We start from the raw sequence: 48086 nt of genomic DNA, 5'->3' as shown, positions 1-48086 counted from the left end.
GACAGATCTTGGAATAAGAGAATGGGAGTGCATGAGCTGTGGTACAGCTCATGATCGAGATATAAACTCAGCTCTAAACATTCTTGCGCTTGGGCATAAGCGTCTAGCTGTAGGAATCACCCTTTTTAAGGGGGTGAGGATGTCAATGCGACAATTTAAGACCTGATAAAGCAAACTCATTGATAAAACAGTTTTAAAAAATGAAATAATAAGTCGAAAAAAGAAGACGAATAAATAAAATTGAGGTGCTATGTTTGAAAAGAAATTGGTTGCACAATTTAAAGTGGATCAACGTGAATTTAGTTTAAAGCTATATCAATATGAAGTTACACTCGAACTCAAACAAGTATTTAAGCGCAGTACGCAACAACCACAGCGTAACGCATGGCTCGCCTTTGCTGATGAGCCAACTTATGAAGATGTGTCGGAAAATATAAATGCTTTTGCGGTGATGCAGCAGACACGCGAGCATTTAGTCAATTATATTCAGCGTCAGCAACCTCGCTATTTTTATTTTCATGCTTCGACTGCACGTAAAGCCCGAATTTACCCACGATTTGCGCGGCAATTAATACAACATTTGCCGAAGTATCGTTATTGTCAGGATGGGCAGTCATTTTATTTTTATGCGTTAGACTAAATACTACAACTTAAATTTTGAAATACAGCCAGCTTGGCTTTACGCATTTTATGCATTGGAATGGATTGAAATTATGCAGAAAAATACCGCACTGATTGTTGTCGATGTACAAAATGGTTTTACCCCCGGGGGGAATTTGGCGGTTGCACATGCAGACCAAATTATTCCGGGGATTAATCAGCTCGGGCAGTATTTCAAGAATATTGTATTAACGCAGGACTGGCATCCAGCCGATCATATTTCCTTTGCTGAAAATCATCAGGGTCATGCACCTTATGACAGTATTGAGCTGAGCTATGGCACACAGGTGCTTTGGCCAGCACATTGTGTACAAGGCACAAAAGATGCAGAGCTACATCCAGATTTAAATTTACCAAGTGCACAATTGGTCATTCGAAAAGGTTTTCATCAACACATTGATAGCTATTCTGCATTTATGGAAGCTGATCAACAGACCTCAACAGGACTGGCCGGATATTTACGTGAGCGCGGTATCGACACAGTTTTTGTAGTCGGTATTGCAACAGACTTTTGTGTAGCGTGGACGGCGATGGATGCATGTAAATTAGGTTTTGAAACTTATGTCATTGCTGACTTAACCAAAGGTATTGATTTGCAAGGTTCATTACAACACGCTTGGCAGGAGATGTTAGCCAAAGGGGTAAAACGTATTTACCTGAAAGATATTGTGCAGCAACATGCTCAGGCCGTATCTTTGACCTAAGGTGTTCCAGTAATATTCTAAGAAAAGGCACAATGAGGTGCCTTTTTTAATTTCCCCTACCAATGGAAGATGACAATGTCGGCTTTCTTAAAATTCACACAATTTATTCAAAAGACTTTTGCGCTGTGGGTCTTGTTGTTTGCTGGCATAGCCATGTTGCTACCAGACTTATTTGTATGGCTAAAAGCCTATATTCCATGGATGTTAGGTATCATCATGCTTGGTATGGGCATGACCATGACGCTAGGTGATTTTAAAAGTGTATTACAAAGCCCGAAAGCAGTGGTGATAGGGGTATTAGCACAATTCATCGTGATGCCAGGTTTAGCTTTTGCACTGTGTAAATTATTGCAATTACCGACGGAGATTGCGATTGGGGTGATTTTGGTGGGATGTTGCCCTGGGGGAACGGCTTCTAATGTCATCACTTATATGGCGAAGGGCAATACGGCGCTTTCGGTGGCATGTACGTCAGTTTCAACATTACTTGCTCCGATTTTGACCCCTGCTATTTTTTACCTGTTGGCGAGTCAGTGGATTGAAATTAATGCCATGTCGATGTTGGTATCAATTTTACAAGTGGTGTTGTTCCCGATCATTGTTGGTTTAATTATTCGCACCATTTTTAAAAGCAAAGTTGAAGCCTATATTCAGGTCATGCCTTTAATTTCAGTGGTGGCGATCGTTGCGATTGTGGCTGCGATTATTGCTGGCAGTCGGGTGCAGATTTTAGAGTCTGGTCTATTGATTTTAGCTGTGGTGGCTTTGCATAACGGTTTGGGTTATTTATTGGGCTTTTGGGCCAGCCGCTTGTTTAAATTGCCTTATGCTGACTGTAAAGCCGTATCGATTGAAGTCGGTATGCAAAACTCAGGTTTGGGTGTGGCTTTGGCTGCGACCCATTTTGCTGCATTACCTTTGACCGCAGTTCCAAGTGCGATTTTCAGCCTATGGCATAATATTTCAGGGCCTGCTTTGGCAACCTATTGGGCCAGTCGTAGCGAAGAGCCATCTAAAACCTCTCAACCGACAGATTCACGTTAAAACGTATTTCAAAATGAAAAGGAGAGCATCGCTCTCCTTTTATATTTTTTTATATGAAGATGAATGGAGTAAAACAATCAATCTAAAGGTTTTTAGCCCAATCCTAAGCTTTGTAACATAAATGTCATAACTGCTGCCTAACATGCCGGCTAAACACTTTATATAGACTGTTTTAAGCAGCATTGAGAGGGTATGGAACATTTTCAGCATTCATCTGAAACCTATTTTAATCGTGAATTATCGCTTTTGGCCTTTCATCGTCGGGTTTTGGCACAAGCATTAGATGATCAATTACCTTTATTAGAACGGTTGAATTTTCTCATTATTTTTTCACGAAATTTGGATGAATTTTTTGAAATTCGTATTGCAGGATTGATGAAACAACGTGATTTGAATGCCATAGCGCGTACACCAGATGCAATCCCAACTGAAGTGATTTTGGATGAATTGTCTGAGATCATCCATCAAACAGTACAGCAGCAATACAATGTGCTAAATCATGCGATTCTTCCAGCTCTGCAAGCACAAGGCATTCGCTTTATTCAGTTCCAAGATATATTAGAAAAGCATAAGCCATGGATTAGTCAGTATTTTAGTAAAGAAGTGCAGCCTGTCCTGACGCCAATCAGCTTAGATCCATCGCATCCATTTCCTCGGTTAGTTAATAAAAGCTTAAATTTTATTGTCAGTCTTGAAGGCAAAGATGCCTTTGGCCGTGCAATTGAGATGGCGATTGTGCCAGCACCGCGTTCCTTGCCCCGACTCATTCACATGCCGGCTGATGTTGCGGGAAATACCGATACGCAAATCTTTTTGACTGCAATTATTCAACAGCATATCAATGAACTATTTCCGGGTATGAAAGCCAAAGGCTGTTATGCCTTTCGTGTGACGCGGAATGCCGATTTGGTTTTGGCTGAAGATGTCGATGATTTAGCCGTGGCATTGAAAGATGAATTATCGTCACGACGCTTTGGTCGCGCTGTGCGCCTCGAAATTGAAGATGATTGCCCACAAACTATTATTGATTATTTGCTGAATGAATTTGATTTGACCCCCAACGAACTTTATCGCATTGATGGTCCAATTAATTTATCGCGTTTAAGCACTAGTTTTAAACGCCCAGAGCTAAAATATCCAATCTATACGCCAGTGATACCCAAAGTTTTACGTAAGCAAACTGGTATGTTTGATGTGCTCAAGTCGCAAGATGTGCTTTTGCATCATCCTTTTGATTCATTTCAGCCTGTGATTAATTTATTGCGTGAAGCGGCGAAAGATCCAAAAGTTTTGGCGATTAAACAAACTTTATACCGCAGTGGCCCTGATTCTGAAATTGTACAAGTGCTTGCCGAAGCGGCTCGTAATGGTAAGGAAGTAACGGCTGTCATTGAACTGCGTGCGCGTTTCGATGAAGAATCAAATATTACCGTGGCGAATATTCTGCAAGAAGCTGGTGCTGTCGTGGTATATGGCATAGTGGGATATAAGACCCACGCCAAAATGATTTTAATCGTTCGCCGAGAAAATAATCAGCTACTACGCTATGTCCATTTAGGCACTGGAAACTATCATGCTGGCAATGCTCGCATGTACACGGATTATGGCTTGATGACCACGCAGCCAGATATTTGTGAAGACGTACACCGAATGTTCCAAGAGCTGACGGGCATGGGCAAAATGGCCAAATTAAAAGCCTTGTTACACGCACCTTTTACTTTACACATCGAATTGCTCAAGTTAATTGAACAGGAAATTGACTGTGCCAAAGTGGGTCAATCTGCGCGAATTATCATTAAGGTCAATGCTTTGACTGAGCCACAATTGATCGCTGCTTTATATCGTGCTTCTCAAGCAGGTGTGCAGGTCGATTTAATCGTACGTTCAATTTGTTGCTTGATCCCACAGGTTAAGGATTTATCTGAAAATATTCATGTTCGTTCAGTGGTAGGGCGTTTCTTAGAACATACGCGGGTGTATTATTTTGAGCAGGGTGGAGAAAAGCGTTTGTACTGTGCCAGTGCGGACTGGATGGGGCGTAACCTATTTTCTCGGGTAGAAACGTGTTTTCCAATTGTGGACGGTCGTTTGAAAAAACGCATTATTAAAGATGGTTTGTTGAATTATTTACAAGACAATCAAAATGCTTGGGAATTACAATCGGACGGGCAGTGGTTCAAAGTAAATGGTGTTGAAAATGAAGCGGTGCACAGTGCGCAGCGTTATTTGATAGAACAAAAAGCTTCAACGGTTTAAGCCCGTTGAATAAAAAAATCCCGCCTAAGGCGGGATTTTTTTATTCGGTAGAATTAAGAAGCTTTCGATTGCTTCGACTTTAAAATTTCAGTACGGAAACTTTGTGCCAATTCGGCTGCATCACTGTCCATACCATTGATAATAAAGGCGTGTCGAGTGAGTACATTAGTTGGATTTGGCAAGCTGACCAACTGGAAGTGATCGGCAATGTCTTTTAATAATGTGGTTGGCACATGCATCGCACTTTCTTTAGCAGATAATTGTTGTACCAAACGCTCGGCCGCTTGAACAGAAGAAAGCTGCATCGCCTCCACTGAGCTTGAAATTGCACTGCGAGTTTGCAGTACGAAACGCTTTTCTTCACGGTAGCGCTTATATAAAACATCAGACAATAATTGGAACACAGCACTGATCATCGTCAAGCAACGTAACGCATCAGGTGTATCAGCAGTCATGCTGATGGTTGCGCCATGCTCATCAAATTTGTGCACGGTGCTAATGTCTGAACTGTTAAGTTTGTAGTGTTGCAAACACAGTTCGGTGGCTTTATTTAAGAAAATTTGACACAAATTAAAATATGGCACAGAAACAGTTTTATTGACCGTATCGAGCAATTGTTTCGGATCATAAAATTGAATATTCAATGCCAAGCTATTGCTATCGAGTACCACAGGTTTAATTTCTTTATGTTTGGCCTTGGCTTGCGCATTTTGCTGCGCCTGCGCAATCGCAACGGCAGCATTATGCTTTTCTTGCTCTAATGCTTGGGTCAATGTTTGAATTTCATGTTTCAAACGAGATACGTTGTTAATGCGCGCCAAATATTCTGTACGGCTTGGACGGGCAATAGCACGATAGGCTAACCATAATAAACCGTGTAAGAACAATGAAAATAGAATCGCTGCCCATTGGGTACGTAGAATCTCACCAATGCTTGGTTTAATCAGGGTAATTTCAACGGTGCCGACTTTTTTCTCATTTTGTAGAGCATCACGAACAAATATTTCGCCATCACGGGTTTTGGTCAAACCACCGGTTGCTAATACTTGATTGTTGGCATTTAAGATCCGAATAGATGCAACACTCGGATTTGTCGCATAGCGATCAGCCAATAATGCTAAAGACACAGTATTGGCAGGTTCCAACTCAGATAAACTGTCTGTGACCAATTGAGTGGTCATGAGCTGTCCCTGACTGGCACGGTTTTCGTTCAGTTGGTGGGTTGTTGCCAATACCAATAAAAAGGTATGTAAAGCGAAACAAACTACTAATAGGCTAGCAAATAGCCCTTGTCTAGGCGCATTCAACGTAAACTTCCAAGGCAATTCTATTCAATTTCGATTATGATTCTTACAATAGTTGTAGCTCAGACCCGAGTCAATTCATGCGAGAAATCATTCTTATATCATTTTTAGGACCTGACCAACCTAATCAATTTACACGATTAATGCAGGTTCTGTCCGCTCATTCCTTACAGATTTTAGATGTTGGACAAGCAGTCATCCATAATCAGCTGACTTTAGGTATTGTTGTTTCGTCGGAAGATCAGACTGCGACAGCATTAGCCATGAAGGAAATGTTGATTTTAGCACATGATATTGGCTTAACAGTGCGCTTTAAACCAATCTCTACAACAGAATATCAACAATGGGTAAATGAGGGAGGCCGTACACGCTATATCGTGACGGCACTTGCGCCAGAATTGCAGGCTTCTCATTTACAGGCAGTTACAAATATTGTGTCGAGCCAAGGCTTCAATATTGAAACTGTGACCCGTTTATCGGGTCGTGCTGAGTTAGAGGGAGCTGTTGAGGGGCCGAAACGTGCCTGTGTTCAGTTTGGTCTGAAAGGGCAAATGTTAGATGCAACCGCAATGCGTGCTGCTTGCTTACGTCTGTCTACTGAATTGGGCGTAGACGTAGCAGTTCAGGAAGACAATGCTTACCGTCGTAACCGCCGTTTGGTTTGTTTCGACATGGACTCTACCTTAATTGAGCAAGAAGTCATTGATGAACTTGCCATTGAAGCAGGCGTGGGTGCGCAAGTGGCTGAAATCACTGAGCGTGCAATGCAAGGTGAATTGGACTTCCAAGCCAGCTTCCGTGCACGTGTGGCGTTACTTAAAGGTATGGATGCATCTGTACTGCCAAAAATTGCTGAACGTCTTACCGTGACCGAAGGTGCTGAACGCTTAATTTCAACTTTGAAAGCATTGGGTTACCGCACCGCCATTTTGTCGGGTGGCTTCCAATATTTTGCTGAATATCTTCAAGCCAAACTCGGCATTGATGAAGTGCACGCCAATGTGCTTGACGTGCAAGATGGTGTGGTGACAGGTGAAGTAAAAGGCCACATTGTGGATGGTGCACGTAAAGCATTTTTATTGACTCAAATTGCTGAAGAAATGGGAATTTCACTGGAGCAAGCCATTGCTGTGGGTGATGGTGCCAATGACTTACCAATGTTGTCATTGGCAGGTCTTGGCGTGGCGTTCCGTGCTAAGCCATTGGTACGCCAAAATGCCAATCAAGCCATTTCAAGTGTTGGCTTAGATGGGGTGCTTTACCTATTGGGTGTACATGATAAAGATTTAAACCGTGCTTAAATAAGTTTGGTTTGATATTTTAAACGCAGCATTCTTGCTGCGTTTTTTTATACCAATTCAAGTCGCTGTCCGATGAGTGGTAAATAAAAATTGTTGATAAAAACAACGATTAACAGCATTCGAAAAATTAATTTATTTAGGCAAAAAAGCATGGTTTTTTTTGTAATGACACGCGAGACGAGATGTCATCATTGTTCCAGAAATTATCTAAAAAGAAAAAATGTAATGACAAAATAATGTTGCGACAAGGTGTGTCGCAAGGACAAAAATACAGACTTTTTTTATGCAAAAAACTCAGCATAATGCTTGCAAGAGATTGAGATCGACCAAATCTATTTACTGAATACACAGTAGTGAGACAGGTCAGCATCCTGTCACAACAAGAGATGTCACCTGTCACATGACGGAGGTTTTTATGTTAACAGCGAATTTAGCAACCATCGTTGGCCTGAGCTTGGTATCGGCTGCTGTGATTGCTGTTTTCTTCTCGCCTTATCGTCGCTGGTTGGGTTTTATGCTAGCGGGGATGCTGGTGTGGGGGCTGATTGAAGTGATTCGTTATGGCACACAAACCATGTTCGAATTGCCTGTGACCTATAGTTATTTAACAGCGCTAATGGCAGCTATGGTGGTCTTCACTTTGGTGTTATTACGTGAAGATCGTCGTGCTGAACGCGCATTAGCAAAACGCCAATGTATTGAACATACACCGGTCTATGATGAAGAACAGCAGTGCTCTAGTCGTTAATTTAAAAAATAACAAAACAAAATGCGCCCAAGGGCGCATTTTTTATGAACTCATCAGTGAGTATAGAGATACAAAGGCTTACTTCTGAAAACCGAAGTTATGGTAGGATGAAGCCAGTCAATTTTCCAACAATTACAATAGGCTTCAAGTCATGAAACTATCATCCATTCCTGTCGTAAAACTTCCTTTCGTTGATGTCAGTACAGATCCATTAGACTTACTCGTGGCAGGTCTGGCTCTTCGTATGAAACAGTTAGCACGTACTAGCCCAAAATTTATTGAATTGGTGCATGAACGTCAGTTCCGTATACAAATTGGTACGGACTTGGGGCTAGCACGTCAAATTATTGTAAATAATGGTCAGATTGATACGGTTGCTGGTGATGCGGAAAAAGCTGATTTCGTTTTACAGTTTGCAGACAGTGAGCAGGGTGTGAAAACGCTAATGAAAGGCGATCCAACTGCATTTATGACAGGTATGCAAAATGGCAGTATTAAAATGGAAGGTGATTTTGGCCTATTGGTTTGGTTTAACCAAGTTGCCAAATTGATTCCACCTAAGCTGCCAAAACCAGTGAAAGAAAAAATCAAACTGGCACGTGCATTTATTAAAGAGAAAACCGGTAAATAAATTTAATTTTCATTGAAATTTAAAGCTTTTTTGGTAAGAATACCTCCGCTTTTTAGGGGGTATTTTTATGAAAAAATTAATTACATCGGGTTTAATTGCCGCATCATTAACAATGACAGGTTGTGCAAGCATTATTTCGGGGTCAACTCAAACTTTAACGTTTAAGTCAGTGCCAGATGAAGCATCGATTTCGATTACAAATAAAGCTGGAGAAAAAGTACATACTGGCATCACACCTGCAACTGTTACTTTAAAACGTGGCACTGGATACTTTAAACCTGCAGCTTATGAGGTGACATTTAAAAAAGATGGCTATCAAACAAAGACTGTACAGGTAACAGGAACGGTAAATGGTTGGTATGTCGCTAATATTATTTTTGGCGGACTTATTGGTTTGTTAATTGTTGATCCAGCAACGGGTGCAATGTATACATTGAATCCGTCTGATGTAAATGTGGTATTAGATGCGAATCAAACAACTGCTGCACAGAAAAATGAGCAATCATTAACAGTTATGCTTGTGAAAGATATTCCAGTAGATATGATGCAACGCGCAAAATTAATTACAACGCTGTAAAAGCTGAGATTTAATTTAAGTAATAAAAAAGCCCTCAACTGAGGGCTTTTTTATTACTTCGTTTTTATTCAATTTCTAAATTAAAAGTGACCGGCCCATCATTAACTAAATGTACTTTCATATCCGCTGCAAAAATGCCTGTCTGTACATTTTTAAATTGTGATTTTGCATAGTCGACCAATTGTTCATAGAGGGCTTTTGCTTCGCTTGGCGGCATAGCTGGGCCAAAATCAGGACGTAAACCTTTTTGCGTCTGTGCCATGAGGGTAAATTGAGAAACCAATAATATGCCACCATCTGCTTGGCTCACATTCCATCCCATTTTGCCTTGTTCATCATCAAAAAAACGATATTTCAAAATCTTATCAATCAGCTTTTTGCCTTTCTCAAAATTATCATCTTTGCCAAGTCCCAAAAAAACCAAAATACCGTGATTGATTTCACCGGTCACTTGACCATCGACCACGACTTTGGCTTCAAGAACTCGTTGTAACAAGGCACGCATATATAGGTCCAAATAGTTCAGATAAAGAGGACAATGATTGTAGCAAAGCTCAGCTTTTGTTTAATCAGAACTGATGTTTTTTTGATCTTAATTAATTGAAAAATAAATGGTCAATATTTAATAATCTGAATATACGATTGAAATAATAAATATTATCTGTTTTGTCTCTATAAAGAATATCCGTATCTTTAGCGGTGCAGGAAAGGTATTTAATTTAGAGAGATAGACCATGTTTAAGCGTTCTTTGCTGGTTGCAATGCTTGCAACAGTTACAGCTGCGACTCAAGCTGCGGCGTTAACTAAAGACAACGGTGCACCTGTAGGTGACAACCAAAACTCAATTACAGCAGGTCCTAACGGTTCTGTATTGCTTCAAGATGTGCAATTAGTACAAAAATTACAGCGTTTTGGTCGTGAGCGTATTCCTGAGCGTGTTGTACACGCACGTGGTACAGGTGCTTACGGTGAGTTCGTAGCAACTAAAGATTTATCTGATCTAACAGTAGCTTCATTGTTCAAAGCAGGGACTAAAACTCCTGTATTCCTACGTTTCTCTACAGTAATTCACGGTAAACATTCGCCAGAAACTCTACGTGACCCGCACGGTTTCGCGATCAAGTTCTACACTCAAGAAGGTAACTGGGATTTAGTGGGTAACCAAACTCCAGTATTCTTCATCCGTGATGCAATCAAATTCCCTGACTTCATTCACGCAATGAAGCCAAGCCCAATTGACAACGTTCAAGACGCGAACCGCGTATTTGACTTTTTGTCTAGCCAACCATGGGCAACCAACATGTTGACTTATGTGTATGGTAACCTAGGTGTTCCAACTAGCTACCGTGAACAAGACGGCTTCGGTGTACACGCATTCAAACTGTACAACGATAAAGGCGAATACAAATACGTGAAGTTCAACTTCCGCTCTAAACAAGGCGTGAAAGGTCTGAACGTTAAAGAAGCGGGTGAGTTACAAGGTAAAGACTTCAACCACTTGACTAACGATTTGTACAAAAACATCAACGCGGGTAACTTCCCTAAATGGGATCTTTACATCCAAGTTATGGATCCTAAAGACCTTGGTAAGTTTGACTTCGATCCACTAGATCCAACTAAAATCTGGCCAACTAACCTAGTTCCAGAAACTAAAGTGGGTACGTTGACACTTAACCGTATGCCGAAAAACTTCTTCCAAGAAACGGAACAAGTGGCATTGGCTCCAGGTAACTTAGTACCAGGTATCGAGCCATCAGAAGACCGTCTATTACAAGGTCGTATCTTCTCTTACTCAGATACTCAAATGTACCGTTTGGGTGCGAACCACCAACAAATTCCTGTAAACCGTCCAGTGGTTAATGTGAACAACAACAACCAAGATGGCTACATGAACGTTGGCGGTACTTCATCTAACGTGAACTACGAACCAAGCCGTATTGAGCCAAAACCTGCGACTGCTAAAGCACGTGCGGTAGAAACTCCACTTTCTGGCACAGTTCAACAACGTGCTGTGAAAGAGCAAAACTTCAAGCAAGCGGGTGAACTTTACCGTTCATACACTGCTAAAGAAAAAGACAACTTAATCATGAATTTAGCAGCTGACTTAGGCAACGTTAAAGATTCAGAAACGAAACACATCATGTTGTCTTACTTCTACAAAGCAGATGCTGACTACGGTACACGTATGACGAAGGCTGTAAACGGTAATATCGCGACTGTTAAAGCGAAAGCAGCTCAATTGAAAGACTAATTTCGATTCGTCAATCAAATCGGTGACTAGGGTATAGGAGTCACCACCGAGAAGTCCTGTAAAACTCAAATCCTTTCCTGCAACCCTAGGGGAGTTTTACAGGCACTCTTTTCTGAATGTTTTTTCAAAACCGTTGTTTTACACCTTTGTAATTTTGATTCTTGTTGGAGTTCATCATGAAAGCTTTGAAGCACGCAATATTTATGAGTCTTTTTGCAGCGAGTACGGCATTCGCAACGGCTACAGTTGCTGCAGATATCTCCCCGACTCAGGCGTCTGAAAGTCATCAGGTGGCCTCACAACAAGAACTAATCAATTTATTCTTTGCGGCTGCGAAAATAGGCAATCAAGAAGTGATAGATGAGTTCTTAAAAAAAGGCTTTCCTGTGGATGTACGTAATGGCTCAGGCTTCACACCCTTGATGATGGCGACTTACTATGGTCACCAACCTATTGTGACGACATTGTTAGCCTATGGAGCAGATCGCTGCGCACGTGACAATAAAGGCAACACTGCGCTGATGGGTGCAATGTTTAAACTGGAGTGGGCGATTGCCAAACAATTGCGCCAAGTTGACTGTGATATGAATGCGCAACAAACTGGGCAGAAAACAGCAGAGCAGTTTGCACGTGAGTTTGGTCAGGAAGAGAAATATCAGCAATTATTGAAAAAATAACCGCAAAATAAGTTTTTCATCCTGCTGAAAAATACTGAAAAAGCCGATGATTTGAGTGAATTAATACTGAATTCAACCAAATCAATCGGCTTTTTTCAAATAAAGTATGCTTTAATGCAATGAGTTGATAAAAACTGAAAGTCTTTATGTCTCCAATCATTCACTCTTTATTAGACACAGATCTATATAAATTCACCATGCTTCAGGTGGTGTTGCACAAATTTCCTCAAACCCACAGCGTTTATCATTTCCGTTGCCGTAATTTGGACGACACAGTTTATCCGCTGGTTGAGATTTTGGATGATTTGAACAGCCAACTCGACATGCTTTGCCAGTTAAAATTCAAAGAAGATGAACTGACTTATTTACGTAGCTTACGTTTTATTAAAAGTGACTTTGTTGATTATCTCGAATTATTCCAATTAAAACGCCGTTTTATTAAAGCGGGTATTGATGATGAAGGTCGCCTCGATATTTGGGTAGAAGGCCCAATGGTTCAAGCGATGATGTTCGAAATCTTTGTTTTAGCCATCGTCAATGAACTATATTTCCAACGTATTCGTACACCTGAAGTTTTAGCCGAAGGTGAGCGCCGTTTACAGCATAAAATTGCCTTACTGAAACAGTATGAAGCACAGCAAAATCCAAACGATCCACCATTCTTGGTGTCTGATTTTGGTACGCGTCGTCGTTATAGTTATGCATGGCAAAAGCATGTAATTGAAGAATTTAATCAGGCTTCGCCGTATATTTTCCGTGGTACCAGTAATGTTCTGATTGCCAAAGACTTGAACATTACTCCAATTGGTACCATGGCGCATGAGTTCCTACAAGCGTTCCAAGCGCTTGATGTTCGTCTACGTAACTTCCAAAAGTCTGCGCTAGAAACATGGGTACAGGAATACCGCGGTGATTTAGGTATTGCCTTGACCGATGTGGTTGGAATGGATGCATTCTTACGTGATTTCGACCTGTACTTTGCCAAATTGTTTGATGGTTTACGCCATGATAGTGGTGACCCATATGAATGGGGTGACAAAGCATATGCACACTATAAAAAGCTTAAAATTGACAGTAAAACCAAAATGCTGACTTTCAGTGATGGCTTGAACATTGAAAAAGCTTGGGATTTACACAATTACTTTAAAGACCGTTTCCAAGTGAGTTTTGGTATTGGCACCAACTTGACCAATGATATGGGGCAAACTGCACTGAATATCGTGTTGAAGTTGGTTGAATGTAATGGTCAATCTGTGGCAAAAATTTCCGACAGTCCGGGTAAAACCATGACGGATAACGACACCTTCTTGGCTTATTTACGTCAGGTTTTTGACATCTCTGAAGTGAGCGCTTAAGCACAGTTTTAGATAAAACTTAAAAAGCCGAATCAATGATTCGGCTTTTTTATATCTAAAATATTGCTAAAGGAATGCAAAAATTCAGAATAATAGTGAAAATGACTTATGCTAAGATCAAATTCAATCGGGCAAAGTACAACACGAAAACGATGACTGCATCTACATTTAATTTTGGTCTGCTGATTGAAGCAGAAGATTTAGTGCCTCATTTGGGCAACGAAAAACTACGGATTATTGACCTCAGTCGTCGTTCGGTGTATGACCAATTACATATCCCGCATGCCTTACATGTACAACCTAAACTATTGGTACGCCAAGATGAACAAGCGATGGGGCTATTGCCTGATCAGGCCGGTTTAGAACAGCTGATTGCTTACCTGAATATCACACCAGAACATCATGTGGTGGTGTATGACGATGAAGGGGGGGCATGGGCAGGGCGTTTAATTTGGAACTTACATTGCCTCGGTTTTGAAAATACCAGTTTACTGAACGGTGGTATTCATGCGTGGTTAGGTGCGGGCTTGCCAACCTCATCAGACGTTGAGCAGTTTGCACCAGTATCTCCATTGGTGACTGTCGATGTGCAAGCACGTGAACAGTACCAAACGACTTACGAGACGCTGCTGGAACAGGTACAGCAGCAACAGGTACAAGTATGGGATTGCCGTACCGAAGATGAATATACCGGACTACGTTTAGCCGCGCGACGCGGCGGTCACATTCCAGGTGCACGTCATTTCGAATGGAGTACTGCCCTAAACCGACAAAATCATTTAAAATTGCATCCTTTAGAACGCACACAACAACGCTTAGAACAATTGGGATTCAATTTAAACGAACCTGTCGTGGTGTACTGTCAGTCTCATCATCGTTCAGGCTTGGCTTATATATTGGGACGTTTACTCGGTTGGAACATTCAAGCTTATGATGGTGCGTGGAGCGAGTGGGGCAACCGACTCGATAGTCCTGTGATCACCGGAGAGTTGCCGTCTTGAGCCTTACATCTCAGTTAAAAAAACAAATTTTTATTCAAGCACAGCGTGTTGTTCCGCAGCATAAATTATCACGTATTGTCGGTAAGCTTGCAGCAAGTGAAAATCCTGTAGTGAAAAATGCCGTAATTACTGCATTTAAAGCGCAGTATGGCATCGATATGTCGATTGCTGAACAAAGCAATGCCTTAAAATTTAAGTCATTCAATGAGTTTTTCACGCGCTCTTTAAAAGAGGGTGTACGTGAAATTGACAGCAATGCCAATAGTGTTGTTTCACCCGCAGATGGTGCAATTTCTCAACTGGGTAAAATTGAAAATGGTGATGTGTTTCAGGCCAAAGGTCAGAAATTTACGGTTGAAAATTTGATTGCAGATCCACAATTGGCTGAACCCTTTAAAAATGGTCAATTTGCAACTGTGTATCTATCACCAAAAGATTATCACCGCGTACATATGCCATTTGCAGGGACCTTAACTGAAACTCTATATGTGCCAGGTGAGTTGTTCTCAGTGAACCAAACCACTGCGGAAAACATTCCGGGTTTATTTGCGCGCAATGAGCGTATGGTTTGCTTATTTGATACTGAAGTCGGTCGTATGGCTGTGGTACTCGTGGGCGCGATGATCGTTGCAGGGATTGAAACTGTTGCAACAGGGAAGGTAAAGCCAACGGGTCGCTTAGAGTTAAATCAACACGATTTATTCTTGGAAAAAGGTGCCGAACTTGGTCGTTTCTACTTGGGTTCAACAGCTGTGGTTTTATTTGAAGAAAATAAAATGCAATGGGATGCCGCATTCAAAGCCAATTCAACGGTCGTAATGGGCGAAGCAATGGGGCATACACTTTAATCAAGTTTCAATATCATGAAATTCCTTCTCCCTGTGGGAGGAGGTTAGGTGGAGGGAAAGCTTCTTTCCCTTGCAAAGCAGTGCTTCTCATCTCCCACGAGTAAGGGAACACAAGAGATAAAAAAAGCGCCATTTGGCGCTTTTTTAATTCAGTCACTTAGCGTTTTACAACAATTGAGTCGATGCTACTATGACGTAAAGTCTGTTGTGCAATCACAGCGGCTTCTTGTGAATCATAAGGGCCAGACACGACACGGTACCAAATTTTACCGTTTTCATTACTTTGAATCACATCGGCTGATAAACCGTTCAAAATAATTTCAGCACGTCGTGCATCGGCTTGATCAGGATCATCATAACTGCGCACTTGCAGAATATAACTTGCAGCAACAGGCGCAGTTTCTGTGGCTTCTATTCCAGGCTCTGTGGTTTCAACTGGCTTTTGTTCTGGTGCATCAACAATCACCACCGTTTCTTTATTTTCGGTTTCTGGAACAGCTTGTTCAGGAATTGGCGTCACTTGTTGCTGAGGCAACAGGTCGTAGAAACGATAGTCTTTATTGGTTTCTTCCTGATAATGTTCAGACGTAATTTGACCTTTTGGCTTCACAGGCTCCCAAGGTTTCCAAAGCATGAGCGCAACTAAGAAACTCAACACGATTAAAATGATGACAAGTGTACCTAGCCATGCTGGAATCAATGGTTTTTTAGGCTTATTTGGCCGATCAGATACACCGCGCTGCGTTTTTCCAAACACGTGGAAACCTCATTTAATTTTAATTGTCACGAACCACTTTGGGACAGCCCAAAGTAGCAAGTCTTGATTGTTATATATTACATGAGTGTCATCAGGAATTTGTTTAATTTTCACAATTTCAGCACAGCCAAGATGACACGGACATATTGCTGAATATAAACGAAATACAGGCTCATTTCGAGCCTGTATTGAAAAGGATTCTTTTTAGCACAATGCAATTGATGACGCTTAAACCCATGCGCTGTTTTTGTGCATGGGCGATCCCGATGAATTTCTATTGTGTTCGTAACATGAATGGTTGCTTACATGCTTTCAGGAGCACTCACACCGAGTAATTCAAGACCGTTGCGCAGTACTTGTTGCACGTTAACAGAAAGTAATAGGCGCGCTTGTGTTAATTCAGCATCATCACCCAATACTTTATTTTCGTTGTACCAACCGTGGAACAGCGCAGCAAGTTCTTTTAAGTAGTTACCCACTTGGTGTGGTTCATAGCTGTTTGCAGCACGAACAACAATTTCAGGATAAGCAGCAAGTTTAGCCAATACTTCTGTTTCAGCTTCAAGCTCAAGTTTTGCAGCGAACTGGCGAGCATTTTCAGCAGAGAATTGAACATTGGTTGCCACTGCTTTTTCTAACATACGGCAGATACGTGCGTGCGCATATTGAATGTAGTACACCGCATTGTCTTTACTTTGTGACACAGCAAGGTCTAAGTCGAAGTCAATGTGTTGTTCTGATTTACGCATCACGTAGTAGAAACGAGCAGCATCGTTACCGACTTCTTTACGAAGGTCGCGTAAAGTAACGAACTGACCTGAACGTGATGACATTTGTACCATCTCGCCGCCACGCCACAAGCTCACGAACTGAACTAATAGTACAGTTAATTTTTTAGAGTCATAACCTAGAGCATCAATGGCTGCTTTTACACGTGCGATATAACCGTGGTGGTCAGAACCCCAAATATCGATGATGTCTGTATAGCCACGTTGTAATTTATTCAGGTGATATGCGATGTCTGAGGCAAAATAAGTGGTTTGACCGTTACGACGTTTAACAACACGGTCTTTTTCATCGCCAAATTCAGTCGATTTAAACCAAATGTTGCCATCTTTTTCATAAAGGAAGCCACGTTGATCCAGCATTTGTAATGCTTCATCGATTTTTTCAGTCAAAGTTGCTTCGCTGAACCATTGGTTGAAGGTCACACCAAACTCACCAAGGTCATCTTTAATATCATCAAGAATGGCTTTCAGCGCAGCTTGATGGAATACACGGTAGCCTGCAGCCAAATGGTTTTGAGAATTATGAATCAAACCATCAATATGCTTTTCTTTGTCGCCAGAAAGCACCACTTTGTTGCCTTCAGCATCAAGCTCAGCTGCATATTGAACGTCTTCTGGTACATCTTTATAGATGTCCGCAACTGGACGTACATGTGCATCGCCGTCTTGATCAATAATGCTTTGCGCGATTTCTTTAACGTAGTCGCCTTGGTATGCATTTTTAGGGAATACCAATTCCTGACCCGTTAATTCTAAATAACGTAAATAGGTTGAAGTCGCCAAAATATCCATTTGACGGCCAGCATCGTTTACATAATATTCACGGTCAACTTTAGCACCCGTTGCTTCAAGTAGATTAGCAACCGTCATACCGTATGCTGCGCCACGACCATGACCCACGTGTAGGCTAGAAGTTGGGTTTGCAGAAACGAATTCAACTTGAACGCGTTTTTCAGCATTGGCTTGGGTACGACCGAATTGATCTTTCTGAGCCTGAATTTGGTCTAACACAGCAAAGCGTTGGTCTGCATTCAAAAAGAAATTGATAAAGCCAGGACCTGCAATTTCTGCTTTGCTGATATCTGCGACTTCAGGAAGATTTGCGAGAATTTTTTCGGCTAAATCGCGTGGCTTCATACCCGCAGCTTTAGAGGCAATCATAGCAATGTTCGACGCAAAGTCACCATGGCTTCGGTCTTTAGTTCGAGTCAAATTGCTTGAGTTGTTCCAGTCAGATGGGAGTACACCTTCAGCTTGAAGGGATTGCACTGCATGATCGAGCGCTGCTTGTATTGCCGTATTCATAATCAGTCGAAAAATAAACGTCGCAGAAAAACGTTAAATATAGCAAATTTCACACCCTTTAGGTGAATGCATTTTATGTGAAGAAAAAATATTCGATAAAAGTCGGGGATTGCTTATATCGAAAAATACCGATATAAGTGAATTTCAAGCATATAGCTTCCATGTAGGGTGAGAGGGCATGCAACACGAAACCCCTAAAATATTTGGTAATGTTCCCAAGCTCTCAGCGCGTTGGGCATTGATTATTGTGCCTTTTATTCTTTCTTGTCTGATGAGCGGCATTATTTCATTTATTAATATGCTGCGCAATTTGGGGTGGTTTGAGGGCTTTTTGGCCTTGTGGTTTCACAATTGGATGATTTCTTGGGCCATCGCTTTTCCTATTGTGGTAACCCTCCTGCCATTTGTGCGTAAATTTACGGGTCTTTGGGTAGATATGTCAGGGCAGATTCCCCCTAAGAAATAGCAACCCAATTGATTGAATGGCTAAGCCTGAAGTACATATGCGAGGCTTAGCCGAGTTGCATTGGAGGACTGTGGTATTAAGACTTTTTTGCGGATTAAAGCGTGTTACGACAGCTAACGGCTTTGGTGAGTAATTCAGCTTTATTATTTTGAAAAGTATAAAGCTTAGAAGCATTAAATATCTTGATGACTTTGGCTTGTACGATGGCAGTTTTAAAGCTCTGAAATTTAGTACTATTGCTGATGTCGAAAGGATTGCCGTAATTTTTATTGTCGAGTAAGAATTGAATTTGTCCGCTGTTGCTGTCATGGGCTTTCAAAATTTCTTGTCCATCTGCGTTGGTGAGGTTGAAGGTTGGACGTTGATTGGCTACATTACAGTTGAGTTTAAGACTTAAGGTAAATTGATCAGTCGATTTATTTTTAAGTGTTGATGTGCCTTGTTGATCATTTTCAATCAGTACCCACTGATTTTTTGGCATGGTGTTGAGCAAAGTTTCTAGCTGTTGTTGCGTAGTTTTACTGATATCCACCGTACCTTTTTTATCAATTTCAGGCATTTTTTCTTTACCAAACATGCCCATGACTTTGTCACTGACTTGATTACTGGTTTTAGAAATGGTTTGGCAACCAATCAAGCTACTAAAAATTACAATACAAGTGAGGGCTGAAAGGGGACGAAGGGACATAGCTTTTATTGTTCTAATACATGTAGGAAGCTTAATTCTAGCGGTTCTCAGTAGAAAGCTCAAATTGACGGAGAACCACGTTTACCTTGTAGGTGTGTTTTATCCGAGAGGTAACCATTCCACACAGGCACGAATAATCCCTAGTGCTAAACCGATGAAGCCACCCACCACAACGCCGTTTACACGGATCATGTGCAAGTCACCACCAACTTCATTTTCAATTTTATCAATCATTTCACGTGAATCCCATTCGTGGATGCGTTCACTGATAAAACGGATGACTTTTTCGCTGTATTGATCTGATAAATTGACTGCAATATCGCTCATTTTTTCATTGAGTAATTGACGTACCGCCACATTGGAAATGATATTTTCCCCGACTTGTTGAATCGCGACTCTTAAATTTTGTGCAATACCTGAGTCCGGCTTTTGTAGATCAGATTTAATCGCATCACATAAAATCACAACAGCGCCGCTTAAAAAGTTAAGCATTTGTGGGCTGTCTAATAAAGCGTCCTTGGTGCTATTCAAACGTTGGCTGGCTACACTTTGATTGTCTGCCAACTCATGCATGAGTTGCTGTGCCATTTCTTCAATTTTTCGACGCCAAGGATGTTCTGGATCGGCCAACATAGATTCGACACGGTTCACCAATGAATCAATGGTGCGTTGTTGTACATCAATGCCAATCCAACTCGCCCCTTTAGCTAACTTCCACACCCCAAGTTCTTTAAACAACTGGCGTGAAAGGTCGCGGGTTTGTTCTGGATGCTGTGTGACCCAATCATGGGCTAAATCGAGCCCGCGCTGTAACACATCTTGATGGAAATCATTTTCTAAAACAGCACGTAACATCTCACTGGCCAAATGATTGACCTGAGTATTTCGTACCCATTGCACACTGTTGTTTTGAATAAAACGTCCAATTTGCTCTTGACCGACAAATTCAAAAATTTTCGGTACAGTTTGCTGAATGACTTGGGTCACTTGAGCATTGTTGTGTGGGTTAGCTAACCATTTCCCGACAGCTAAAGATAGATCTGTTTCACTTAAACTTTTTTGAACCACTTGAGGAGATAGAAAGTTTTCTTGAACGAAACGTCCCATCGATTCAGCAATTCGGGCTTTGTTACGTGGAATAATTTCGGTGTGATCACGTAAAAATTTAGGAATTGGAATCCGACCAAATGGATTACGAAACAGTACCGTAATGGCATACCAGTCCGCTAAACCACCGACCACACCAGCCTCAGCTGAAAGCATTAAAATATGAATCAGCCAAACATAGTCAGGTAAAAGCTTGGCTGCGATCATCAACGCAATCCACGCGAGCACTGCGACCACTAATGCAATCGTAGCGAAGCGTTTACTGCGTTGTAGACTCGGCGAAACGTTTGGCTGGTCTGTTGGCGTCATCAATATTTAAGTCTCTTCAGTCTGATTATTTTTGTGTCGGAGTAGTTGTAACAGGCAAAGGATGTCCTTGGCTGTCTAGACCATATTTAGCACCGAGCGATTGCAAAATCAAACGGGCATCAAAAGCATCTTGTGGTGCTTTGGCGCGATCTTTATAGCAGGTGATACTGTAGGACACTTGGGTTGGGTCTAACGTCACCACTTGTGGTACATCATAGAACGGTGTTGGCCAAAATCCGGGGTGGCGACGGTAATAACCATAAGGATAAGGCATCGGGTCAGGATAAATTACCGCTTGTCTTGGCGGTTTTTGACTACGGTTACTTGGGTCATCCATCACTTTAAAATATTGGAAACCATTTTGTAGTGTGGTTTGCGCAGCTTTGACCAAAGTAATTTCTTCTGCTGTGCCATAGCTCATATTGGGGCGAGCTTGAAAGCTAATACGGTAGCTTTGCGCATTTAATGGTGTCGCAGAATATTGACCGAGTTGTTCAAAGGTCAAAGGTTTTGATGGGGTTGTGGCACAGCCAGTCAAACCGAGTGCTGTGGTTAAGGCTGCGGCAATGATCATTTTATTCATGTTCATCTCCTGATATCGGTTCATCGCAAAGGGAGAAACTAAGGCGAAAAGCCGAGCGTTAAAAACTTGAATTGGGTTGGGTTAAAAATTCCAATTCTTCGGTGGTTGAGTTACGCCCCAACACGGCATTGCGATGAGGGTAACGTCCAAAACGATCAATAATCACTTTATGTTTTTTTTCAAAATCTAAATTAATTGGATTGCCTAGCTTCTCAAATAATTCTAACGCGCTTTGGTGAATTTTTGCGGATTCACTGTGCATAAAAGGCATATATAAAAATGAGCGCTGCTCCGGTGTTAAATGTTCATCTAGTCCTAAACTAATTGTTTCCTGTGCCAGTGCTAAAGCCAATGCATCTTGGGCAAAAGCAAGCGGAGAATCACGGTATAAATTTCGAGAAAATTGGTCGAGAACGATAATTTCAGCCAAACGCCCTTCAGCATTGTTACGCCATGACCAAAGCTCTGCTTGAGCAGCTTGTTGATGCAGTGCTTTAAACTTTTTTTCGATTAAAACATCAAAATTATTGCTTTTGGCGAACCAGTTCGGGCGGTTCTCCGCTGCAAACCAAAAATCGAGAATATCTTGATAATTCATAAGTTTTATACATAGTTTGTATTTATTTGTTCATAAAATCACAAATTTCAAATGTCATATAGAGTTAGTTTGTGATAAAAAATTGCCAAAAATAAAATCTAGGTTTGTACTTTAACTATACAGCGCGTCAGAAGCTGTCTACAAATCGCGTTATACTGATATAAACTGATGATTTTATTTTAGTAGTTTCTTCCATTAAGCGAGATAGCAATGAGTCAACCCGAATCGACCTCTCAAGATATTTTACCGACTTGGGTGGATTCTTCGCTGATTAAAGGGATGTTGCGCGGCATTGAACGTGAAAGCCTGCGCATGCAAAGCAATGGGTTTTTGTCGCAAGCAGATCACCCGAAAGCCTTGGGTTCGGCATTGACGCATCCGCACATTACTACGGACTATTCTGAAGCCTTGATGGAGTTTATTACTCCGCCAAAAGAAACAATTTCAGAAGCGTTGAATTATCTGAAAGATATTCATGCCGTCACCCATGCGCATTTGGAAAATGGCGAAAAGTTATGGCCACTTTCTATGCCATGTATGCTGGATAAAGAAGAAGACAGCATTCGTTTGGCACAATATGGTACATCCAATATTGGGCGTTTTAAAACCCTGTATCGCCGTGGCTTAGGGGTGCGCTATGGCCGCCGCATGCAAACCATTTCAGGGGTTCATTACAATCTTTCATTCCCTGATCATTTCTTCGAAGCTTTGCAAAAGCATGAAACGGATGACAACTTAAAAGCACTAAGTTTGCAGGATTATCGTAGCCATCGTTATTTTGCTTTGATTCGTAACTTTATTCGTCTAACGCCATTGGTTATGTTCTTGGTGGGGGCGAGTCCATCTGTGTGTAAATGCTTTATGACAGGGCGTGACCACCAATTGCTGCCTTTGATGAAAGGCACGTTATTTTTACCATATTCCACTGCTCTACGTATGGGCAATTTCGGCTATCAAAATTCTGCTCAAAAGCAACTCGGTATCCACTACAACGATATTCAAGGTTATTTAGAAGGTCTACAAAAAGCGGTACATACCCCGTATGCGGCCTTTAGTCATTTAGGTCTAAATGATGAGCAAGGCGAACCGATTCAGATTAATGACCATGTGCTACAAATAGAAAATGAGTACTACAGTTTAGTCCGTCCTAAACAAGTGCCTGAAGCGGGTGAAACGCCATCAGAAGCGCTGCAAAATCGTGGTGTGGGCTATGTTGAATTGCGTGCGGTCGATGTGAACCCGTACAGCCCAATTGGTATTGATGAACATACTGCAGGCTTGCTAGAAGTGGTTGCTTTGTATTGTTTATTGCAAGACAGCCCTGCTTTATTGGATGCTGAACAAAACGAAATTGAACTCAATCAAGCTGAAGTGGTGAACCGTGGTCGTGCGCCGAATGCTGCAATTTTGCAAAATGGTCAATCAATTGCGATTGAAGAATGGTGCCAACAGTATTTGAGCCAGTTACAGCCATTGGCTCAATTGCTTGATGATTCATACAATACAGATATTTACAGCAAGGCCATGCATGTGATGCAATCACGCATCGATGAAGTTGATGAAACCTTGTCCGCTCGTATGATTGAAGATACGTTAGAACATGGGGGCACATGGAGCTTTGGTAGCTTTATGGCGCAGCAACATGCAGATGTGTATGAACAACATCAATTAAGTGCTGAAACAGCCGCATATTTTGCTGAAGCAGCTGAACAGTCTTTGCAAAAACAAGCGCAGCTTGAGCAAGACAGCAGCATCAGCTTTGAAGAATATTTGAAAAATTTTAGATAATAATGAAGAGGATGTACCATGAAATGGAGTTTTCGCTTCGTCAGTGGTTTGTTGTTTGTTGCTAGCGTTATTGGGATGTCATTTGCACTGTTCTTGGAGCATGTGCAAGGCTTAGAACCTTGTCCGCTTTGTGTTTTTCAACGTGTGGGACTGATTGGGTTAGGGATCATTTCTTTGATTGCTTTCTTACATAACCCAGCGTCAAACTTTGGCAAGCGTATTTATGCGTTATTGGGAAGCCTCTCTATTTTATGGTCAGCTGGTGTTGCAGCCCGTCATATTTGGCTGCAAAACTTACCACCGGATAAAGTACCAAGCTGTGGGCCGGGATTGGACTATTGGGTTGAAACCTTACCGATGAAGGCTGTGTTCGAACAAGTGCTGACTGGTTCAGGTGAATGTGCCAAAGTGGATTGGACCTTCTTGGGGCAGTCACTACCAGTATGGTCATTTGTATTCTTTGCTGTGTTGGCCTTAATCAGTTTGTGGCAGTTATTGCGTAAATATCAAACGGCACCTGTGAAACGTCTACGCGATAAATACTAATTTTTCGCTGCATAAAAAATCCCTCATCTGAGGGCTTTTTTATATTTAGCATTAAGTAAGTGCAATACCTTCCAAACTTTCTAAATCCAACATAAATTCATGAATTTGATCAAAGGCTTTATCTTCACTATTAGGATAGAACCAATGCACAATTTGTTCCGCCACCAGCGGGTGATATTGAATTTCAAAGTGATTAAGGCCATAAAAAATAGCTTTATGCGAGTCAGGTACTTTTAATTGGTAGCGTGGGTTTGGGTGTTCCCCTAAAGCACTTTTAACACTGACAAGATAGTCGCCAATCACATGTCGGGTTTTATTACGACGGTGCTCAAACTCAATGGTACCTGCCACCAGATAGGTATTGATATGTGATGGAATCGGGGCAGGCTTACGGTTATCGTCCATGTCACCAATGCGGGCATCATTGTGTTCCCAATCATCATCACGAACACTGCCATGGCGCAGGTCTAGAATTCCATTACTACGAATATTCACGATGTGACCAATAATTTTAACCAGCGGGAATCGGCCCAATTTATCTTGAATATTAAAGCCAAAGCGTTCCAGTACCGCACCGTGATGTGGTGAACCAAGGCAAACCAAATTTTCCACCTGATGGATCCATTGATACATGTTTTGTTTGCCATAGAACAACGCACTTCGTGACACTAAACCGCCCATACTGTGCCCGATCAAATCAATACTGGTAATACCTGGATTACGACGTACCAAATCTTCCATCGTATTGGCAAGACTGCGACCATTGGTGGAAATGCGACGTCCAGTGTTGTAGTTCAAATACAGCATGGTGTTGTGGTCACGCTGGGAGAGTAATTTTTCGCCAATACCACCATATTTATTGGTCGACCACTCCAAATGATTCATACATAAACCATGTACCAATAAGGTAACGCGTCCAGTTAGTTCACCCTTTTGGACAGCACCATAATGATCATATACCACCATAGGCAATGCCATCGGATTATGATATTTCAATAAATAATCACCCAGTACCCCGTTCAATGCACCGACTAGAAAATGCAAAGAGGGTGTGAGCGCTTTATCATGTAAGCGTGGGAATTTTTCAATAATGCTACGTAAAGTAGGCGCAAGCAGATAATTGCCGTAATTGAAAAAGGTGTTATAAGAAAATTCATAAATACGAGCAATGGTTGGCTGTTTATGAAAGGCTTTCGAGCCTTGTTCACTCATGCCAAAAATGCTGATTAATATTTCACGCTGAATGTTTTTGATTAAGTCATGCACTACATCGCTAAAACGCATTGTGACCAACTGTGCCAAGCCTTCCAATACATCAGCTTGGCTGGGCGGTGTGCGGTCCCATTTACAATAGGTTTCATGTAATGGTGTTAAGCTAGGCATCGTTTTCCTATCCTTACATTCAGACCCTCTTTCTAACTTTTATTTTTGGCGAAAAAGGGTGGTGTCTCATTGTTTATTTTATAAATTCTCACGAACAACTTTTACAATACCGAGAACAGTCATCTCAGTGAAAGCTTTTTGTCAGACAATTTTATTAAAAATACAATTTAATAAAATGTGATGTGATTCTCACTTATAAAACACTTTGCATTGAATTTAAAGACTAGTTTTAGGACGAAATGATGAACGTAATTTATCTGCATGGCTTTCAAAGTAGTGCAAATTCAATCAAAGGTCAGTTATTAAGGGACTTTTGTCGAGGTTTTCCCGACACAGAGGTACATTTGCCCGACTTGAATGCGCCACCGCAGCAGGTCATGGATCAGATGTCGAGATTGATTGAAACTTTGGATGATGTTGCACTGGTCGGCAGCAGTTTAGGCGGCTTCTATGCCACACAGTTAGTGGCGAAGTATCACGTGCCTGCTGTGTTGATTAATCCCGCGGTACGTCCTTGGCAGTTATTTCGTGATTTATTTAGTGAAACGGCTTTGCCTTATGTGGTAACTGACAGTTGGACACTTAATGATGCGCAATTGACAGAAATGCAGCACCTAGCTGTTTGTCACATTGCTCATGCAGAACAGCTTTTGGTTTTATTGCAGCAAGGGGATGAAACTTTGGACTATCTGCATGCACAGCAATTTTACAGTGCTGAACAGGCGGGCTGTGCAATGGTCATGACCGAAATCGGTGGCAATCATGGTATGGATAACTTTGCAGAAAAAATACCCATGCTCTTGCAGTTTTTGGCAGATGCTGTAAAAAATAAGCGGGCATAAGAAAAGCGAAAATCAGTCTAATCATACAAAAAAGCAGCTTTACGACATGAATTGACGCATAAATTGACTAAGAAAATGGCGGCTGATACCAAGAGATATGCAATTTATTAAAAAAGCATATACTGTAGCGCTCGAAGAAATGTTTTAACCAAAAAGCAGGGAATTTTGCAACGTGACGCAATATACGGCTCAATCACTTGAAGTTTTATCTGGCCTGGATCCGGTACGTCGCCGTCCGGGTATGTATACAGACACTACACGACCGAACCATTTGGCACAGGAAGTGATAGATAACTCCGTCGATGAAGCGCTTGCAGGTCATGCCAACAAAATTACTGTGACGGTTTATAAAGATGGTTCTTTGTCGGTAGAAGACAATGGACGCGGTATGCCTGTTGATATTCACCCTGAATATGGACAAAGCGGGATTGAAATTATTCTGACCAAATTACATGCCGGTGGTAAGTTCAGTACCGATAACTACCAATTCTCCGGTGGTTTACATGGTGTGGGTATTTCGGTGGTGAACGCACTGTCAGATCGTGTTGAAGTTGAAGTTCAGCGTCAAGGCAATTTATATAAAATGGCCTTTGAACATGGCGTTCCAGTGGCACCGCTTGAGGTGTTGGAAGGTAAATGTGCTAAGCGTGCCACGGGTACTACTGTGCATTTTTGGCCCGAAGCCAAATATTTTGATTCGCCTAAATTTGCTCTGAAAGCCTTAAAGCACAACTTAAAAGCCAAGGCTGTTTTGGCGGCAGGCTTGCAGATTATTTATATCGATCAAATCAACAACGAAAAGATCGAATGGCAGTTTGAAAATGGTCTGGTCGACTATTTGATGGATGAGCTGCAAGACCGTGACATCGTGCCTGTACCTGCATTTGTGGCAACTGGGGAAGCTGAACGTGCCAGTGCTGAATTTGCCATTTGCTGGAACGTTGAAGGCGGCGAACAGATTCAAGAAAGTTATGTCAATTTGATTCCAACTGCGCAAGGCGGTACGCATGTGAATGGTTTACGTTCAGGTGTGACAGATGCGATTCGTGAGTTCTGTGAATTACGCAACTTGTTGCCGCGCAATATGAAATTGTCAGCTGAAGATGTTTGGGATGGCGTGAATTTTATTTTGTCACTGAAATTCCAAGAGCCGCAATTTTCAGGGCAAACCAAAGAACGCCTGTCCAGTCGTGAAGCATCAGGTATCGTGTTGAATATTGCCAAAGACGCTTTTGCATTATGGCTCAACCAAAATTCTGACATTGCTATGCAACTGGCAGAAATGGTGATTGCCAAAGCAGGTCGTCGTTTAAAAGCAGCGAAAAAAGTCGAACGTAAGAGAATCGTTTCCGGCCCAGCTTTGCCGGGTAAACTGGCTGACTGTGTGGGACATACCTTAGAAGAATCTGAACTGTTTATTGTGGAAGGGGATTCAGCGGGCGGTTCTGCGAAGCAAGCGCGTGACAAGAATTTCCAAGCGATCATGCCGATTCGCGGAAAGATTTTAAATACGTGGGAAGTGTCTTCAGACGAAGTTTTGGCATCGCAAGAGGTGCACGACATTGCGATTGCGATTGGTGTTGATCCGGGTAGTGATGACTTATCTGAATTACGTTATGGCAAAATTTGTATTTTGGCCGATGCCGATTCAGACGGTCTACATATTGCGACGTTGCTTTGTGCTTTGTTCGTTAAACACTTCCCAATTTTGGTGGAAGAAGGGCATTTGTTTGTGGCAATGCCACCACTATTCCGTATTGATGATAATAAAGATGTTCATTACGCGCTGGATGAGGAAGAATTAAATAGTATTTTGAAAAAATGCAAAACCAAAAATCCACAAATTACTCGATTCAAAGGTTTGGGTGAGATGAACGCCAGTCAATTGCGTGAAACCACTATGGATCCAGATACCCGTCGCTTGGTGCAGCTTGATTTAGATGACGCCCATTTTACAGCAGGGTTACTGGATAAACTCCTTGCGAAAAAACGTTCTTCTGACCGTAAACATTGGTTAGAGCAAAAAGGTAATTTGGCTGATTTGGCGGTTTAAACTGAAATTTCAGCAAAAGAAAAAAAGCCCGCATACGCGGGCTTTTTTGTGGCTGACGATGAATTTTTGAACAAAAACTGTGCGTTTTGGGCGTGCTGCTGTGCACTTTATTCGGACAGTTTTGAACTGAGCTTTCTTTAAACTGGAACGACAGAACTTAATCAAGTCGCAAATATTAATAAAAGTACCCATAGAAATCGCTATAAGAAAAAATAGTGGATGATTTTTAAGATATTGTTTTACTTATTAAATTGAGTCCTAAATAACGCGGCAAAAGCAAGATGTATTTCTGTACTGGCATAAAAATTGAATTGTAGGGAATAACAATAAAACACCTGCATGTCAAAAGTGCACCAATCCAGTTGGAGAAATGATGATGTTGCAACACAAAAAAATGTCTAAAAATTTACTTGCAGCGGCAATAATGGGGACGCTGGCATTAACAGGATGTTCAAAATCTGCAGAAAAAACTGAAGAAGCAAAGCCAGAGGCGAAGGCTGCGGCAAGCAGTGGCGATACGATTAAAGTCGGTATTTTACATTCACTGTCTGGGACCATGGCGATTTCGGAAACTTCGCTGAAAGATACGGCCTTAATGACGATTAATGAAATTAATGCCAATGGCGGGGTGTTAGGGAAAAAATTAGAACCTGTAGTAGTCGATCCTGCATCTGATTGGCCCTTATTTGCAGAAAAAACCCGTCAGTTAATTACGCAAGACAAAGTTGCGGTAATTTTTGGTTGTTGGACCTCGGTATCGCGTAAATCTGTGCTACCTGTGGTTGAAGAGTTGAATGGCTTATTGTTCTATCCAGTGCAATACGAAGGTCAGGAACAATCGAAAAACATTTTCTATACCGGTGCTGCACCAAACCAACAAGCCATTCCTGCAGTGGAATATTTGATGAGTGAGGAGGGCGGTAAAGCTGAGCGTTTTGTACTGCTCGGTACGGATTATGTTTACCCACGAACGACCAATAAAATTCTACGTGCTTTCTTAAAGTCGAAAGGTATTGCAGATGCCGACATCATGGAAGAATACACGCCGTTTGGTCATAGTAACTATCAAACGATTGTGGGCAATGTGAAGAAATTTGCTGCAGGTAAAAAGACGGCAGTGATTTCCACCATTAATGGAGACTCTAACGTACCGTTCTACCGTGAATTGGGTAACCAAGGCATCAAAGCCTCAGATATTCCAGTGATGGCATTCTCCGTGGGTGAAGAAGAACTACGGGGTATTGATACCAAGCCATTGGTGGGTCACTTAGCATCTTGGAACTATTTCATGGCCGTGAAAAATCCGGTGAATACGGATTTCATTGGCAAAATGAAAAAATATGCCGTGGATTACAAATTACCGAATGCGGATAAATTTGTAACCAATGACCCAATGGAAGCGACTTATGTCGGCATCAACATGTGGAAACAGGCGGTAGAAAAAGCCGGGACCACCGATGTTGATAAAGTCCGTGATGCTATGGCAGGTCAAGAATTCAAAGCACCATCGGGTTATACACTACAAATGGATGCCAATAACCATCATTTACACAAACCAGTCATGATTGGTCAGATTCGAGCTGATGGTCAGTTTGATGTGGTCTACAAAACACCAAAAACCATTGCTGCGGAGCCATGGAGTCCGTACATCCCTAAATAAGAAATTTATATGATGCCTGCTGCTTCGGTTGCAGGCATTTTTTACTGATTTGATTTTTCCCTGGACAGGGTTTTTCAATAGCTCAATAGGGATGCTAATAAGATGAATAAATTACGTCATTTCCCGATCATTTTTTTATTGCTGAGCCAGTTACTTTGCCTACAAATACTGCATGCTGAGCTCACAACAGACAACACTATAAACATTGATACTGTTCAAAGCAGCGCACAAACAGATGCGATTCAGCAATTTGTACGTGGTGATTTTGCTGAGCGTCGAAATTTACTCAATAAATGGCCGTCCAGTATTGAGTCTTTAGATCAACTGGCTGCTTATGTAGAAAAAGATCAGCTCTACACGGCAAATGCAGGTCAAACTTATATTTTAGAAGCAGACGATCGTTTACTCAGTTATCCAGATTTACAGGTCGTCACAGACTGGCCAGCAGATCTAGCGCAAGTGACTTTGGTGAATACGTTGCGTAAAGCGTTGACCTTCGCTCAAGCCAAAGAAAAGCTAAAATCGGATGATTTATCACAGCGTCTCAATGCCATTGATATTTTAGAAAATAATTTGGCGGAATTGGATGTTCAAAGCATCAATCAATTGTATTTAAATGAAAAAAATAATCAGGTTAAAGCTCGCTTAGCGCAGCTTAAAGCACGATTGGATTATCAAAATTCAGATTTACTCATCAAAATTCAGGCGGCAAAAGTATTACAAGCGTCTAACCGTCCAGATGTACTTGCCATGGTGGAACAAGAATTACAACAAGGTGCATTACACCCTGAATTAAAGGCCGTATTAACCGAAGCAAAAAGTAAAATTAAAACCCGTATTCAAGCCAGCGAATGGACAGGACATGTATTTTCAGGGTTAAGCACTGCGAGCATTTTACTGTTGGCAGCATTAGGTTTAGCCATTACTTATGGTTTGCTTGGCGTCATCAACATGGCGCATGGTGAACTGATCATGATCGGTGCCTATACCACTTATGTGGTGCAAAGTTTATTCAAGAGCTATCTGAGTAGTTATGTCGATTGGTACTTAATTGCTGCGATTCCTGCCGCATTTTTAGTCAGTGCTTTGATTGGCATGTTGATAGAACGCACGGTGATTCGGCCTTTGTACGGTCGTCAGCTTGAAACCTTATTGGCGACCTTTGGGGTCAGTCTGATTTTGATGCAATTGGTCCGCATGGTGTTCGGTGCGCAGAATGTTGAAGTGTCAAATATCTCATGGCTATCCGGCGGGATTGCATTAACTCCAAGTTTGATGTTGCCGTACAACCGGATTGCCATTATCGGTTTCACCATCGCTGTATTGCTGCTGTTGGTCTATTTACTGAATAAAACCCGTTTTGGTCTATTTGTTCGCGCGGTAACACAGAATCGTCAAATGGCACGCGCCGTCGGTATTCGCTCCAGCCGCATTGACATGATGGCATTCGGACTCGGTTCGGGGCTAGCAGGTTTAGCAGGCTGTGCCTTGGCACAAGTCGGCAATGTCGGGCCAGATTTGGGTCAAAACTACATCATTGATGCATTCTTGGTGGTCGTGGTTGGTGGTGTCGGTCAAGTTTGGGGTGCGGTGTTGGCTGCACTGGGCTTGGGTGTCAGCGGTACTGTGCTAGAAATTGGGATGGGTGCTGTGCTTGCGAAAATTATTCTACTGGTTCTTGTGATTTTGTTTATTCAAAAGCGTCCACAAGGTTTGTTTGCCATCAAAGGCCGTTTTGTGGAGTAAGCGCATGAAAATCACCTCTCTATTATCCGATAAACCCTATAGTGGTACTGCCATTGCGGTGTGCTTTGCGATTTTATTGATCTTGCCATGGTTGCATGTTTTACCCAGTGATTCAGCACTACATTTATCTGCTTATTGGGTGACTTTGATTGGCAAAATCATGTGTTTGGCCTTAGTCGCTTTGGCACTTGATTTAGTCTGGGGCTATGCCGGTATTTTAAGTCTCGGTCATGGTTTGTATTTCGCCTTGGGCGGTTATGCCTTTGGCATGTACCTCATGCGTGAAGCGGCAGGCGGTGGCTTACCTGACTTTATGCGCTTTCTCAGTTGGACAGAATTGCCGTGGTATTGGATTGGCACAGAACATATTGTTTGGGCCTTAGCTTTGGTGGTACTCGTTCCAGGTCTGATTGCATTTATATTTGGCTTTTTCGCATTTCGCTCGAAAATTAAAGGCGTCTACTTCTCGATTATCACCCAAGCCATGACTTTTGCTGCGGCCTTATTGTTCTTCCGTAATGAAACGGGTTTTGGTGGCAACAACGGTTTTACTGGGTTTAAGACGATTTTAGGCATGGATATTACTTCGGCTCCGATGCGTGCCAGTCTATGTTTTCTGACAGCTTTGATGTTGATGCTGTCTTTTATTGGACTGCGTCATTTAATGAATAAACCCTATGGGCGGGTGCTTGGTGCGATTCGTGACAGTGAAAACCGTTTGCAATATTTGGGCTATCGAACACTGTGGTACAAGCTATCGGCTTGGGTACTTTCTGCAGTGATTGCCGGTATTGCAGGCGCGCTGTATGTACCCCAAGTCGGCATTATTAACCCAAGTGAAATGAACCCAGTGAACTCGATTGAAATGGCGGTTTGGGTCGCAGCCGGTGGCCGTGGCACTTTAATCGGTCCAATTCTGGGTGCAGGTTTAATCAATGGTATGAAAACCTATTTCACCGTGGCGTATCCAGAAGCATGGTTATTGATCTTAGGCGCGCTATTTATTGTAGTGACCATCTTCCTTCCAAAAGGGGTGATTGGCTTATTAGAACGGTTTAAAAAGGAGCGTAGCGAATGAGTGATGTCGTTCAACCGCATGGCGGACATGCTTCCGAAGCTTATGGTCGTCCCAAAGAGCAAGGCGCAGATTTCAGTCATGGTATTGCGTTGTACTTGGAAAAAGTCAGTGTTTGGTTTGATTCATTTCGCGCCTTAAATGATTTGTCGTTGTACATCAATGAAGGTGAATTACGCTGCATTATTGGTCCCAATGGTGCAGGTAAAACGACATTGATGGATGTGATTACCGGAAAAACCCGTCCCACCGAAGGCACAGCATTTTTTGGGCAAACCTATGATTTGGCCAAAATGAGCACGGAACAAATTGCCGAAGCGGGTATTGGACGTAAGTTCCAGAAACCGACAGTATTTGAAAATTTTACCGTGATGGAAAATTTACTACTGGCGGCACCGAAAGATAAGCGGGTGAAAAAAAGCTTTTTTAGTCGGCTTGATCCTGATGCGCAAAATGCTTTGGATGAATCATTAACGCAAATTCGCTTGCAGGAATTCATCAATAAACCTGCTGGTTTACTGTCGCATGGGCAAAAGCAATGGTTGGAAATTGGTATGTTGCTGATGCAACGCCCAAAGCTGATTTTGCTAGATGAACCTGTGGCTGGGATGACCGATGCCGAAACCGAACGCACCGCCGAATTGTGTTTGGAGCTGAAAAAAAATCATACCCTTGTGGTGGTCGAACATGATATGAGTTTTATTGACACCATCAGTGAGAAAGTCACGGTGTTGGCACAAGGGGCGATTTTAGCCGAAGGCACATTGGCAGAAGTTCAAGCCAATGAAGATGTGATTGAAAAATACCTCGGGCGTTAAGGAGCAGACCATGTTAGAAGTCAAAGACGTCAATCAGTTCTATGGCGGGAGCCATATTTTAAGAGATGTATCCTTGAGTGCACCGATTGGTGCGTGTTCTGTGGTATTAGGACGTAATGGTGTCGGTAAAACCACCTTGCTTAAATGCCTCATGGGTATTTTACCGATTAAGTCGGGACAGATTTTGCTGGATGGACAGGACATTTCCAAGCTTAGTCCAGAGCAGCGGGTACGTGCGGGTTTGGCGTATGTGCCACAAGGACGCGATATTTTTTCCACCCTCACGGTTGAAGAAAATATTTTGATCGGAATGGCAAAATTTAAAGGGGCTAAAACCAAAAAAGTGCCAGAACATCTGTATGAAATTTTTCCGGTGTTGGATGAAATGAAACATCGTCGTGGTGGCGATTTATCCGGTGGTCAACAGCAGCAGCTCGCCATTGCCCGTGCTTTGGCATCCGAGCCGAGCGTATTAATTTTGGATGAACCGACTGAAGGAATTCAGCCTTCAATTATAAAAGATATTGGTCGGGTGATTCGTAAACTGGCTGATGGTGGAAATATGTCTATAGTCTTGGTTGAACAGTTTTATGACTTTGCCGAGGAGTTGGCAGATCGTTATACCGTCATGGCACGTGGGCAAGTAATTGCACAGGGCAGTGGAGTAGAAATGCCGGAAAAAGGCATTCGAGATCTAGTGGCGATTTAATCTTTATTACTCAGCCACATTTTTAATGTATTGAGCGTTCTTCAAAAAAGCTTTTGCGATGGTGCAAAAGCTTTTTTTATTGGCGTATTTATTTTGTGTGTTGGGAGAGTGAGGACTAATTTAGTCTAACTGTAACTGCATTAGCACCAAATCACGCCATTGCCCAAATTTCTGCCCCACTTCAGGCATGTATCCGGTTTGTTTAAAGCCAAATTTTTCATGTAATGCAATTGATGAAGTATTACCATGATCAATCCCAGCAATCATCACATGCACGTCCTGCATTTTTGCATGTTGTATAAGATGTGCTAAAAGCATTGAGCCTAAACCTTGGCGGGCATAGGCTGGGTCAATATAGACCGAATGTTCAACGGTATGTCGATAGCCTGAAAAATTGCGAAATGGGCCGTAGTCAGCATAGCCTGCAATCTGCTGCTGTTCCTGATCGACAATCACAAAAAAAGGAAAATTTTGTGAATTAAATTCAGTGAGTTTTTTCTGAAAGTCATCAATAGAATAAGGCTGTTCATTCCAAGTCACAAAACCATGTAAAACCTCATGCTGATATATACGAGTAATTGTGCCTAAGTCAGCTGAGTTCGCAGGTCGAATAGAAAAAGTCATGGTTATTATTCGAATAAAATGAAATAGATTGTCTGCTTACAGACATAAAAAAAGCAAGGTGATGAACCTTGCTTTTTTCTTCATCGCGTTCTGAGTTGAACTTAGAAGTGGTATTTCACCAATGCGCTGACATCGTTTTGGTCCTGACCTTTCAGACCATATTTGTTGTTCCAAACTGAATGTTCGATACCAACATATAATTTAGTTTTTGGTGAAATGTGTTTACCCACATTCCATTTGTACTGAGATGTCCAGTTTAATTCGCTTGCATGGTTTGCTTCAGCAGTAGACCAATCAAGGAAAGCATCTGCTAAAAATTCTTCTGAACCTAATTTAAACGGCACGGCATAAGTGATTGTCATTTGATAATCATCTTTAGTTTTGTCGTTTGCTGCTTTATAGAAGTTCACATTCGCATATTGTGTATATGGAATATCGAGAGAGAAACCTACACCGTACAAGAAGTTGTTAAATTCAGAGTTATGGTGATCGTAACCAGCATTATGTTCCCAAGTCGTTGCAATAAGAACGTCTTTGATTGGACCCATAGAAAGGTCTTTACCAGAAACTTCACCTAAGCTAAGGCGCGGTGCTAGCTCAAGGTAAGTCGATGCTTCATCATCTTTGTCCCAAGCTTGGTCAACGAAGAAGAATACATCTGAATATTTCAGTTTAGCGGCATATTCAGCTGTGATCGTTTTCTGTTCATTGTTGTCACCATCAAAAGGCACAACATAATTTTCACCATATAAGCCAGTTAAGCTGAAATCTTGCCATACGATAGGTGAAGCTTGTGTGAATGCAGCAGCTGAAGCCAATGCACATGTAGCAACTAATTGTGTAAGTTTCATTAAAATATCTCCCCCAAGAAGCATTGAAAGCATACAGATTATTAAGCAAAAATAAAGCCAAATTTGACTCATTGGACAAAAACTTTGTAAATGAGTGCACTGCAAGGAAGTCTCATAAATTCATATAGATGCAATTAATATGCGGTAATTGCATAAAAAACCTTAAGATTATTTTTTACCCATTGGAAAAAAATACAAAAAACATGAAATAGATCAACTTTTTTTTATAAATTGAACAATAAAACCTTATTTATTTTATGGGTTTTAAAAAAATATCAAAATAGCACTTGCAAAATGTCAATATAAGACCGATATTCAAAGTATAAGGACACGGATCTGCAGACTCTAAAGTGTTCATCATTCAATGTGGAGGACAAGGTTCCATACTAAGTTGAAGATGGTCATCGCTGTTAATTAAACAGCAAGTGTAACGTGCCAAGATAATAAGTTTTGCACAAATATTTATAGATATTACAGATAGATATGAGGATGATATTATGAACATAGAAATCCGTACAGATAAAAACATTCCTAATAGTGATCGATTAATTACATACGTTCGTGCAGAACTTAATGAAGAATTTCAGCGCCATAGTGAACGCATTACTCACTTTTCGGTGCATTTAAGTGATGAAAACGGGGACAAGGGCGGTAGCGACGATATTAAATGTATGATCGAAGCACGTCCGGCAGGTTTAAAGCCTGTGGTGGTGAACCATCGTGGTCACAACGTCGATACAGCAATTCACGGTGCGATTGATCGTTTGAAACGTAGCCTTGAGCACTTATTTGAAAAGAAAGAAAACCCGCGGAGTACACAACCAGCCTTTGCTGATGCAGATGCCGGTGATCAGCTCGACGACGAGTAATGCTTTCTTAAAAAAGCCCTTCGGGGCTTTTTTTTTGCGTTTTGTTTTACATGAAATTCAAACAAACGTAGCAATATTCGGCATAATAGATCCAAAATAAATTGAAGTGAGCTTCCCAGATGTTAACAGCGCAACAACAGCTTTTTGTGCAGGCTTTAGAAGAACAGGATCTTGCACAGGTGCAACGTCTGCTAGCAGATGGCTTAAATCCGAATTTTATTGACTTTGAAAAAGGCCCAGCCATTTCAGTATGGTCAGATGGTTTGTTTAAGTGGTGGGAAACGGTGTGTGAAGCGTATGAATCAGGTACACCATTAAGCTCAGAACAGAAACAACAACATCTACAAATTCATATGGACATTTTAGAGGCCATGATTCAGGCTAAAACCAATGTTCATTTATGGGATGCTGAAGAAATCTACGGACCACTTTGGGATGCTGCAAGTGCAGCATGTGTGCCTGCTGTTCAGCGTTTATTAGATGAAAAAGTAAATCCTAATATGATTGATAGCGATGGTTTAACGATTTTATCGTCAATCAGTGAATTATTTTTTGACTGTGATTTTGACGCTATCAATTGGTCAGAAGCATTGGAAGAAGAAAAACAAACCCTTGAACTTTTGCGTAGCCATGGCGCAAAAATGACCAAAGAATTAGCTTAATATTGAGAGAATTAACATGACTGTTTTTAAAGTTTTAGGTGCTGCTGCACTAACGAGTTTGAGTTTATCTGCAATGGCGGCTGAATTCTCATTCGACCGTCCTGGTGCAGGTATGGGAACAGGCATTACTCCCGTTGGTCGTCTGGCTTGGGAACAGGGTCTGCCAAGTGCAAGCTATACAGAGTCGACTGATGAAAATGGCGATAAAGTGAAAACTACGACTTTAAATGCAGACATGTTATTTCGTACAGGTTTGGCAGATGGCCTAGAATTACAATTAGGTTGGCAAGGCCCAACTTGGTCTAAAACCAAAGTTGCAGGCAAGTCGGTTGAAGATGATGGCTTAGGGGATGTCAGTATTGGTTTGAAAAAAGCCATTGATTTAAACGATGATAAACTTTCAATGGCACTTCTCGCTGAAGCAATCATTGCCACGGGTAATGACGGTTTTAGTCAGGACGACGATATTTACAGTCTAAGTTCTGCTGTAGCGTATGACTATAGCGATATGATTGGTACGTCAATAACCATGCGTTATGAAGTGCAGGACGGAGATTGGGCCGTGAGCGCGATTCCTGGACTTGAGTATAAAATTGCTGGGAATTTATCAGGCTTTTCAGAGCTGGTTTATCGCAAAGCTGAAAGTACAGATCAGCAAGTTTCATTGGCTTCTGGTCTGACTTATGCGGTATCTGAGCGTATGCAATTGGATGCAAGCGTCGGTTTAGAATTAACCGGTGGTCATAAAAATTATCAATCAGGCTTAGGCGTATCTTATTTGTTCTAAGCTTCAAAAAATCTATATCTAAACTGAGGATGAAATTCAGCTGAATGAAACAATGGACGTGTATTGCGGCAATCGGGATGCTGACTTTCAGTTTAGTGACATCTGCGCAGGAAGCACTGCTTTCGGCTGAAGAGGCTTTTCCATTCACGGTTATGTCAGATCGTGCTGATCAAGCCTCACTCAGTTGGTCTATTCCAGAACATTATTATCTGTACCAACATAAAGTCGAAGTGAAACAAGGCAATCAAGTTTTGTCACTCGACTTGCCACCTGCCGAAGATTTAAAAGATGATAACTACGGTCATACGCAAGTTTATTATCAGCAATTGCAATTCCATGTTCCAACCCAAAAGAATCAACGTTATCAAGTGAGTTGGCAGGGCTGTGCTAAAGATCGTGTTTGCTATCCACCACAAAATATTGCATTTGAAACCGATGAAAATGGTTTGGTGACGCAACAAAATTTAGCTAACCATTCTAAACGTTTATTAGATTTAGCTGCACCTAGCAACGTAGATCAAACAGTTGCTACATTAGATCAACAGCGTGCTGAAAATGCGGCGTTGAATACAGCAAAAGGCGTGACTGCAAGTGATCAAATGTGGTCAGAAAAATTAGCACAAAGCTCGATTTTTTATGGCTTATTACTGTTCTTTGGTTTGGGTTTTTTGTTGGCATTTACCCCATGTTCATTGCCAATGCTACCAATTTTAACGTCATTGATTGTGCGTGATAGTCGTGGTTTGAAAGCATGGATGATCGCATTGACCTTTGTTAGCAGTATGGCAACGGTGTATGCAATTTTAGGTTTAGTGGCATCATCCGCAGGTTTAAATTTCCAGCGTTGGTTGCAGCAGCCCTCAACATTAATTGCATTTAGCTTGTTATTTGTGGTCTTTGCACTGAATTTATTTGGTTTATTTGAATTGAAGTTGCCGAGGAGCATTGTCAATCGCTTAGATCAAGCACAAGCCATGCAAAAAGGTGGAAGCTTAGTTGGTGCTGGGGTCATGGGCATGATTTCGGCATTACTGGTGGGGCCATGTATGACAGCACCACTTGCCGGTGCGTTATTGTTTATTTCACAAACCCAAAGTCAGTGGCAGGGTGCATTACTGCTATTTACCCTTGGTTTTGGTATGGGTACGCCATTATTGCTGGCGAGTGTGCTCGGCTCAAGGGTCTTGCCTAAAGCTGGCTTGTGGATGAACCAAATTAAAGTGTTATTTGCTTTTATCATGTTGGCTTTGGCACTTTATTTCATTCGCCCGTTAATAAGTGAAGCATGGTTGCAATGGCTTTCATTGGCTTTAGGACTTGTTTTTAGTGCCTATGTGCTGTGGCGAATACTTTGGCGGAGTACCCAGTTAAAATGGCTCTATATCATCGTATTGTTTCTAGCTGTTCCTTATATTGCATATAGCCAATATCAGCACAGTCAACGTTTCTTTGCACCACAGGGTACAGCGCAAATCAATTGGCATGTGGCGCAAAGTGCAGATCAATTCAAACAGTTACTCACGCAAATCCCTACAGGTCAGCAAGCGATTATTGATGTCTATGCAGATTGGTGTGTGGCATGTCAGCCGATTGAACATAAAGTATTAAAGGCAGAGGCTATACAACAGGCTTTGGCACCCTATTTTTTAATTAAATTGGATCTGAGCCAATATGATGCAACACACCAAACATTATTAAATGAATGGGATATTTTAGGTCCACCGACATATTTATTTTTGGATCGTTCACATCGGGAAATTCGTGGCTTACGATTAACGGGTGCATTTAGTGAAGCGGAATTATTACAACAAATCGCTCAATTCAAAGATCAGGAAGAAGAAAAATGATGCAATTGTATATTGCCAATAAAAACTACTCGACCTGGTCGATGCGTCCTTGGTTGGTTTTACAGGCGTTTAAACTGCCTTTTGAAGAAGTCATGATTCCTTTTGCTGCAGATCCATATACGGGTGAGTTTAAGCGTCGAATCCAAGCCGTACATGACAATGCCAAAGTTCCAGTTCTACAAGATGGTGATTTGGTTATCTGGGATTCTCTAGCAATTTGTGAATATCTGGCAGAGCAATTTCCCAACCATGCGCTCTGGCCACAAGATCGTGCACAACGTGCATGGGCGCGTAGTATTTGTGCCGAAATGCACAGTAGCTTTAGTCATTTACGCAGTTTATGCAGCATGAATATACAAGCTGATTTTTCAGCGCATGGTGCAATGCTTTGGCAGCAGCATGCCGAACTACGTGCAGAAGTAGCACGAATTGAACGTATTTGGGCGAGCCGAGAACAAGCTACTCAATTTTTATGTGGTGAATTTAGCATTGCGGATGCATTTTTTGCCCCAGTTATTACCCGTTTTAAAACCTTCCAGTTACCTGTGAGTGTGGAAACACAGCAGTATATGGATTTGGTTTTACAGCATCCCGCAATGAAAAAATGGGTTGAAGCTGCCTTGCAAGAAGCGACTGTTGTCGGAATGGAACAGTATCCACGTTAATTTGCGTGGGTTAACGTTCTTTTAGATGGCATCCGGTAAAATCTGTTGTGGCTGATAAGATTTGATGCGGTTGCGTCCACCGGCTTTAGCCGCATAAAGTGCTTGGTCAGCATTGCTCAGTAATTGTTGAGGACGTAATTCAGGACTTGAAATGGCAATACCAAAACTTGCAGTCACATAAATTTGTCGACCATCATCACTGAATAATTCAATCTCTTCAATGGCTTTTCGGCAGCGCTCGGCCACGTGCATAGATTGCTCTAGATTTGAATTTTGCAATACCAAAATAAATTCTTCACCGCCAAAGCGGCCCACCACATCACTCCCACGTAAATGTTGACTTAAAATATCACTGACCAATATTAATGTTTCATCGCCTTTATTGTGACCATATTGGTCGTTAATGCGTTTGAAATGGTCAAGGTCAAGTAGTACGAGGGCATAGTTGCTTTTTTGAGCGGAATCAAGCTGCTCTAGGCACTGATTGATGCTACGTCGGTTAAATAAATTGGTGAGAGGATCGACCTGACTCAGTTTTTGAATTAATTGTTCTCGATGACGCCATTGGCTCAGTAAAATTTCAAACAATGCCAAACAGGTCAGCAAAATTGGCAAAATAAAGAAAATCATTGAAAACAGCCAAAAGCTATTTTTATAACCATAGGCATCAGGTTGAAACAGGGGTGCATACGCAATATCACCACGTAAACTGAAATACATGCTGATGGCTAAGAAAATGGTCGCAGGAATGAGCATGCTATAGACAATTTTACGGGTAAACAGCACCAAACCCACAGTCACTAAGCTGACGTATGAAATCATGGTAGCAGGGCTCATGACCCCTACTAGATAGCCATCGCGACATAGTGAAATAACGAAGATGCCAACCGCCAAATAAGGCAAGATTTTTTGCACTTTATGGCTATTTTTCCAAGCATAGCAGGGCCAAATTAAAGCAATCAGCAATACAAAAAAAACAATATTGGTCCAAAGCTGTGATTTAACTAAAGGCAGATTAACCCATTGCCATAAGTCTGGTGACAAAATAATGGCTGCTTTCCACACAATCCAAATAAGATGAATTGCAGACCCAAGGATCAACATGAGCATACATTTTTTTAGAATACTCCAATTCATCACCACTTCATCTTCGAGTAGATATTGCGTGATTTTATTGCGGAGGATGACGTCACGTATGTTTGATTGCATCTTCATACTGTGTTGTTGCCTTGTTGGTGTTATCAGTTTTTTTCTTAAAGTTTAAATAGATATCATTTCTATCTAGTACATTAACACGAAAAAATAGACAGAATCATTAAATTATACTGATGAGTTTGGAGATTTTTTTAGTAGTACTGAGTGCTTATATTGTTCTAAAAATAAAACATAGTGTCATATCGATAGGGATTATTCTATTTGTGAGATTTTATTAAACTGTACTCAAGTTAAAACAACAGTCTTAGGTTTCACAATGAAAATTCTACATATTGATTCAAGCATCATGGGCGACGCATCTATTTCACGTCAGTTGAGTGCAGAAATCGTTAAACAACTGCAACAAAAACATGGTGCAGATATAAACATTGAGCATCTTGATTTGGCGCAGCAACAGATTCCACATTTAAGCAGTGAAATATTAATGGGCCAAAACGCCGAACAATCGGCTTTAGGTGAGCAATTGATTCAGCAATATTTAGATGCAGATGTCGTGGTTGTTGGTGCAGCTATGTATAACTTTGGTTTGGCTTCAACGCTCAAAGCGTGGATTGACCGAATTAGCGTGGCTGGTCGGACCTTTAAATATACCGAGCAAGGACCTGTTGGTTTAGCTGGTGAAAAGAAAGTCTATATCGCAAGTAGTCGTGGTGGTGTGTATGGCGAAAATAGCCCAGTGGATTATCAAGAAGGTTTCCTGAAAGCTGTGTTTAATTTCACTGGTGTGAATGATATTGAAATTATTCGTGCAGAAGGTGTGAATATGGGTCCAGACATGAAAGCACAGGCTTTGGCGAGTGCACAAAGCCAAATTCAAGCCATATAATTCTAAGAGAATTCAACCTAAGTTAAATTTGTAACCTTCCTCATTGAGGTCAGCCGATGCTGACCTTTTTTTTGTCTTTTGATTAGTCTTTATCGAGTCGGTGTGCAAAGTCAGATAAGTCGCTTAATGCACGTTTGCCTTCTTCAAACCATGGACTAAACATTTGGAAATTATGCCACATCCCCGTGTAAAGCTTGAATTCCACATCGACGCCAGCTTGTTCAGCCTTTTGTTTAAAACGCTGCGCATCGTCCAATAAAATTTCTTTTGAACCAACTTGAATATGGATGGGCGGTAAGCCACCAAGTTCAGCAAAGAATGGGGATACTTCAGGGTCGGCACGGTCGGCTGCACGTGGCACGTAGTAATCAATGCCTGTTTCTAAGGCTTCAATACTTAATAGCGCATCATGCTTTTGGTTATAACGCAGTGATTCACTGGTCAAAGTTAAGTCCAGAAATGGGGACATTAGCACTAGGCCGCTGACTTGTGGCATCTGTTCCTTTTGAATTTTAAGCGCCAACGCGAGTGCTAGGTTAGCGCCACAAGAATCTCCCGACAAAATAATATCTTTGGCCTGGATGCCTTGATCGAGTAGCACGCTATAGACATCAAATAGTGCATCTAATGCTTCAGGATATTGGGCTTCAGGTGATAGTGGATAATCTAAATGTAAAACCTGCATTTGTGTTCGTGCTGCGACTTGTGTCAGAAATGCACGATGCGTATTCATGGAGCCTAAAAAGAATGCTCCTCCATGGATGTGGAAAATCAGCTGTGTTGATTCTTGTTGTGGTTTGATTTCTTCTGCATGTAAGCCAGCGAGGCGAATTGAACGCACCTGTACGTCTGGGTTTTGAGGGAAAACACGACACATTTGTTCAAGGGCAAAACGCAGCGTATTCGGCGGTAAATTAAACTGGCTCGGTTTACGAATCGTCGCCTTTAAAATGTTTTCTGTAATCAGTTGTTTCGTCAGTGGGGATATCTTCATTGTCTTTCCATCTTTTTATCATTTTGGGAGTGGGTGGGTATATTTACCAACACAAATTACAAGGTTACACTAAACGGTCACATACAAAAATTGATAAATTGTTGTGACTTTCGAATACTAGAGTGGTCTATACCAGACCAGGGAAACAAACAAAAATGAAAAAAATTGTACTAGCATTAGGATTGATGAGCTTAGCAGCATTGGCAAATGCGGCAGACCCTCTAAATGGCACCACTTGGAAAACCATTGATGACAAAACGAAGCAACCTAAAGCGATCGTGAAATTCACTGAGCAAAAGAATGGAACGCTTTCAGCAAGTATCCAATCTGTGTTGACACCAGGTGAAGAAAACGCATGTAAAAAATGTGAAGGTCCGTACCACAACAAATCATTAAAAGGCTTACGTATCGTAACTGGCCTTAAAAATGTCGGTGGCACAAGCTATGAAAATGGTTCGATTCTTGATCCACAATCTGGTAAAACCTACAAATTGAAAGGTCAAATAGCGGATGGCGGTAAAAAATTAGAGCTTCGTGGCTTTATCGGTGTTGCTGCATTAGGTCGTAACCAAACATGGATTCGCGCTAACTAAGTATTCGAGAATTAAAAAAAAGCCTGACAATGTCAGGCTTTTTCATGTCTGTCATTTATCTGCATGAGGATTACATGTAGATGCAATAACTCATTTTAATGCACGATATGCGGCTTCATCAAAGCCGATAATGAGTCCAGTACCTGTATCTAAAACTGGGCGTTTAATCATGCTGGTGTGGGTTGTGAGCGTTTCAATGACTTTGCTTTCACTTGAAAGGGCATCTTGTTGTTCTGCCTCATTCAATTTTTTCCATGTTGTGCCTTTCTTATTTAAGACGACATCTTGACCAGCAGCATCAATCCATTTTTTCACAGATTCTGCATCAATTCCTTGCTTTTTATAATCATGAAATTCATAGGCCAAGCCCAATTCATTCAGTAGATCGAAGGCTTTTTTCATAGAATTACAGTTTTTGATGCCATAAATTTTTAGCATGGGCCAATATCCTTAATGTCGGAGTGATACTTTAAATTTGCATCTAGCTTATCGAATAATTATACAAAGCTCTATGTTGTCATGAGATTGTCGCAGTGCTGTCATACATCTGACATATCACGGCATCAAAATGATCAGAGAAGAAAGCCATAGGCAAATAAGTCATTAAAGCCATAACAATTCAGTGCAAGACGCCCGAATTTAGAATAACAAAAAGATTATCCCAAGAAGAATGGGCGCATAAAAATAATAAAGTTTGAAAAGTGAGGGGCTAAAAAAGAGAAAACCCGCATTTAATCATCCTGATCATGCGGGTCTCATTACAACGTCCATTGTCACATCCTTGAAAACAAGCTAAATCATTTAGTTTGTTTTAATACTTCCTTCGGCGTCCAATCCATTTGTGTCATCCTGACATGTCCCTGTGCCGTGCGACAATAATGCTACTTTTAATTCGTGAGACATATCCACTAATACGTCTTGTAATGTAAGAAATTACCACTAATTGAGTAAACATGTGTTTACTCAATTAGTCGGGATTGTTTAAATTTTATAATCAATTACGACTGGGGCATGGTCGCTGAACCATGTTTCTTTATACACCCAAGCATTGACTGTACGTTCTTTCCAATCTGGTGAACAAGCGTGGTAATCGATACGCCAACCGACGTTCTTTGCACGTGCCTGACCACGGTTCGACCACCATGAATACAATTCAGCTTCTTTACGCACTTCACGGAAAGTATCGACATAGCCAAGTTCATCATAAATATGGTCGAGCCAAGCACGTTCATGTGGTAAGCAACCAGAGGCTTTTTGATTACCTGACCAGTTCTTAATATCAATACGCTTGTGTACGATGTTGTAGTCGCCACAAACAATGACTGATTTATTTTCAGCTCGCCATTGTTTCAAGATTTGTTTGTATTCGTTTAAAAATAAATCTTTACGTGCCTGAGCTTCTTCACCTGAAGAACCTGAAGGTAAATACAATGAACAAATATGTGCTGTTTGACCTAAACCTAAATCAAATTCAGCAGAGATGAAGCGCCCTTGGCTATCGGCTAATTCAAAGCCTAAACCATCTTTCACTGATACAAAGGGTAGGCGGCTATAAATCGCAGTACCTGCATAGCCTGGACGTTCTGCAGGGAACAGGTGAGTGTACCAACCTTCAGGCTTAAATTTATCTGTCCATTGTTCATGGGTAATCCGACTTTCTTGCATACAGATCACATCTGCATCGGATTGTGCAATCCAGTCAAAGATCCCTTTCTTTTCTGCTGAACGTAGACCATTCACATTAATTGAAACGACACGCAGAATTTTTTGATCACTTGGATAGCTACTCTTTGGTATCATGCTCAGGTTTAACCTCAAACTTAAAAAAATGGAGCACCTCATGACAGCGCAAGCGGCATTTAATCCACAAGCTTTTATCGAACTGGCATTATCACGTGGTGTGCTTAAATTTGGTGAGTTTACTTTAAAATCGGGTCGTGTGAGTCCTTATTTTTTTAATGCGGGTCTTTTGAATGACGGTGAAGCATTGTCGTTATTGGCTTCGGGCTATGCTGATAAATTAACACAATGCGATAATGTAGAAGTGGTTTTTGGCCCAGCCTATAAAGGTATTCCATTTGTTGCTGCTACGGCTGTCGCACTGTCACAAAACCATGGTGTGAGTGTACCTTGGGGCTTTAACCGTAAAGAAGCGAAAGACCATGGTGAAGGTGGTGTGCTTGTGGGTGCATCAGTTGAAGGCAAAAAAGTCTGGATCATTGATGATGTGATCACTGCAGGTACTGCGATTCGTGAAGTAGTGACTATTCTGAAAAATGCCGGCGCACAAATTGCGGGCGTATTGGTGGCGCTAGACCGTCAAGAAAAAGGTCAGGGAGATTTGTCTGCGATTCAAGAAGTACAAAAAGAGTTAGAAATTCCTGTACATGCTTTAATCACTATGAAAGATTTAATGACTTTCTTAGATGCAAAAGGCGAAACTGAAGCCTTGGCGAAAATGGAAGCGTACCGTGTGAAATACGGCATCTAATTTTTCGGGATTTCAATAGGCAGCTGAAGCTGCCTTTTTTTACGTCTTTAAATGATGATTGTTGCATCTAACTAACAAAAAACGTGAAATATTGCTTAAAAAGTAGGCGGTAAACGTGGAAAATCAATAAAAAGCCGTTCCAGTGCGCTGTTTACTGAAACAGCTTTAGTTAAGATATTGATGCTTATAGAAAATTTCAAGAAGAATTTCGTATAACGTGTATTATGTTAATTTTAGATTTACTAAAACTATTTTTTGAGAACTAGGCTGTTATGGGAACTGTAAAGCTCAAATCTTCTGATGAAGTTTTTCAATTAAAAATTAGTCTGCTAGGTAGTGATCCTGAAATCTGGAGAACTATTCAAATTTCATCGGCAGCTACTTTATCTAGGCTCCATAAGGCAATTCAATCTGCTTTTGATTGGGAAGATAGCCATTTACATGAATTCACGACTATTAAGCATGAAAAGATCAATAAAAGACAAAAATTGAAAGAAGTTCTACGTGTAGGTAAAAAAATTATATATACATATGATTTTGGCGATTGTTGGGAACATTTGATTACTGTAGAAAGCAGACAATCTCCTGATTTAAATAAAAAATATCCATGTTGTATAGATGGTCAAAATCATGCTCCATTTGAAGATATTGGAGGAATTTTTGGATATCTTGATATTTTAGATGCATTACAAGACCCCAAACATCCAAGATATGACGATTACATGCAAATTATCGAGGATGAAATAGGAGAGATAGAGTTTGATCCGACCTACTTTAATTCACATGATATTAAGTTTTAAACCTGATTTAACATAATAGAGCTTATACGAAGTACAACTGTTAGAACCCATTTAAAGTGTCTATATTCTCACCAATAAAAATGTCTGGTTTATGATGATTTTTATCACCATGGACTGGATATAAAATATAGATGCTGATCACTATGTCTGACAAAGAAATTCAACGTCTTGCAGTTCTGCAAGACGTTCGAGATCATCGTATTACCCAAGTCCGTGCTGCTGAAATCCTGAATCTTTCCACCCGTCAAATTACCCGGTTATTGCAGAAGCTCAATCAAGATGG

Annotated in this window: 49 protein-coding genes; 34 read left to right on the top strand and 15 right to left on the bottom strand. The window is 41.3% G+C overall.

Annotation, left to right across the window (positions count from 1 at the left end; all coding sequences use genetic code 11):
* The 5 genes from FTT84_RS06685 to ppk1 form a co-directional block, all read left to right on the top strand.
* On the top strand, nucleotides 1-166 hold a 166-nt coding region (locus FTT84_RS06685; RefSeq protein ID WP_180191836.1), incomplete at its 5' end, for a zinc ribbon domain-containing protein.
* A gap of 84 nt (nucleotides 167-250) precedes the next feature.
* Nucleotides 251-640 (top strand): hypothetical protein, encoded by a 390-nt coding sequence (locus FTT84_RS06680; protein WP_180080506.1) that lies wholly within the window; start codon nucleotides 251-253, stop codon nucleotides 638-640.
* A 73-nt stretch (nucleotides 641-713) separates the two neighbouring features.
* On the top strand, nucleotides 714-1364 hold the full coding sequence (gene pncA / locus FTT84_RS06675; RefSeq protein WP_067761725.1) for a bifunctional nicotinamidase/pyrazinamidase: 651 nt from the start codon (nucleotides 714-716) through the stop codon (nucleotides 1362-1364).
* Nucleotides 1365-1439: 75 nt separating this feature from the next.
* On the top strand, nucleotides 1440-2408 hold the full coding sequence (locus FTT84_RS06670; RefSeq protein ID WP_180080509.1) for a bile acid:sodium symporter family protein: 969 nt from the start codon (nucleotides 1440-1442) through the stop codon (nucleotides 2406-2408).
* A 192-nt stretch (nucleotides 2409-2600) separates the two neighbouring features.
* Complete coding sequence (gene ppk1 / locus FTT84_RS06665; RefSeq protein ID WP_180057986.1) at nucleotides 2601-4664, top strand: polyphosphate kinase 1; 2064 nt, start codon at nucleotides 2601-2603, stop codon at nucleotides 4662-4664.
* Between the two features lie 53 nt (nucleotides 4665-4717).
* On the opposite strand, the gene FTT84_RS06660 is transcribed toward ppk1, so the two are convergent.
* Nucleotides 4718-5971 (bottom strand): hypothetical protein, encoded by a 1254-nt coding sequence (locus FTT84_RS06660; RefSeq protein ID WP_067761718.1) that lies wholly within the window; start codon nucleotides 5969-5971, stop codon nucleotides 4718-4720.
* A 77-nt stretch (nucleotides 5972-6048) separates the two neighbouring features.
* Here FTT84_RS06660 and serB point away from each other — a divergent pair, with 77 nt between their 5' ends.
* From serB to FTT84_RS06640, 4 genes are all read left to right on the top strand, one after another.
* A complete protein-coding gene (gene serB / locus FTT84_RS06655) occupies nucleotides 6049-7269 on the top strand; it encodes a phosphoserine phosphatase SerB (protein WP_180080512.1) in 1221 nt (406 codons plus the stop codon).
* Nucleotides 7270-7684: 415 nt separating this feature from the next.
* Complete coding sequence (gene aciT / locus FTT84_RS06650) at nucleotides 7685-8017, top strand: ciprofloxacin tolerance protein AciT (protein WP_067761836.1); 333 nt, start codon at nucleotides 7685-7687, stop codon at nucleotides 8015-8017.
* A gap of 151 nt (nucleotides 8018-8168) precedes the next feature.
* The gene (locus FTT84_RS06645; protein WP_180080515.1) at nucleotides 8169-8648 is read left to right on the top strand and encodes an SCP2 sterol-binding domain-containing protein; all 480 of its coding nucleotides are present in this window, start codon (nucleotides 8169-8171) and stop codon (nucleotides 8646-8648) included.
* A gap of 67 nt (nucleotides 8649-8715) precedes the next feature.
* Nucleotides 8716-9225 (top strand): hypothetical protein, encoded by a 510-nt coding sequence (locus FTT84_RS06640; protein ID WP_180080518.1) that lies wholly within the window; start codon nucleotides 8716-8718, stop codon nucleotides 9223-9225.
* A gap of 64 nt (nucleotides 9226-9289) precedes the next feature.
* Here the strand turns inward: FTT84_RS06640 and dtd are convergent, their stop codons facing one another.
* Nucleotides 9290-9730 carry a D-aminoacyl-tRNA deacylase gene (gene dtd, locus FTT84_RS06635; protein ID WP_180080521.1) on the bottom strand — a complete coding sequence of 147 codons (441 nt, stop codon included), beginning with the start codon at nucleotides 9728-9730 and terminating at the stop codon, nucleotides 9290-9292.
* A gap of 229 nt (nucleotides 9731-9959) precedes the next feature.
* Here dtd and FTT84_RS06630 point away from each other — a divergent pair, with 229 nt between their 5' ends.
* The 5 genes from FTT84_RS06630 (at nucleotide 9960) to asd (ending at nucleotide 15358) form a co-directional block, all read left to right on the top strand.
* A complete protein-coding gene (locus FTT84_RS06630; protein WP_180080524.1) occupies nucleotides 9960-11477 on the top strand; it encodes a catalase in 1518 nt (505 codons plus the stop codon).
* 176 nt (nucleotides 11478-11653) lie between these two features.
* Complete coding sequence (locus FTT84_RS06625) at nucleotides 11654-12154, top strand: ankyrin repeat domain-containing protein (protein ID WP_180080526.1); 501 nt, start codon at nucleotides 11654-11656, stop codon at nucleotides 12152-12154.
* Between the two features lie 146 nt (nucleotides 12155-12300).
* Nucleotides 12301-13509 (top strand): nicotinate phosphoribosyltransferase, encoded by a 1209-nt coding sequence (gene pncB, locus FTT84_RS06620; protein ID WP_067761704.1) that lies wholly within the window; start codon nucleotides 12301-12303, stop codon nucleotides 13507-13509.
* 152 nt (nucleotides 13510-13661) lie between these two features.
* Nucleotides 13662-14510, top strand: a complete 849-nt coding sequence (locus FTT84_RS06615; protein ID WP_067761834.1) for a sulfurtransferase — start codon at nucleotides 13662-13664, stop codon at nucleotides 14508-14510.
* Complete coding sequence (gene asd, locus FTT84_RS06610; RefSeq protein ID WP_180080529.1) at nucleotides 14507-15358, top strand: archaetidylserine decarboxylase; 852 nt, start codon at nucleotides 14507-14509, stop codon at nucleotides 15356-15358. Before FTT84_RS06615 ends, asd begins: the two co-directional genes overlap by 4 nt.
* A 157-nt stretch (nucleotides 15359-15515) precedes the next feature.
* Here asd and FTT84_RS06605 read toward each other — a convergent pair whose 3' ends face one another.
* Both FTT84_RS06605 and argS read right to left on the bottom strand, forming a co-directional pair.
* Entirely contained in the window at nucleotides 15516-16115 is a 600-nt protein-coding gene (locus FTT84_RS06605) for an SPOR domain-containing protein (RefSeq protein ID WP_067761700.1), read from the bottom strand.
* Nucleotides 16116-16417: 302 nt separating this feature from the next.
* Complete coding sequence (gene argS / locus FTT84_RS06600) at nucleotides 16418-18208, bottom strand: arginine--tRNA ligase (RefSeq protein ID WP_067761698.1); 1791 nt, start codon at nucleotides 18206-18208, stop codon at nucleotides 16418-16420.
* A 178-nt stretch (nucleotides 18209-18386) separates the two neighbouring features.
* Here argS and FTT84_RS06595 point away from each other — a divergent pair, with 178 nt between their 5' ends.
* A complete protein-coding gene (locus tag FTT84_RS06595; RefSeq protein WP_067761696.1) occupies nucleotides 18387-18674 on the top strand; it encodes a DUF2798 domain-containing protein in 288 nt (95 codons plus the stop codon).
* A gap of 94 nt (nucleotides 18675-18768) precedes the next feature.
* Here the strand turns inward: FTT84_RS06595 and FTT84_RS06590 are convergent, their stop codons facing one another.
* The 4 genes from FTT84_RS06590 to FTT84_RS06575 all read right to left on the bottom strand — a co-directional run bounded on the left by FTT84_RS06590 (nucleotide 18769) and on the right by FTT84_RS06575 (nucleotide 21959).
* Nucleotides 18769-19362, bottom strand: coding sequence for a hypothetical protein (locus FTT84_RS06590; protein WP_180080531.1), 594 nt, complete (start codon nucleotides 19360-19362; stop codon nucleotides 18769-18771).
* A gap of 99 nt (nucleotides 19363-19461) precedes the next feature.
* Nucleotides 19462-20778 carry a DUF445 domain-containing protein gene (locus FTT84_RS06585; RefSeq protein WP_180080533.1) on the bottom strand — a complete coding sequence of 439 codons (1317 nt, stop codon included), beginning with the start codon at nucleotides 20776-20778 and terminating at the stop codon, nucleotides 19462-19464.
* Between the two features lie 25 nt (nucleotides 20779-20803).
* Nucleotides 20804-21361 (bottom strand): hypothetical protein, encoded by a 558-nt coding sequence (locus FTT84_RS06580; RefSeq protein ID WP_067761690.1) that lies wholly within the window; start codon nucleotides 21359-21361, stop codon nucleotides 20804-20806.
* 58 nt (nucleotides 21362-21419) lie between these two features.
* A complete protein-coding gene (locus FTT84_RS06575) occupies nucleotides 21420-21959 on the bottom strand; it encodes a DUF924 family protein (protein ID WP_180080535.1) in 540 nt (179 codons plus the stop codon).
* Between the two features lie 210 nt (nucleotides 21960-22169).
* Between FTT84_RS06575 and gshA the strand changes: the two genes are divergently transcribed.
* A complete protein-coding gene (gene gshA, locus FTT84_RS06570; protein ID WP_067761686.1) occupies nucleotides 22170-23747 on the top strand; it encodes a glutamate--cysteine ligase in 1578 nt (525 codons plus the stop codon).
* A gap of 18 nt (nucleotides 23748-23765) precedes the next feature.
* Nucleotides 23766-24293 carry a disulfide bond formation protein B gene (locus FTT84_RS06565; RefSeq protein WP_180058001.1) on the top strand — a complete coding sequence of 176 codons (528 nt, stop codon included), beginning with the start codon at nucleotides 23766-23768 and terminating at the stop codon, nucleotides 24291-24293.
* 51 nt (nucleotides 24294-24344) lie between these two features.
* Here the strand turns inward: FTT84_RS06565 and FTT84_RS06560 are convergent, their stop codons facing one another.
* Nucleotides 24345-25676, bottom strand: coding sequence for an alpha/beta hydrolase (locus tag FTT84_RS06560; RefSeq protein WP_067761682.1), 1332 nt, complete (start codon nucleotides 25674-25676; stop codon nucleotides 24345-24347).
* Nucleotides 25677-25918: 242 nt separating this feature from the next.
* On the opposite strand from FTT84_RS06560, the gene FTT84_RS06555 reads away from it, so the two are divergent.
* The 7 genes from FTT84_RS06555 to urtE all read left to right on the top strand — a co-directional run bounded on the left by FTT84_RS06555 (nucleotide 25919) and on the right by urtE (nucleotide 34579).
* A complete protein-coding gene (locus FTT84_RS06555; RefSeq protein WP_067761680.1) occupies nucleotides 25919-26518 on the top strand; it encodes a YqiA/YcfP family alpha/beta fold hydrolase in 600 nt (199 codons plus the stop codon).
* A gap of 172 nt (nucleotides 26519-26690) precedes the next feature.
* Nucleotides 26691-28571, top strand: a complete 1881-nt coding sequence (parE, locus tag FTT84_RS06550) for a DNA topoisomerase IV subunit B (protein ID WP_180080538.1) — start codon at nucleotides 26691-26693, stop codon at nucleotides 28569-28571.
* Between the two features lie 379 nt (nucleotides 28572-28950).
* Entirely contained in the window at nucleotides 28951-30231 is a 1281-nt protein-coding gene (gene urtA, locus FTT84_RS06545) for an urea ABC transporter substrate-binding protein (RefSeq protein WP_180080572.1), read from the top strand.
* 102 nt (nucleotides 30232-30333) lie between these two features.
* Entirely contained in the window at nucleotides 30334-31977 is a 1644-nt protein-coding gene (gene urtB / locus FTT84_RS06540; RefSeq protein ID WP_180080541.1) for an urea ABC transporter permease subunit UrtB, read from the top strand.
* 4 nt (nucleotides 31978-31981) lie between these two features.
* Nucleotides 31982-33055 carry an urea ABC transporter permease subunit UrtC gene (gene urtC / locus FTT84_RS06535; RefSeq protein ID WP_180080544.1) on the top strand — a complete coding sequence of 358 codons (1074 nt, stop codon included), beginning with the start codon at nucleotides 31982-31984 and terminating at the stop codon, nucleotides 33053-33055.
* Nucleotides 33052-33870: an urea ABC transporter ATP-binding protein UrtD gene (gene urtD, locus FTT84_RS06530; protein WP_067761672.1), complete on the top strand. Its 819-nt coding sequence runs from the start codon at nucleotides 33052-33054 to the stop codon at nucleotides 33868-33870. Before urtC ends, urtD begins: the two co-directional genes overlap by 4 nt.
* A gap of 10 nt (nucleotides 33871-33880) precedes the next feature.
* Entirely contained in the window at nucleotides 33881-34579 is a 699-nt protein-coding gene (gene urtE, locus FTT84_RS06525; RefSeq protein WP_180058523.1) for an urea ABC transporter ATP-binding subunit UrtE, read from the top strand.
* A 120-nt stretch (nucleotides 34580-34699) separates the two neighbouring features.
* Here urtE and FTT84_RS06520 read toward each other — a convergent pair whose 3' ends face one another.
* Both FTT84_RS06520 and FTT84_RS06515 read right to left on the bottom strand, forming a co-directional pair.
* Nucleotides 34700-35203, bottom strand: a complete 504-nt coding sequence (locus FTT84_RS06520; protein WP_180080547.1) for a GNAT family N-acetyltransferase — start codon at nucleotides 35201-35203, stop codon at nucleotides 34700-34702.
* Nucleotides 35204-35304: 101 nt separating this feature from the next.
* Complete coding sequence (locus FTT84_RS06515) at nucleotides 35305-36054, bottom strand: outer membrane protein OmpK (protein WP_180080550.1); 750 nt, start codon at nucleotides 36052-36054, stop codon at nucleotides 35305-35307.
* A 497-nt stretch (nucleotides 36055-36551) separates the two neighbouring features.
* Here FTT84_RS06515 and FTT84_RS06510 point away from each other — a divergent pair, with 497 nt between their 5' ends.
* The 5 genes from FTT84_RS06510 to FTT84_RS06490 all read left to right on the top strand — a co-directional run bounded on the left by FTT84_RS06510 (nucleotide 36552) and on the right by FTT84_RS06490 (nucleotide 40884).
* Complete coding sequence (locus tag FTT84_RS06510; RefSeq protein ID WP_067761666.1) at nucleotides 36552-36923, top strand: HPF/RaiA family ribosome-associated protein; 372 nt, start codon at nucleotides 36552-36554, stop codon at nucleotides 36921-36923.
* A gap of 119 nt (nucleotides 36924-37042) precedes the next feature.
* Nucleotides 37043-37585: an ankyrin repeat domain-containing protein gene (locus tag FTT84_RS06505; RefSeq protein ID WP_067761664.1), complete on the top strand. Its 543-nt coding sequence runs from the start codon at nucleotides 37043-37045 to the stop codon at nucleotides 37583-37585.
* A 16-nt stretch (nucleotides 37586-37601) separates the two neighbouring features.
* Nucleotides 37602-38372, top strand: a complete 771-nt coding sequence (locus FTT84_RS06500; protein ID WP_180058526.1) for a transporter — start codon at nucleotides 37602-37604, stop codon at nucleotides 38370-38372.
* Nucleotides 38373-38416: 44 nt separating this feature from the next.
* Nucleotides 38417-40219 carry a protein-disulfide reductase DsbD gene (gene dsbD / locus FTT84_RS06495; RefSeq protein WP_180080553.1) on the top strand — a complete coding sequence of 601 codons (1803 nt, stop codon included), beginning with the start codon at nucleotides 38417-38419 and terminating at the stop codon, nucleotides 40217-40219.
* Nucleotides 40216-40884, top strand: coding sequence for a glutathione S-transferase family protein (locus FTT84_RS06490; RefSeq protein ID WP_180080556.1), 669 nt, complete (start codon nucleotides 40216-40218; stop codon nucleotides 40882-40884). Before dsbD ends, FTT84_RS06490 begins: the two co-directional genes overlap by 4 nt.
* Before the next feature lie 21 nt (nucleotides 40885-40905).
* Here the strand turns inward: FTT84_RS06490 and FTT84_RS06485 are convergent, their stop codons facing one another.
* Nucleotides 40906-42099 carry a GGDEF domain-containing protein gene (locus FTT84_RS06485; RefSeq protein ID WP_180080560.1) on the bottom strand — a complete coding sequence of 398 codons (1194 nt, stop codon included), beginning with the start codon at nucleotides 42097-42099 and terminating at the stop codon, nucleotides 40906-40908.
* A gap of 256 nt (nucleotides 42100-42355) precedes the next feature.
* Between FTT84_RS06485 and FTT84_RS06480 the strand changes: the two genes are divergently transcribed.
* Complete coding sequence (locus FTT84_RS06480) at nucleotides 42356-42925, top strand: FMN-dependent NADH-azoreductase (protein WP_180058529.1); 570 nt, start codon at nucleotides 42356-42358, stop codon at nucleotides 42923-42925.
* An 82-nt stretch (nucleotides 42926-43007) separates the two neighbouring features.
* Here the strand turns inward: FTT84_RS06480 and FTT84_RS06475 are convergent, their stop codons facing one another.
* Nucleotides 43008-43919 carry an alpha/beta hydrolase gene (locus tag FTT84_RS06475; protein ID WP_180080563.1) on the bottom strand — a complete coding sequence of 304 codons (912 nt, stop codon included), beginning with the start codon at nucleotides 43917-43919 and terminating at the stop codon, nucleotides 43008-43010.
* 155 nt (nucleotides 43920-44074) lie between these two features.
* Here FTT84_RS06475 and FTT84_RS06470 point away from each other — a divergent pair, with 155 nt between their 5' ends.
* Nucleotides 44075-44512: a DUF2147 domain-containing protein gene (locus FTT84_RS06470; RefSeq protein ID WP_067761651.1), complete on the top strand. Its 438-nt coding sequence runs from the start codon at nucleotides 44075-44077 to the stop codon at nucleotides 44510-44512.
* 90 nt (nucleotides 44513-44602) lie between these two features.
* Here FTT84_RS06470 and FTT84_RS06465 read toward each other — a convergent pair whose 3' ends face one another.
* Together FTT84_RS06465 and FTT84_RS06460 are read right to left on the bottom strand one after the other, a co-directional pair.
* Entirely contained in the window at nucleotides 44603-44950 is a 348-nt protein-coding gene (locus FTT84_RS06465) for a Spx/MgsR family RNA polymerase-binding regulatory protein (protein ID WP_067761649.1), read from the bottom strand.
* Nucleotides 44951-45493: 543 nt separating this feature from the next.
* On the bottom strand, nucleotides 45494-46312 hold the full coding sequence (locus FTT84_RS06460; protein WP_067761647.1) for an exodeoxyribonuclease III: 819 nt from the start codon (nucleotides 46310-46312) through the stop codon (nucleotides 45494-45496).
* Nucleotides 46313-46352: 40 nt separating this feature from the next.
* On the opposite strand from FTT84_RS06460, the gene pyrE reads away from it, so the two are divergent.
* The 3 genes from pyrE to FTT84_RS06445 all read left to right on the top strand — a co-directional run.
* Nucleotides 46353-47003, top strand: coding sequence for an orotate phosphoribosyltransferase (pyrE, locus tag FTT84_RS06455; protein ID WP_180080566.1), 651 nt, complete (start codon nucleotides 46353-46355; stop codon nucleotides 47001-47003).
* 272 nt (nucleotides 47004-47275) lie between these two features.
* Nucleotides 47276-47803, top strand: a complete 528-nt coding sequence (locus FTT84_RS06450; protein WP_000537572.1) for a plasmid pRiA4b ORF-3 family protein — start codon at nucleotides 47276-47278, stop codon at nucleotides 47801-47803.
* 131 nt (nucleotides 47804-47934) lie between these two features.
* Nucleotides 47935-48086 (top strand): helix-turn-helix domain-containing protein (locus FTT84_RS06445; RefSeq protein WP_180080569.1); only part of this gene is annotated, 152 nt, incomplete at its 3' end.

This window comes from Acinetobacter sp. YH01019 (assembly GCF_013420285.1).
GTDB classification, from domain to species: domain Bacteria; phylum Pseudomonadota; class Gammaproteobacteria; order Pseudomonadales; family Moraxellaceae; genus Acinetobacter; species Acinetobacter gandensis.
The sequence above is the reverse complement of the archived record's forward strand: the minus strand, read 5'-3'. Positions and strand labels throughout refer to the sequence as shown.

Bases quoted from the DNA above. Each gene is read 5' to 3' on its own strand.
- argS (WP_067761698.1), bottom strand. From the start codon at position 18,208: ATGAATACGGCAATACAAGCAGCGCTCGATCATGCAGTGCAATCCCTT.
- FTT84_RS06580 (WP_067761690.1), bottom strand. From the start codon at position 21,361: ATGAATAAAATGATCATTGCCGCAGCCTTAACCACAGCACTCGGTTTG.
- FTT84_RS06555 (WP_067761680.1), top strand. From the start codon at position 25,919: ATGAACGTAATTTATCTGCATGGCTTTCAAAGTAGTGCAAATTCAATC.
- FTT84_RS06485 (WP_180080560.1), bottom strand. From the start codon at position 42,099: ATGAAGATGCAATCAAACATACGTGACGTCATCCTCCGCAATAAAATC.
- FTT84_RS06645 (WP_180080515.1), top strand. From the start codon at position 8,169: ATGAAACTATCATCCATTCCTGTCGTAAAACTTCCTTTCGTTGATGTC.
- pncB (WP_067761704.1), top strand. From the start codon at position 12,301: ATGTCTCCAATCATTCACTCTTTATTAGACACAGATCTATATAAATTC.
- FTT84_RS06630 (WP_180080524.1), top strand. From the start codon at position 9,960: ATGTTTAAGCGTTCTTTGCTGGTTGCAATGCTTGCAACAGTTACAGCT.
- FTT84_RS06480 (WP_180058529.1), top strand. From the start codon at position 42,356: ATGAAAATTCTACATATTGATTCAAGCATCATGGGCGACGCATCTATT.
- FTT84_RS06670 (WP_180080509.1), top strand. From the start codon at position 1,440: ATGTCGGCTTTCTTAAAATTCACACAATTTATTCAAAAGACTTTTGCG.
- FTT84_RS06575 (WP_180080535.1), bottom strand. From the start codon at position 21,959: ATGAATTATCAAGATATTCTCGATTTTTGGTTTGCAGCGGAGAACCGC.
- urtE (WP_180058523.1), top strand. From the start codon at position 33,881: ATGTTAGAAGTCAAAGACGTCAATCAGTTCTATGGCGGGAGCCATATT.
- FTT84_RS06515 (WP_180080550.1), bottom strand. From the start codon at position 36,054: ATGAAACTTACACAATTAGTTGCTACATGTGCATTGGCTTCAGCTGCT.
- aciT (WP_067761836.1), top strand. From the start codon at position 7,685: ATGTTAACAGCGAATTTAGCAACCATCGTTGGCCTGAGCTTGGTATCG.
- FTT84_RS06640 (WP_180080518.1), top strand. From the start codon at position 8,716: ATGAAAAAATTAATTACATCGGGTTTAATTGCCGCATCATTAACAATG.
- FTT84_RS06560 (WP_067761682.1), bottom strand. From the start codon at position 25,676: ATGCCTAGCTTAACACCATTACATGAAACCTATTGTAAATGGGACCGC.
- pyrE (WP_180080566.1), top strand. From the start codon at position 46,353: ATGACAGCGCAAGCGGCATTTAATCCACAAGCTTTTATCGAACTGGCA.
- FTT84_RS06490 (WP_180080556.1), top strand. From the start codon at position 40,216: ATGATGCAATTGTATATTGCCAATAAAAACTACTCGACCTGGTCGATG.
- FTT84_RS06680 (WP_180080506.1), top strand. From the start codon at position 251: ATGTTTGAAAAGAAATTGGTTGCACAATTTAAAGTGGATCAACGTGAA.
- FTT84_RS06465 (WP_067761649.1), bottom strand. From the start codon at position 44,950: ATGCTAAAAATTTATGGCATCAAAAACTGTAATTCTATGAAAAAAGCC.
- FTT84_RS06510 (WP_067761666.1), top strand. From the start codon at position 36,552: ATGAACATAGAAATCCGTACAGATAAAAACATTCCTAATAGTGATCGA.
- pncA (WP_067761725.1), top strand. From the start codon at position 714: ATGCAGAAAAATACCGCACTGATTGTTGTCGATGTACAAAATGGTTTT.
- FTT84_RS06595 (WP_067761696.1), top strand. From the start codon at position 18,387: ATGCAACACGAAACCCCTAAAATATTTGGTAATGTTCCCAAGCTCTCA.
- dsbD (WP_180080553.1), top strand. From the start codon at position 38,417: ATGAAACAATGGACGTGTATTGCGGCAATCGGGATGCTGACTTTCAGT.
- FTT84_RS06450 (WP_000537572.1), top strand. From the start codon at position 47,276: ATGGGAACTGTAAAGCTCAAATCTTCTGATGAAGTTTTTCAATTAAAA.
- urtB (WP_180080541.1), top strand. From the start codon at position 30,334: ATGAATAAATTACGTCATTTCCCGATCATTTTTTTATTGCTGAGCCAG.
- serB (WP_180080512.1), top strand. From the start codon at position 6,049: ATGCGAGAAATCATTCTTATATCATTTTTAGGACCTGACCAACCTAAT.
- FTT84_RS06460 (WP_067761647.1), bottom strand. From the start codon at position 46,312: ATGATACCAAAGAGTAGCTATCCAAGTGATCAAAAAATTCTGCGTGTC.
- FTT84_RS06470 (WP_067761651.1), top strand. From the start codon at position 44,075: ATGAAAAAAATTGTACTAGCATTAGGATTGATGAGCTTAGCAGCATTG.
- gshA (WP_067761686.1), top strand. From the start codon at position 22,170: ATGAGTCAACCCGAATCGACCTCTCAAGATATTTTACCGACTTGGGTG.
- FTT84_RS06565 (WP_180058001.1), top strand. From the start codon at position 23,766: ATGAAATGGAGTTTTCGCTTCGTCAGTGGTTTGTTGTTTGTTGCTAGC.
- urtD (WP_067761672.1), top strand. From the start codon at position 33,052: ATGAGTGATGTCGTTCAACCGCATGGCGGACATGCTTCCGAAGCTTAT.
- dtd (WP_180080521.1), bottom strand. From the start codon at position 9,730: ATGCGTGCCTTGTTACAACGAGTTCTTGAAGCCAAAGTCGTGGTCGAT.
- ppk1 (WP_180057986.1), top strand. From the start codon at position 2,601: ATGGAACATTTTCAGCATTCATCTGAAACCTATTTTAATCGTGAATTA.
- FTT84_RS06585 (WP_180080533.1), bottom strand. From the start codon at position 20,778: ATGACGCCAACAGACCAGCCAAACGTTTCGCCGAGTCTACAACGCAGT.
- FTT84_RS06625 (WP_180080526.1), top strand. From the start codon at position 11,654: ATGAAAGCTTTGAAGCACGCAATATTTATGAGTCTTTTTGCAGCGAGT.
- FTT84_RS06475 (WP_180080563.1), bottom strand. From the start codon at position 43,919: ATGAAGATATCCCCACTGACGAAACAACTGATTACAGAAAACATTTTA.
- FTT84_RS06505 (WP_067761664.1), top strand. From the start codon at position 37,043: ATGTTAACAGCGCAACAACAGCTTTTTGTGCAGGCTTTAGAAGAACAG.
- FTT84_RS06520 (WP_180080547.1), bottom strand. From the start codon at position 35,203: ATGACTTTTTCTATTCGACCTGCGAACTCAGCTGACTTAGGCACAATT.
- FTT84_RS06615 (WP_067761834.1), top strand. From the start codon at position 13,662: ATGACTGCATCTACATTTAATTTTGGTCTGCTGATTGAAGCAGAAGAT.
- urtC (WP_180080544.1), top strand. From the start codon at position 31,982: ATGAAAATCACCTCTCTATTATCCGATAAACCCTATAGTGGTACTGCC.
- FTT84_RS06500 (WP_180058526.1), top strand. From the start codon at position 37,602: ATGACTGTTTTTAAAGTTTTAGGTGCTGCTGCACTAACGAGTTTGAGT.
- FTT84_RS06590 (WP_180080531.1), bottom strand. From the start codon at position 19,362: ATGTCCCTTCGTCCCCTTTCAGCCCTCACTTGTATTGTAATTTTTAGT.